The sequence below is a fragment of the Thermophilibacter sp. ZX-H3 genome (genome assembly GCF_052599055.1).
The window spans coordinates 8,629-65,067 of the sequence record NZ_JBQXES010000001.1; the positions used below are offsets into that span (position 1 = coordinate 8,629).

At 71.0% G+C, this 56,439-nt stretch carries 49 protein-coding genes (1 of these 49 only partly in view); 7 read left to right on the plus strand and 42 right to left on the minus strand.

Annotation, left to right across the window (positions count from 1 at the left end; genetic code table 11):
* Positions 1 to 84: 84 nt before the first annotated feature.
* The 14 genes from ACULPM_RS00050 to hisI all read right to left on the minus strand — a co-directional run bounded on the left by ACULPM_RS00050 (position 85) and on the right by hisI (position 18,628).
* Complete coding sequence (locus tag ACULPM_RS00050) at positions 85 to 1,044, minus strand: ROK family protein (RefSeq protein WP_445331744.1); 960 nt, start codon at positions 1,042 to 1,044, stop codon at positions 85 to 87.
* A 9-nt stretch (positions 1,045 to 1,053) separates the two neighbouring features.
* A complete protein-coding gene (locus ACULPM_RS00055) occupies positions 1,054 to 1,974 on the minus strand; it encodes a dihydrodipicolinate synthase family protein (protein WP_445331745.1) in 921 nt (306 codons plus the stop codon).
* 150 nt (positions 1,975 to 2,124) lie between these two features.
* Complete coding sequence (locus tag ACULPM_RS00060; protein ID WP_445331746.1) at positions 2,125 to 2,949, minus strand: ABC transporter ATP-binding protein; 825 nt, start codon at positions 2,947 to 2,949, stop codon at positions 2,125 to 2,127.
* Entirely contained in the window at positions 2,950 to 4,971 is a 2,022-nt protein-coding gene (locus tag ACULPM_RS00065) for a dipeptide/oligopeptide/nickel ABC transporter permease/ATP-binding protein (protein WP_445331747.1), read from the minus strand.
* Positions 4,972 to 4,976: 5 nt separating this feature from the next.
* Complete coding sequence (locus ACULPM_RS00070; RefSeq protein ID WP_167929718.1) at positions 4,977 to 5,942, minus strand: ABC transporter permease; 966 nt, start codon at positions 5,940 to 5,942, stop codon at positions 4,977 to 4,979.
* Positions 5,943 to 6,065: 123 nt separating this feature from the next.
* Positions 6,066 to 7,670, minus strand: a complete 1,605-nt coding sequence (locus ACULPM_RS00075) for an ABC transporter substrate-binding protein (protein ID WP_445331748.1) — start codon at positions 7,668 to 7,670, stop codon at positions 6,066 to 6,068.
* A gap of 910 nt (positions 7,671 to 8,580) precedes the next feature.
* Entirely contained in the window at positions 8,581 to 10,509 is a 1,929-nt protein-coding gene (gene uvrC, locus ACULPM_RS00080) for an excinuclease ABC subunit UvrC (protein ID WP_445331749.1), read from the minus strand.
* 2 nt (positions 10,510 to 10,511) lie between these two features.
* On the minus strand, positions 10,512 to 11,522 hold the full coding sequence (locus ACULPM_RS00085; protein ID WP_167929721.1) for a lipid II:glycine glycyltransferase FemX: 1,011 nt from the start codon (positions 11,520 to 11,522) through the stop codon (positions 10,512 to 10,514).
* 223 nt (positions 11,523 to 11,745) lie between these two features.
* Complete coding sequence (locus tag ACULPM_RS00090) at positions 11,746 to 12,993, minus strand: carboxylate--amine ligase (RefSeq protein WP_445330818.1); 1,248 nt, start codon at positions 12,991 to 12,993, stop codon at positions 11,746 to 11,748.
* Positions 12,994 to 13,132: 139 nt separating this feature from the next.
* The gene (locus ACULPM_RS00095; RefSeq protein ID WP_445330819.1) at positions 13,133 to 14,326 is read right to left on the minus strand and encodes a DegT/DnrJ/EryC1/StrS family aminotransferase; all 1,194 of its coding nucleotides are present in this window, start codon (positions 14,324 to 14,326) and stop codon (positions 13,133 to 13,135) included.
* 26 nt (positions 14,327 to 14,352) lie between these two features.
* Positions 14,353 to 16,287 (minus strand): lipid II flippase MurJ, encoded by a 1,935-nt coding sequence (locus ACULPM_RS00100; RefSeq protein ID WP_445330820.1) that lies wholly within the window; start codon positions 16,285 to 16,287, stop codon positions 14,353 to 14,355.
* Between the two features lie 116 nt (positions 16,288 to 16,403).
* On the minus strand, positions 16,404 to 17,687 hold the full coding sequence (locus ACULPM_RS00105; RefSeq protein WP_167929724.1) for an NlpC/P60 family protein: 1,284 nt from the start codon (positions 17,685 to 17,687) through the stop codon (positions 16,404 to 16,406).
* Between the two features lie 154 nt (positions 17,688 to 17,841).
* Complete coding sequence (hisE, locus tag ACULPM_RS00110) at positions 17,842 to 18,159, minus strand: phosphoribosyl-ATP diphosphatase (protein ID WP_167929725.1); 318 nt, start codon at positions 18,157 to 18,159, stop codon at positions 17,842 to 17,844.
* 94 nt (positions 18,160 to 18,253) lie between these two features.
* On the minus strand, positions 18,254 to 18,628 hold the full coding sequence (hisI, locus tag ACULPM_RS00115; protein WP_445330821.1) for a phosphoribosyl-AMP cyclohydrolase: 375 nt from the start codon (positions 18,626 to 18,628) through the stop codon (positions 18,254 to 18,256).
* 53 nt (positions 18,629 to 18,681) lie between these two features.
* Here hisI and ACULPM_RS00120 point away from each other — a divergent pair, with 53 nt between their 5' ends.
* Positions 18,682 to 20,268 carry an FAD-binding protein gene (locus ACULPM_RS00120; RefSeq protein ID WP_445330822.1) on the plus strand — a complete coding sequence of 529 codons (1,587 nt, stop codon included), beginning with the start codon at positions 18,682 to 18,684 and terminating at the stop codon, positions 20,266 to 20,268.
* Here the strand turns inward: ACULPM_RS00120 and ACULPM_RS00125 are convergent.
* The 10 genes from ACULPM_RS00125 to hisG form a co-directional block, all read right to left on the minus strand.
* Positions 20,235 to 20,540: a helix-turn-helix domain-containing protein gene (locus ACULPM_RS00125; protein ID WP_445330823.1), complete on the minus strand. Its 306-nt coding sequence runs from the start codon at positions 20,538 to 20,540 to the stop codon at positions 20,235 to 20,237. The two genes, ACULPM_RS00120 and ACULPM_RS00125, sit on opposite strands and share 34 nt — an antisense overlap.
* The gene (locus tag ACULPM_RS00130; RefSeq protein ID WP_445330824.1) at positions 20,540 to 20,911 is read right to left on the minus strand and encodes a type II toxin-antitoxin system RelE/ParE family toxin; all 372 of its coding nucleotides are present in this window, start codon (positions 20,909 to 20,911) and stop codon (positions 20,540 to 20,542) included. Before ACULPM_RS00130 ends, ACULPM_RS00125 begins: the two co-directional genes overlap by 1 nt.
* 279 nt (positions 20,912 to 21,190) lie before the next feature.
* Positions 21,191 to 21,958, minus strand: a complete 768-nt coding sequence (hisF, locus tag ACULPM_RS00135) for an imidazole glycerol phosphate synthase subunit HisF (protein ID WP_445330825.1) — start codon at positions 21,956 to 21,958, stop codon at positions 21,191 to 21,193.
* Positions 21,959 to 22,150: 192 nt separating this feature from the next.
* On the minus strand, positions 22,151 to 23,335 hold the full coding sequence (locus ACULPM_RS00140) for an aldo/keto reductase (protein WP_445330826.1): 1,185 nt from the start codon (positions 23,333 to 23,335) through the stop codon (positions 22,151 to 22,153).
* 225 nt (positions 23,336 to 23,560) lie between these two features.
* Positions 23,561 to 24,295: a 1-(5-phosphoribosyl)-5-[(5-phosphoribosylamino)methylideneamino]imidazole-4-carboxamide isomerase gene (locus tag ACULPM_RS00145; RefSeq protein ID WP_445330827.1), complete on the minus strand. Its 735-nt coding sequence runs from the start codon at positions 24,293 to 24,295 to the stop codon at positions 23,561 to 23,563.
* Positions 24,292 to 24,939, minus strand: a complete 648-nt coding sequence (gene hisH, locus ACULPM_RS00150; protein ID WP_167929733.1) for an imidazole glycerol phosphate synthase subunit HisH — start codon at positions 24,937 to 24,939, stop codon at positions 24,292 to 24,294. The genes ACULPM_RS00145 and hisH overlap by 4 nt, the downstream gene beginning before the upstream one ends.
* Positions 24,939 to 25,526, minus strand: coding sequence for an imidazoleglycerol-phosphate dehydratase HisB (hisB, locus tag ACULPM_RS00155; RefSeq protein WP_445330828.1), 588 nt, complete (start codon positions 25,524 to 25,526; stop codon positions 24,939 to 24,941). The genes hisH and hisB overlap by 1 nt, the downstream gene beginning before the upstream one ends.
* Positions 25,523 to 26,614, minus strand: coding sequence for a histidinol-phosphate transaminase (gene hisC, locus ACULPM_RS00160; RefSeq protein WP_445330829.1), 1,092 nt, complete (start codon positions 26,612 to 26,614; stop codon positions 25,523 to 25,525). Before hisC ends, hisB begins: the two co-directional genes overlap by 4 nt.
* 1 nt (position 26,615) lies before the next feature.
* A complete protein-coding gene (hisD, locus tag ACULPM_RS00165; RefSeq protein WP_445330830.1) occupies positions 26,616 to 28,022 on the minus strand; it encodes a histidinol dehydrogenase in 1,407 nt (468 codons plus the stop codon).
* Positions 28,019 to 29,689, minus strand: a complete 1,671-nt coding sequence (gene hisG, locus ACULPM_RS00170; RefSeq protein WP_167929737.1) for an ATP phosphoribosyltransferase — start codon at positions 29,687 to 29,689, stop codon at positions 28,019 to 28,021. The genes hisD and hisG overlap by 4 nt, the downstream gene beginning before the upstream one ends.
* Before the next feature lie 416 nt (positions 29,690 to 30,105).
* Between hisG and ACULPM_RS00175 the strand changes: the two genes are divergently transcribed.
* Positions 30,106 to 30,552: a hypothetical protein gene (locus tag ACULPM_RS00175; protein ID WP_445330831.1), complete on the plus strand. Its 447-nt coding sequence runs from the start codon at positions 30,106 to 30,108 to the stop codon at positions 30,550 to 30,552.
* A gap of 42 nt (positions 30,553 to 30,594) precedes the next feature.
* Here the strand turns inward: ACULPM_RS00175 and ybaK are convergent, their stop codons facing one another.
* From ybaK to ACULPM_RS00195, 4 genes are all read right to left on the minus strand, one after another.
* A complete protein-coding gene (gene ybaK / locus ACULPM_RS00180) occupies positions 30,595 to 31,095 on the minus strand; it encodes a Cys-tRNA(Pro) deacylase (protein ID WP_167929739.1) in 501 nt (166 codons plus the stop codon).
* A 7-nt stretch (positions 31,096 to 31,102) separates the two neighbouring features.
* On the minus strand, positions 31,103 to 33,976 hold the full coding sequence (gene uvrA, locus ACULPM_RS00185) for an excinuclease ABC subunit UvrA (protein WP_445330832.1): 2,874 nt from the start codon (positions 33,974 to 33,976) through the stop codon (positions 31,103 to 31,105).
* Positions 33,977 to 34,168: 192 nt separating this feature from the next.
* Positions 34,169 to 35,281 (minus strand): MBL fold metallo-hydrolase, encoded by a 1,113-nt coding sequence (locus ACULPM_RS00190; RefSeq protein WP_445330833.1) that lies wholly within the window; start codon positions 35,279 to 35,281, stop codon positions 34,169 to 34,171.
* A complete protein-coding gene (locus ACULPM_RS00195) occupies positions 35,274 to 35,738 on the minus strand; it encodes a YhcH/YjgK/YiaL family protein (protein WP_445330834.1) in 465 nt (154 codons plus the stop codon). Before ACULPM_RS00195 ends, ACULPM_RS00190 begins: the two co-directional genes overlap by 8 nt.
* Before the next feature lie 137 nt (positions 35,739 to 35,875).
* Here ACULPM_RS00195 and ACULPM_RS00200 point away from each other — a divergent pair, with 137 nt between their 5' ends.
* From ACULPM_RS00200 to ACULPM_RS00215, 4 genes are all read left to right on the plus strand, one after another.
* The gene (locus tag ACULPM_RS00200; RefSeq protein WP_445330835.1) at positions 35,876 to 36,757 is read left to right on the plus strand and encodes an Mrp/NBP35 family ATP-binding protein; all 882 of its coding nucleotides are present in this window, start codon (positions 35,876 to 35,878) and stop codon (positions 36,755 to 36,757) included.
* A 1-nt stretch (position 36,758) separates the two neighbouring features.
* Entirely contained in the window at positions 36,759 to 37,991 is a 1,233-nt protein-coding gene (locus ACULPM_RS00205) for an FAD-dependent oxidoreductase (protein WP_445330836.1), read from the plus strand.
* A 199-nt stretch (positions 37,992 to 38,190) separates the two neighbouring features.
* On the plus strand, positions 38,191 to 39,852 hold the full coding sequence (locus tag ACULPM_RS00210) for an NAD(P)/FAD-dependent oxidoreductase (protein ID WP_445330837.1): 1,662 nt from the start codon (positions 38,191 to 38,193) through the stop codon (positions 39,850 to 39,852).
* Positions 39,853 to 40,017: 165 nt separating this feature from the next.
* Positions 40,018 to 40,506: a GNAT family N-acetyltransferase gene (locus ACULPM_RS00215; RefSeq protein WP_445330838.1), complete on the plus strand. Its 489-nt coding sequence runs from the start codon at positions 40,018 to 40,020 to the stop codon at positions 40,504 to 40,506.
* Between the two features lie 9 nt (positions 40,507 to 40,515).
* Here the strand turns inward: ACULPM_RS00215 and ACULPM_RS00220 are convergent, their stop codons facing one another.
* From ACULPM_RS00220 to uvrB, 3 genes are all read right to left on the minus strand, one after another.
* Entirely contained in the window at positions 40,516 to 40,800 is a 285-nt protein-coding gene (locus ACULPM_RS00220; RefSeq protein WP_167929746.1) for a PTS sugar transporter subunit IIB, read from the minus strand.
* A 1-nt stretch (position 40,801) separates the two neighbouring features.
* Entirely contained in the window at positions 40,802 to 42,013 is a 1,212-nt protein-coding gene (locus ACULPM_RS00225; protein ID WP_445330839.1) for an Mbeg1-like protein, read from the minus strand.
* A gap of 135 nt (positions 42,014 to 42,148) precedes the next feature.
* Complete coding sequence (gene uvrB / locus ACULPM_RS00230; protein ID WP_445330840.1) at positions 42,149 to 44,383, minus strand: excinuclease ABC subunit UvrB; 2,235 nt, start codon at positions 44,381 to 44,383, stop codon at positions 42,149 to 42,151.
* Between the two features lie 161 nt (positions 44,384 to 44,544).
* Here uvrB and ACULPM_RS00235 point away from each other — a divergent pair, with 161 nt between their 5' ends.
* Complete coding sequence (locus ACULPM_RS00235; RefSeq protein WP_445330841.1) at positions 44,545 to 46,890, plus strand: hypothetical protein; 2,346 nt, start codon at positions 44,545 to 44,547, stop codon at positions 46,888 to 46,890.
* Positions 46,891 to 46,924: 34 nt separating this feature from the next.
* Here the strand turns inward: ACULPM_RS00235 and ACULPM_RS00240 are convergent, their stop codons facing one another.
* The 11 genes from ACULPM_RS00240 to ACULPM_RS00290 all read right to left on the minus strand — a co-directional run.
* On the minus strand, positions 46,925 to 47,650 hold the full coding sequence (locus ACULPM_RS00240; protein WP_445330842.1) for a lytic transglycosylase domain-containing protein: 726 nt from the start codon (positions 47,648 to 47,650) through the stop codon (positions 46,925 to 46,927).
* Positions 47,634 to 48,323 (minus strand): dephospho-CoA kinase, encoded by a 690-nt coding sequence (gene coaE, locus ACULPM_RS00245; protein ID WP_445330843.1) that lies wholly within the window; start codon positions 48,321 to 48,323, stop codon positions 47,634 to 47,636. Before coaE ends, ACULPM_RS00240 begins: the two co-directional genes overlap by 17 nt.
* A 136-nt stretch (positions 48,324 to 48,459) precedes the next feature.
* A complete protein-coding gene (locus ACULPM_RS00250; protein ID WP_445330844.1) occupies positions 48,460 to 48,915 on the minus strand; it encodes a DUF5684 domain-containing protein in 456 nt (151 codons plus the stop codon).
* Positions 48,916 to 48,957: 42 nt separating this feature from the next.
* Complete coding sequence (locus ACULPM_RS00255) at positions 48,958 to 49,461, minus strand: hypothetical protein (protein ID WP_445330845.1); 504 nt, start codon at positions 49,459 to 49,461, stop codon at positions 48,958 to 48,960.
* Positions 49,462 to 49,591: 130 nt separating this feature from the next.
* Positions 49,592 to 50,209 carry an ATP-binding cassette domain-containing protein gene (locus ACULPM_RS00260; protein WP_445330846.1) on the minus strand — a complete coding sequence of 206 codons (618 nt, stop codon included), beginning with the start codon at positions 50,207 to 50,209 and terminating at the stop codon, positions 49,592 to 49,594.
* The gene (locus tag ACULPM_RS00265) at positions 50,206 to 50,997 is read right to left on the minus strand and encodes an ABC transporter permease (RefSeq protein WP_445330847.1); all 792 of its coding nucleotides are present in this window, start codon (positions 50,995 to 50,997) and stop codon (positions 50,206 to 50,208) included. The genes ACULPM_RS00260 and ACULPM_RS00265 overlap by 4 nt, the downstream gene beginning before the upstream one ends.
* Positions 50,998 to 51,003: 6 nt before the next feature.
* Entirely contained in the window at positions 51,004 to 52,044 is a 1,041-nt protein-coding gene (locus tag ACULPM_RS00270; protein WP_445330848.1) for an MqnA/MqnD/SBP family protein, read from the minus strand.
* 112 nt (positions 52,045 to 52,156) lie between these two features.
* Positions 52,157 to 52,567, minus strand: coding sequence for a zinc ribbon domain-containing protein (locus tag ACULPM_RS00275; protein ID WP_167929755.1), 411 nt, complete (start codon positions 52,565 to 52,567; stop codon positions 52,157 to 52,159).
* Positions 52,568 to 52,836: 269 nt separating this feature from the next.
* Positions 52,837 to 53,892 carry a M20/M25/M40 family metallo-hydrolase gene (locus ACULPM_RS00280; protein WP_167929756.1) on the minus strand — a complete coding sequence of 352 codons (1,056 nt, stop codon included), beginning with the start codon at positions 53,890 to 53,892 and terminating at the stop codon, positions 52,837 to 52,839.
* A gap of 57 nt (positions 53,893 to 53,949) precedes the next feature.
* A complete protein-coding gene (pepT, locus tag ACULPM_RS00285) occupies positions 53,950 to 55,200 on the minus strand; it encodes a peptidase T (RefSeq protein ID WP_445330849.1) in 1,251 nt (416 codons plus the stop codon).
* A 239-nt stretch (positions 55,201 to 55,439) separates the two neighbouring features.
* A protein-coding gene (locus ACULPM_RS00290) for an ABC transporter ATP-binding protein (RefSeq protein WP_445330919.1) crosses the window boundary here: on the minus strand, positions 55,440 to 56,439 show its 3' portion. It continues 50 nt past the right edge of the window; 1,000 of the gene's 1,050 nt are visible here — the last part of the coding sequence; its start codon lies beyond the right edge, outside the window — the gene reads right to left on this strand; it ends in the stop codon at positions 55,440 to 55,442.

Genomic DNA, 56,439 nt, shown 5'->3' on the forward strand with positions numbered 1-56,439 from the left:
ACGGATGCGAGCTTGGGCACATGCTTTCCCAACACCCCCGCTCCCCCCCCCCCCCCCCCCCCCCCCCCCCCCCCCCCCGCGGGGCTAGTCGGAGACCTCGGCGTAGCCGGACTTCACGAAGTTCTCCGCGGCGCCGACGAGCGGGGCGTCGCCGCCGAGCTCGCCGCCCACGATGGGCGTGGTGGCCACGGGCGGCATGGCCTGGCCCCTGAAGGCCTCGGCCATGGCGTCGGACCAGTCGGGGCCGCACTGCGCGACGGAGCCGGAGAGAATCACGACGTCCGGGTCGAGCATGTTGCACATGCTGCCCAGGACCTCGCCGAGGGCGCGGCCCGCCCGGGCCTCGGCGGCCTTGGCGGCCGCATCGCCCGCGGCGGCGCGGCGGTCGATCTCCGCGCCGTCCATCGGCGTGCCGTCGGGCTTCTCGGCGTCGCCGCCCTGGCGCACGTACTCGCGGATGATGCCGGGGCCGGCAGCGATGGGCTCGAGGTGGCCGGTCGCCCCGCAGGAGCAGGGTACGCCCGCCGCGGCCGGGCAGCAGACGTGGCCGATGTGGCCGGCCTCGTCGTGCGCGCCGAGCATGATCTTGCCGTACTCGACGAACGCGCCGCCGATGCCGGTGCCCACGGCCGCCACGAGGCAGCTCTTCTTGTCGCGGCCGCCGCCCCAGCGGGCCTCGCCCAGCGCGTGGGCGTGGACGTCGTTGAGGACGCGGCACGGAAGGCCGGTCGCGGCGGTGACCTCGGCGCCGAGGTGGGTGCCGCCCCAGCCGGGCATGAGCTCGTTGGCGAAGGTGATGTCGCCGTTTCGGGGGTTGACCACGCCCGCGGACGAGATCCCCACGCCCACGGGCTTCTCGCCCGCGCGCTCGATGGCGGCCCTCACCTGGGCGAGAACCGTCGCGAGGACGTGATCGCCGCCCTCCATGGCCTCGGTGGGAACCTTCTCGACCTTCTCGATGACGGGGCTCTCCCCTCCCAGGGTGACGAGCCCGCACGCGATCTTGGTGCCGCCGATGTCGACGGCGACGATGGTCTGGCTCATGGGTGCCTCCTAGAGAAGACCGTTGTCCACGAGGACCTTCCTGATGGCCTCGACGTTGTCGCCGTCGAGGGCCTTGACCGGGCGCGGCATGGTGTTGGAGTCAAAGACGCCAAGGAGCCAGAGCGCGGTCTTGAAGGCACCCACGCCGCCGGCATAGCCCTGCACGCCGGAGGTGACGTCGAAGATGTGGGAGATCTCGTTCAGGCGGTCCTGCTCGGCCTTGACCGTGGCCCAGTCACCGGCCTGCGCAGCCTTCCACATGCGGACGTAGCCCTCGGGCTCGACGTTGGCGAGGCCGGGGACGGAGCCGTCGGCGCCGGAGAGGTACGCGCCGTCGACCACGATCTCGTGACCGGTGAGCAAGGACAGCGGGTGACCGGCCTTCTCGTTCTCCTGGCAGAGGTAGCGGAAGGAGATGTCGTCGCCGGAGGAGTCCTTGACGCCGGCGAGCACGCCCTCGCGGCCGAGCTTGACGAGCAGCGGCCACGGGAGCTTGGTGTGGACGCACACGGGGATGTCGTAGGCGAAGATCGGGAGGTCGAGCTCTTCGTGGAGGATGCGGAAGTGCTCCTCGACCTCGGTCATGCCGCCGAGGGCGTAGAACGGGGCGGTGGCCACGAGGGCGTCCGCGCCGAGCTCCTGGGCGACCTTGCCGTGCTCGATGACGCGCTCGGTCTCGGTGTCGATGATGCCCACAAGGACGGGCACGCGGTGGTCGACGATGCGGACGGCCTCGGAGATGATCTGGCGGCGGCGCTCGTCGGTGGAGAAGACGACCTCGCCGGAGGAGCCGAGGAAGAAGAGGCCGTCGACGCCGGCGTCGATCATGCGGTTGATGAGGCGCTCGAAGGAGGGGACGTCGAGCTCGTGGTCGGGGGTGTCGGGGACGACGACGGGGGGGACGACGCCCGTGATCTTAAGGTCTGCCATGCTGGTCCTTTCTTGTGTGGGGCGGGACGCTCCGCCTCGTGCGGGACAGGGCACTCAGATGCTAGGGCACAAGCGGCGAGAAGGACGTGCCGCTCGCCGATTCGCAAAGCGGGCGCGCCCGGAGGCGCGCCCGCCGCAGGGCCTTGGGGCCTACTTGCCCAGGTTGGGGTGAAGCAGCGACGGGGCCGCGCCGAGGAGCGTCTTGGTGTAGGCGTCGTGCGGGTCCTCGAAGATCTGCCGCGCCGGGCCCTCCTCCATGATCTGGCCGTGGTTCATGACAACGATGCGGTCGGAGATGTAGCGCTCCGTCTGGATGTCGTGGCTGATGAAGACCATGGCCAGGCCGAGCTCCTTCTTGAGGTCCGTGAGCAGGTTCAGAATCTGCGCGCGGACGGAGACGTCGAGGGCCGACGTGGGCTCGTCGGCGATGATGACGTCCGGCTGGAGGGAGAGGGCTCGGGCGATGGCGACGCGCTGGCGCTGGCCGCCGGAGAGCTGGCCCGGGAGGGCGTACATCGCGGAGGACGGCAGGCCGACGATGCCCAGCAGCTCGTTGATGCGCGCCTCGCGCTCGTCGTCGGAGCCGACCTTGTGGACGATCAGCGGGTCCAGCAGCTGGTCGTGGACGGACATGCGCGGGTTCAGCGCGGTGGCCGGGTTCTGGAAGACGACGGAGACCACGCGGCCGATCTTCTTGCGGAGCTCCGCGGTGCGCTTGGTGACGTCCTCGCCCTTGAAGTAGACGTGGCCGTCCGTGGGCGACTGCAGGCCGCACATGACGTTGGCGGTCGTGGACTTGCCGCAGCCGGACTCGCCGACGATGCCGATCGTCTCACCCGGCATGAGCTTGAGCGTGAGGCCGTTCACGGCATGCACGAGGTTGGGGTGGAAGAGCGAGCCCGTGCGGGACTTGAACGTGACCGAGATGTTGTCCAGGAAGATGATGGGGGTCTGCCCAGAGGTCTTCTCCGCCATCTACCTCACCTCCAGTCGAGAGACGAGACCGTTCTTCGCGAGCTCCTCGTCCGGGATCTCCGATACGAGGTGATGGTCGGCGCCGGGAACGGGCTTGAGGATGGGATGGACGTCGAGGCCGACCGTGGGGTGGCTCGAGCGCGGGGCGAAGCGGTCGCCCTTGGGGAAGTCCGCGGGGCTCGGGACGGAGCCGGGCACCTGGTGCAGGCGGCTGCCGTCGTGCGCCTCGATGGAGAGGACGGCGCCGAGCAGGCCCTGCGTGTACTCGTGGATCGGGTTGGTGAGCAGCTCCTTGGTGGGGGCGGACTCGATGACCTGGCCGGCGTACATGACCGTGATCTCGGAGGCGACCTCGGCCACGAGCGCCAGGTCGTGGGACACGAAGATCATGGCGAAGCCGAGCTGCTTCTGGAGGTCGTTCAGCAGCTTGATGACCTGCTTCTGGACCGTGACGTCGAGGGCCGTGGTGGGCTCGTCGCAGATGACGAGCGACGGGTTCCTCGTGAGCGCCATGGCGATGATGACGCGCTGGCACTGGCCGCCGGAGAGCTCGTGCGGGTAGCTCTCGAGCGTGCGCTTGGGGTCGAGGCCGACGAGCTCGAGGAGCTCCTCGGCGCTGCGGGTGCCGCCGCGGCTCGTGAGCTGCTTCATCTGCGCGGAGATGAGCATCGAGGGGTTGAGCGAGGACAGCGAGTCCTGGTAGACCATCGCGAGCTCGTGGCCCAGCAGCTTGCGGTGCTCCTCCTTGGTGAGCTTGAGCAGGTCCTGGCCCTTGTAGAGGATCTGGCCCTGGATGCGGGCGCTGTCGGGCAGGAGGTTCATGATGGTCTTGGTGGTGATGGACTTGCCGCAGCCGGACTCGCCGACGAGGGCCATGCACTGGCCCGGGCGCACGTCGAAGGAGACGTTGTCCACCACGTGGACGTCGCCGTGGCGCGGGAACCCGATCGAGAGGTTCTTGACCTGGAGGATCGGCTCCACGGAGTAGTCGGGCACGCGGCGGTCGGTGCGGGCGAGCTCCACCGCGCGCAGGGCACCGAGACGGCGGGCGAGGGAGTCGGCCTGCTCCTTGTAGGCGCGGACCGGGTCGGCGACGAGGAGGTCGGCCTCGCGGCGGCTCTCGGCGTTCTCGTTGCTCACGGGGGCGGACGGGGCGGCGGCCATGGCGTCGGTCAGGCCCTCGGAGAGGATGTTGAGGGCGAGGCACGTGACCATGATCGCGATGCCCGGGAAGAGCGCCTGCCACCAGCGGCCGAGAAGGACGCCGTCGCGCGCGGAGGACAGGATGTTGCCCCACGTGGGCGTGGGCTCGGCGATGCCGGCGCCGATGAAGGTGAGCGACGCCTCGAAGATGATGGCGTCGGCGACGAGCGTGACCGTGAAGACCATGATCGGCGCGATGCAGTTGCGCAGGACGTGCCTCATGAGGATCCACGGGGCGCGGGCGCCGGAGACGATGACCGCGCGGACGTAGTCCTCGCCGTACTCGGACACCACGTTGGCGCGGACGATGCGCGCGATCTGCGGCGTGTACATGAAGCCGATGGAGAAGATGATGGCCGGCACGGAGTTGCCGAGGATGAGGACCAGGATGGCGGCGAGGGCGATGCCCGGGATGGACATGATGACGTCCAGCACGCGCATGATGACCTCGGAGACGGCCTTGCGGGCGACGGCCGCGACGGCGCCGATGATCGAGCCGAGCACGAGCGCGAAGAGCGTGGCGCCAAAGCCGATCACGAGCGAATACTGACCGCCGTAGAGCATGCGGGAGAGAATGTCGCGACCGGCGTTGTCGGTGCCGAACACGTACTCGGCCGAGGGCGGCTGGTAGGCCGTCGTGATCTCGAGCGGGTCGTGCGGGGCGATGACGGGCGCCAGGATGGCGGAGAGCGCCACCAGGACGAGAAGGACGAGCGAGATCTTGCTGGAGATGCTCATCTTCTTGAGGCCGCCGAGCTTGAGCCCCTTGGCCGCGGCCTTCTCGAGCTGGGCGGTCTTGTTTTCCCTAATCTTAGTCATGGGGCCTACACCGTCCTAATGCGCGGGTTGATCAGCAGGTAGAGCATGTCAACCACGATGTTGATGATGACGAAGGCCAGAGCCACGACCACGACGACGCCCTGGACGAGCATGATCTCGCCGCCCGTGATGCCCTGCTGGATGAGCGTGCCCATGCCGGGGAGCGCGAAGATGACCTCGATGACGACCGCGCCGCCCATGAGGTAGCCGATCTTGAGGCCAAGCGTGGTGACGGGCGTGATGAGGGCGTTGCGCAGGACGTTCTTGGCGATGACGACGTTCTCGGGGATGCCGCTGCCGCGGGCCGTCTGCACGTAGTCCTTGTCGAGCTCCTCGACCATGGCGGTGCGCACGATGCGCGTCATCTGGCCGATGACCGGGAAGGCCAGGGCGATGGCGGGCATGAGCATGCGGCCGAAGTAGCCGCCGGGGTTGGCGAAAAGGTTGGGCAGGGCGCCGGCGGACGGGAAGACGCGCGTGAGCCCGCCCAGGGTGACGGCGAGGATGAGCAGGACCGCCAGCCAGAACGACGGTGTGGCGATGCCTGCGATGGATATCACTCGAATCACCTGGTCAGGCCACTTGTCCCGGTAGAGCGCCGATATGACGCCGAGGGTGAACGAGAAGATCGCGGCCAGAAGCAGGCCGAAGAACGTGAGCTGCATCGTGATCGGGAGCGCGGAGGCGATGGCGGTCGCGACGGGCGTCTGGCGGCTGCCGTAGGTGCCCAGGTCGCCCTGGAAGAGCCCGCCGATGTAGTCGACGTAGCGGACCGGCCACGGGTCGTTCATGCCGTGCTCGTCCATGTACTCCTCGACCGCCTCCGGGGACGCGCCCTCGCCGAGGACGGTGCGCGCCGGGATTGACGGGTCGGTGAAGGACATGAGGAAGAACACGAGCAGGGTGACGCCCAGGGCCATGATCGGCAGCGCGATGAGGCGCCGGCCGACGAGGCGCAGGAGGTTGTTCATACCCTCTCCTCTCTCTATGCCTTTCGTTAAAGAGAGGGGCCCGAGCGAACCTAGGCCCGGGCCCCTCGAACGTCCTTTGTGCCTCCCCAGCCTTTCAGTGGGGAACGGGGGCGTTTCTCAAGGCTACGCGGTGACCGTCTTGCAGCCGATGAAGTTCATGCCCGTGGTGCCGATGCCCTCGAAGCCCTCGATGGCGGTGCCCATGGGGTTGGCGGCGGCGTCGGCCCAGGAGGCGGTCACGGTCTGGACGTGGATGAGCGGGTACAGGACCGCGTTCTCGGCGATGATGTCGTAGACCTGCTTCCAGGTGGCCTGCTGCTCGTCGCCGGACTGGCCGAGGGCGGTGGTCATGAGCTCGCGGATCTGCGCGAACTCTGCGGAGCCGCCCCAGCCGGTGCGGGTCTGCTGCCAGACGTTGTCGCCGTACCACCAGTTGAGGAGCAGGTCGGGGTCGGCGCCCCAGCAGGACGGGTCGCCCGGGGCGATCAGGATGTCGAAGTCGTCCGAGCCGCCGTCGATGGCCGCGTAGGTGGCAGCGGAGGTCTCCTCGGCGATCGTGCAGTTGAAGCCGAGGGCGTCGAGGTCCTGCTTGGCCTGGGTGGCCATGCCGGAGGCCTGGGTGTTGTCCGTGCAGCGGATCTTGAGGTCGCCCGGGGTCACGCCGGCCTCGGTGAGCAGGCTCTTGGCCTTATCCTGGTCGTAGGTGTAGACCGTCGCGGCCTCCTGGTAGTTGGGGAAGTCCTGCGGGATGTAGGACGAGGCGGAGGCGGCAAGGCCGCTGAAGATGTTGGAAATCATCTGGTCGGTGTTAATGGCGTACATGACGGCCTGGCGGGCGACCTTGTTGTCCCACGGCGCCTTGGCGGTGTTGAACATGATGAAGCGGGTGCCGAAGCCCTGGACCTTGTCGACCTTGCAGCCGGCGGACTCGATCATCTCGATGGCGTCGGCGGTGACGGACTCCATGACGAGCGTGGTGCCCTGCTGCTGGGCGGTCATGCGCGCGGTGGCGTCGACGAGGATGTCATAGTGCAGGCCCGCGTCCTCGGCCGGGAAGGACCCGTTGTAGTTGGGGTTGGGAACGAGGTCGACGGCGTTGTCGGTGATGGAGCTGTACATCCAGGGGCCGGAGCCGACGGGCTGGTTGGAGAGCTCGTCGTCGGTCGTGCCCGCCGGGAAGACGCGGACGAGCGCCAGGCGCTCCTTGAGGAGCGAGAAGTTGGCGACGGCCGTGGTGACGGTGATGGTGGTGTCGTCGGTGGCCTCGAGCGCGTCGATCGGGGCGAGGAACGCCGAGTAGGTGGCGTCGGCCTTGGTGCGGTCGAAGGACTCGACGATGTCGGCGGTGGTCACGGGGTTGCCGTTGGAGAACGCGGCGCCCTCGCGCACGGTGATGGTGAAGTGGGTCTCGTCGACCTGCTCCGGGTCGCCGGTGGCGAGCTCGGGGAAGGTGGAGTAGTCGTGCGGGTCGGTGCCGTAGAGGCCCTCGAGGACGTGCCAGTTGGAGCCGAGGCAGAAGGCCGAGGAGGTCTTCGTCGGGTTGTACTCGGAGGGGGCGTACGCGGAGCCGGCGGTGATGGTGCCGCCGCCCGAGGTGGTCTCGCCGCCGGTCTCGCCGCCGGTGGTGTCCCCGCCACCGCCGCAGGCCGCCAGGCCCAGAGCGCCGGCCGCGGCCGCCCCACCGAGGAACGCGCGACGCGACACGGCGCTGTTCATGAGCTTCTTCATGTTCTCTCCCTTTCCTCCTGCGGCCGCCCCGTCTTGGGCAGCCGTCCCTTTGGTATTCAACACTACGAAATGCGGGCGCAATCTCCCCGTAGCAAACGGCCGACGGTGCGTTTTGGTACCCCAGACGGTAAGGTTCCCGTAGGCTTATTGTGTATTGGTATTCTGGTTGGACCCTATTTCGCTTCTGTTTTCTATGCGATAAGAACCAATCAACTTCGAACAAATAGCTGTTGAATCGGCGATTTCGAACTGATTCATGAATGACAGACAAAGGTTTTTCTCGTCAACTGGTATCACAATGTGGAACCACTTGTATCATGACGCGAAGCGGTATCGATTCCATATCCTATGCGCGCCACCGTGCGTTCCCGCCCCATCCCGGGCTCGCCCCCGGGCCGGACTTCGCCGCGGAGCGCTCAGTTCCGGAATTGAGTACCCACCCGCGCTCATTTCCGGAAATGAGCGTCAGCCGCGGGCGCGAGGGCCACGATTCCGCGAGCCGCAGCCCTTCTCGCCGCCTCGTCGGGCGCCGGGCGGCGCTCAGATGCGGAACTGAGTGGGGCTCCGCGCTCAGTTCCGGAAATGAGTACCCACCCCCGCTCAGTTCCGGAAATGAGTGGGGAACGCACGCGAAAGGGTCGCGATCACGCTGGCCGTAGTCCTTCTCGCCACGTCGGCGCGCCCCGTGACGCGCTCAGATGCGGAACTGAGTGAGGCTCCCCGCTCAGATCCGGAATTGAGTACCCACCCGCGCTCAGTTCCGGAACTGAGCGTCAGCCGCGGGCGCATGGGCGGCGATTCCGCGGGCCGAGGTCCTTCTCGCCGCCTCGTCGGGCGCCGGGCGATGTCCGACGTGGCGCGGCACCCGGGTGCGGGGAGGCGTCGCGAGAAGGACCGTGCGGCAGGAGGGCTAGTCCTCGCCCGCCCCGAGACCCGCGGGCCCGTCCTTCTCGTCCCAGGCGCGCAGTGCCTGCCAGACGGCCGTGGCCACCTCGGCGGGGATGCCCGGGGTCGCGGCGAGCTCCTCGACTGTGGCCTCGCGCATCCTCCTGATCGAGCCGAAGCGGCGCATGAGCGCCCGCTTGCGCTTGGGGCCCACGCCGGGGACGTCGTCGATCACCGAGCGCGTCATGGCCTTGTCGCGCAGCTCGCGGTGGAAGGTGATGGCGAAGCGGTGGGACTCGTCGCGCACCTGCTTGATGAGGTAGAGCGAGGGCGACCCGGAGGGCAGCACAACGGGCGTCTCGTCCCAGGGGACGAAGATCTCCTCGTCGGACTTTGCGAGCCCGCAGACCGGGATGTCGAGCCCGAGCTCGGCGAGCTGCTCCATGGCGGCCGTGAGCTGGGGCTTGCCGCCGTCCACGACGAGCAGGTCGGGGCGGCTGCCAAAGCGCTCGTCCGCCATGCGCTCCGGGGAGTAGCGCCGCCCGAGGACCTCGGACATGGAGACGAAGTCGTTGGCCTCGGTGAGCGGGGTCTGGATCTTGAAGCGGCGATACTGGGACTTGTCCGGGCGGCCGTTGGTGAACACCACCATCGACGCCACGGTGAAGTGGCCGTGCAGCGTCGAGATGTCGAAGCACTCGATGCGCATCGGCGGCGCGTCGAGGGCGAGCGCGCTCTCGAGCTGCAGGAGCGCCTTGTTCGTGCGGTCGTCGGCATAGCCGGTGCGCACCATGTAGCGCATGAGGGCATGGCGCGCGTTGGCCGAGGCCATGTCGAGCAGGTGGCGCTTCTCGCCGCGCTGCGGTCGGCGCAGGCGCACGGAGTGCCCGCGCTTCTCGGCGAGCCAGCCCTCGATGAGCTCCGCGTCCTCGAGCTCCACGGGCAGGTCCACCTCGGCGGGCACGTCGGCCGTCTCGTCGTAGTAGCGCTTGAGGAAGCCGGAGACGAGCTCCTCCTCCCCCGTGTCGAGGCCCTTGTCGAGCACGAACTCGACGGAGCGGACGGTGCGGCCCTCGCGCACGGCGAAGACGCACGCGCAGCTGATGGTCTCCTCGCGGTAGAAGCCGATGAGGTCCGCGCTCACGCTGGACGAGAAGACCACCTGCTGGCGGTCGTCGAGCGCGTCGAGCCCGTCGAGGCGCGCCTTGAGGCGGCCGGCGCGCTCGAAGTCGAGGTCCGCTGCGGCCTCGCGCATCTGCTCGGTGAGCTCCCCCACCACCTGCGAGCGGTTGCCGCGCAGGAAGTTCTCCACCTGGCGCACGTGGCGGGCGTACTCCACGGTGTCGATCATGCCGGCGCAGACGCCGGGGCCGCGCCCCACGTGGTAGTCGAAGCAGGGGCGGCACCGCTCGGCGAGCATGAGGTTGGCGACCGAGGCCTGCTCGGGGCTCTTCTCGAGCAGGCGGCGGGCGCGCTTCCACTCGACGCAGGTGGCCATGCAGATGGGGATCACCTTGCGCAGGGTGTCGATGGTCTCGCGGGCGGCCCGCGCGTCGGTGTAGGGGCCGAAGTAGCGCGTGCCCTTGCGGTGCTTCTCGCGCGTGTACTTGATGGCCGGGAAGACGTCGGACTCCGTTATCGCGATGTAGGGGTAGGACTTGTCGTCCTTGAAGTCCACGTTGAAGTAGGGATGGTACTGCGCGATGAGGTTGCGCTCGAGCACGAGCGCCTCGTGCTCGGAGCCCACCACGACGTAGTCGAAGGACCTGACGACCTGCATCATGAGCGGGATCTTCTCGCGGTCGTCCTGCAGCGTCACGTACTGCCGCATGCGGGCGCGCAGGTTCTTGGCCTTGCCCACGTAGACGACCTCGCCCTTGCCATCCTTCCAGAGGTAGCAGCCGGGGTCCGTGGGGACCCGGGCGACCTGCTCGGCGAGCGTGGGCTCGCCCACGGCTACTCCCGCCCGCCGCGCAGGCGGTCGCGCACGTCGCGCACGCCCACGAGCGTGCGGTAGAACGCCCTCTTGAGCGGCAGGTCGCGGTCGGGGGCCACGGGGCGCACGCCGTCCTTGGCGAACTTGGTCTTGAACTCGTTGAGGCCCATGATCGAGGGGGAGAACTCGCTGCCGATGCCCATCAGGTCGTACTCCGCAAGGCCGCGCGAGCCCAGCTCGCAGCACTCGAAGTACACGAGCTTGTCGGTCACGTGCAGGCGCATGGTGTCGCTGCGCGAGGCGCCGTAGTAGCGGGTGGCGCGGTTGCCGGAGATGGTCACGATGGACCACGTGACCACGCGGCCCTCGTGGCGCCCGGCGAAGACGCGGCAGTGCTCGGGCCCGAGGATGCGGATCATGTCCTCGTAGTCGGAGATGGCGGCCGGCGTGAAGCCGTCGCGCTCGCCGGTCTCGCGCATGACGTCGTAGTACTCCTCGAAGGAGGCGAGCGCGAGCTCGGTCTCGTCCGCGCAGGTCGCGGGGCTCTCGCGCAGGGCCTTGCGGACGTCGCGGCGGCCGCGCGGCTTCATGCGGGAGAGGATGGCCTCGTCGCCGCCGGTGAGGTCGATGACCACCGTGGTGTCGTAGGGCACCGTGGAGAGGCAGGGGCTCGTCTCGGGCAGCTCGTGCGCCACGGCGAGGCGGGCGAAGACCTGCTTCTTGTCCCGCGCGCGGACGAAGTCGGCGAGGGCGGCGAGGGCGGCGGACTCCTGCTCGGCCGAGGGCGCCTCCGCCCAGACCGGGGCGTGGTGGCCGCGCAGGTAACGATAGCCGTGGGTCTCGTACTGCTGGAAGGAGGCCACGGCGAGCGTGCGGCCGCCCTCCTCGAGCGCGACGCAGCCCCAGTGGGAGCGGCCGGGGATCGTGGACTCGTAGTCCTGCCAGACGCCGAGCTGCTCGACCGGCGGATTGGGGTCGACCTCCGTCAGTGCCCGCTCGTACTCCTCGCGCGTAAGCTCTCTCACCTGCATCTGGCGACGCTCCGTTCTCCGGTCCGGTTACTCCCCATCATCCTAACCCAGCCTCCGCGGTCGGGCGGGCCCGGAGGCGCGACTCCGCGAAACCCCCAGCGGCGGGGTCGTCGTGCCACCGGCGTCGGGCTTGTGCCACTGGCGTCAGGTTCGTTTGGCACGCGGGCCGCGCGTGCCAAACGAACCTGACGCCAGTGGCACAAGCCCGACGCCGGTGGCACGGCTAGCGGCGCCTGCCGAGGTAGCGGTCGAACTTCTCGTACTGGCGCGCGGAGCGCAGGTGCGCCCAGAACCGGTGGGCGATCGTGTCGGGGGCGTAGTCGAAGGGCGACGCGGCCCTCCCCTCGCGGATGAGGCCGAGGGCGCGCTCGCGCAGGGCGTCGTCGGCGACGAAGTCGCGGACCACGCGCGCGGGCACGAGGGTGTAGAGCGCGTCGCGGTAGGCCTCCTCGTAGGGCAGCTCACGTCCGAGCACGTAGTCCTCCACGATGAGGCGCGCGAAGTTCACCCCGCCGAGCGCCATGTACCAGGTGTTGGCGCCGGGACGCACGTTCACCTCGAAGAACTTGTAGGTGCCGTCGCGCTCGTCGTACTTCGCGTCGAAGTTGGCGAAGCCCCGGTAGCCCACGCGCTCGCAGAAGCGGCGCGCGTCCTCGACGAGCTGGTCGCAGCGCTCGAGCAGGATGCACACGGGGTTACCGATGCGGGCCGGCGAGTGGTCCTGGAGCACGACGCGCCCGCCCGAGACCGCGACCAGGCGGCCCGAGGCGTCGGAGTAGGTGGTGAGCGAGCGGATGGCGTCGTCCTCGCCGGGGACGAAGTCCTGCACCACGAGCTCGCGGTCGTAGCCGGCGTCGTGGAGCAGGCCGAAGACGCGCGCGAGGCCGGCGGGGTCGTGCACCTCGTAGACCTTCTCCTTGCCCGGGAAGTCCATGAGGTCGTAGCGGGCCGAGTTGGAGGGCTTGGCCACGAGCGGGTATGGGAGCCCCGCCGGGTCGAGCGGCAGCTCGGGGAGCGCGCAGTCGAACGACCAGGTCTTGGGGTACGCCATGCCGAGCTCCTCGCAGAGCTCGTAGAAGCGGCCCTTCTGCGTGATGTCGTCGAGCAGGGCGAAGTCGTTGTACGGCACGACGAACCACTGCTCGAGCTCCTCCTTGTGGCGCGAGATGATCCGCACGTGCCAGTCGGCGCTGCCGAGCAGCAGGGCGACTTTCCCCTCGCCCGCGAGGCGCGCGCCGAGCTCGCGCAGGAGCGCCACGATGGCGTCCTCGCCCTCGGACATGGCGGGCTCGACGTGGTAGTCGACGAAGCGGCTCGAGGAGGTCACCTTGACGTCCACGCCGGAGTAGACCGTCGTTGTGACGCCGTAGGCCTCGTGGAAGCAGCGCGCGTACGAGTACGCGAGGACGTCCCCGCCGAGAACGATGGGCGTGAGGCGGCCTGCGAGCTCCCCCCCGGTGATGCGATCCATGTCAGAACCTCCTGGCTGTGGTGGCGAGAAGAACGTGCGACTGAACGTGTGGCTCGCCGGCTTGACGGTTTTCGCGCACAATCCGACATGCGCGATTATTTTACCTGGCCACATACATTGTGGTACCGGATTCTGCGCGTTATTCGGCGCCTCCCGCGAGCGCGGCGCGGACGGCGTCGGCGGCCCGGCGGGCGCCAGCGGCGCCCACGTCGGCAGGAAGGGCGGCACAGGTGGCGACGAGCCGCTCGTGGACCGGCAGGCCGGAGCGGTCGGACGGCACGCGGAACGCCGCGGCGTCGAGGACGCCCGGGCCGAGCTCGGGGCGATACCACGCCTCGGCGAAGAGCCCGGCGGCGCAGACCCCCGCGATGACGCGGTCCGCCGCGCGCGTGTCCGGCGCGAGGACCGGGTAGCGCAGGAGCGGCTGGGAGGGCCCCTCGAGGGCGGCGGGGAGCGTGTCTGCGCCGTCGACGCCGCCGAGCGCCGCGCGGTACGCCTCGACCGTCTCTCGCCGCAGGGCCTCGGCCTCGTCGAGGCCGTCGAGCGCGGCGAGGGCGCGCTCGCACACCCACGCGGAGGCGCGGACGGGGCCGCGCGCGGCGGCGCCTAGGCGCTCCTGCTCGCTCACGGCCGGCTCCATCGCGCCGGAGGAGACGAGCGCGCGGCGCAGGGATGCGGAGACGCCCGCGGGCAGGTGCGCGAGGACGCGGTTCTCGGTGCGGTAGCGCCGGGCGAGGGCGTCCAGGCGCGCGGGCGGCTCCGACAGCGCGGCGAGGGCGTCGCGGACGGCGCGGACGAGCCCGGAGAGCGGGCTCGCGGGGTTCACCCACACGGCGCCGCCGAAGTGCGTGGGCAGGATCTTCTCGACGCCGAACGAGTGGACCGAGACGTCCGCGACGGGCTCGCCCGACGCGTCTCTCGCCATGCGGCAGACGCAGTGGGCGCTGTCCTCGACCACGAGCGCCCCCGCGGCGTGGGCGCGACGGGCGAGCTCCTCGGACTCGGCGTCGTCGACGATGCCGTAGGTGTGCTGGAGCATCACGGCGCGCGTGCCGGCGGGCGGGTCGAGCCGCTCCGGGTCGAGCGAGGCCGTGCGGGCGGAGACGTCTCGGTAGACGGGCGCGAGCCCGGCGGCCACGATGGGGACGACGGCCGTGAGGCAGGTGAAGAGCTGCGTCACGACCACGCCCTCCCCCGTCGCGGGACGCAGCGCCGACAGGGCGGCCTGCATGCCGTAGCGGGCCTTGAAGACGCAGAACCAGTCCTCGGGCATCGTGCCGGTGCGCTCCGCGAGCGCGCGGGCGAGGGCCTCCTCTGCGGGGGTGCGGGCCATGGGGGCTCCTTTCGGAACGGGTCGGGCTAGGCGGCGCGCCGACGCGCGAGGCGCAAGAGCATGCCGGTCACGAACGACGCCTCGGGCAGACGCAGGGCCGCCGCGAGGCCGAAGGTCACCACGAGGGCGGGGACGCCGCCGGCGACCGCGTAGGCGAGCGCCTGGGCCATCCCGGAGCCGAGCGGGCCCGCGAGCGCCTGCAGGCCGAGGAGGATGGCGCCTCCCACGACGGCGCCCGCCGCGCCGAGGGCAAAGGCGCGCAGGAAGGCGACGACCATGTCGCGCATCCCGATGCGGCCGAGTTCGCGACGCAGGAAGAGCAGGATGACGAAGTCGATGGAGACGAAGAAGAACGTGGAGCTGAAGCCCACGAAGTTGAGGCCGAAGACGGGCGTGAGCCAGAGGCAGAGCACGATCTGGATCGTGCCCGCGATGCACTCCGCCACCGCGAAGAGGATCATGCGGCGCAGGGCGGAGCAGGCCTTCTGGAGATAGGTGGCGAGGCCGTAGCCCGGAAGCGAGACGGAGAGCCACGCTATGTACGCCGCGAGGTCGCCCACGGCCTGGGCGTCCATGTTGCCGCCCCCGAGCAGCCGCGCGAGGCACGGCGAGAAGACCACGAGGTACATGGCGAAGGGGACGAGCATGAAGAGGATCTTGCCCGTGCCGCCGGCGAGGCCGCGCACGAAGCTCGGCAGGTCGTCTCGGGCGACCGAGGTGGAGAGCTCGGTGAACATGGCGGTGGTGATGGGGATGGCGAAGACGGAGTACGGCAGCATGTACCACATGCGCGCATAGTAGGCGATGGAGGCGCCGCTCGCCGTCGCGGAGAGGGCGCAGTTCGTCTGGATCGAGGTGGTGGCGAAGGAGACGAGCGTCACGATGAGCGTGGGCGCGCCGATGGAGACGGTCTCGCGCAGGCACGGGTCGTGCAGGTCGATCCTCAGGCGCAGGCGCACGCCGTGGCGCAGGAGCGCCGGCACCTGCATGAGGACCTGCGAGAGCACGCCGAGCGGGCTGCCCACGGCGAGCGTGAGCAGGGCGAGCTGGGGGTTCTTGTCCGCGAGCAGGCCATAGGCGAGGAAGGACGCCGTGGTCACCACGTTGTTGGCGATGGGCGCGGCGGTGCTCCAGAGGTAGTCGCGCTCGGCGTTGAGCACGCCCGAGATGATGGACGAGAGGGCGTAGAGCACGATGGAGATGGCGAAGAACCGGAAGAAGTAGACCGAGAGGCCGGCGTCGAACTCCTCGCTCGCGCTGAACGACTGCGTCCAGATGACCTGCTCGGCAAAGGCGAAGGCGGCCACCGCGAGGACGCCCATGAGCAGGACGACGAGCGAGAGGAGGTTGGAGGCGTAGGCCGTGGCCCCCTCGCGGCCGGCGCGCTTCTTCGCCGAGACGTAGACCGGAAGGAACGCCGTCACGAGCATGCCGCCCATCACGAGCTCGTAGAGCTGGTTCGGGAGGTTGTTGGCCACGGTGAACGCGCTCGCCGTCATGGTGGCGCCAAGGCCGATCGCCTGGGCCCAGGTGCGCATGAAGCCCGTGATGCGGCTGATGATGACGAGGCCGCTCATCATCGCGGCGGAGCGGCCGACGGCTTCCTCGCTCGCGACGTCGTCCTCCCCGTCACGGGCGGGCTCCGCGCGCAGGGCGCCCGTGACCTCCGCCTCGTCCTCCTCGAAAGAGGTCACGGGCCCGGGCTCGGCGGCGGGGCGAGCCGCGTGGCGGCCGCGCGGGGCGAGGGAGGCCGCCTCGCCCCGCGCGGCATGGGACGGGCGACCGGGCTCGGGCCTGGACGGGACGCGCCCGGCGCGGGCCGCCTCCACGTAGATCATCGTGTCGTCGGGCGAGGCCGGCCGCGGCGCCGCCGCGTGCCGGGGCCGGAGAGGACGCCCGGCAGCTCCGCCAGGCGAGAAGTGCGCGCCGCGCGCGGGGGTGTCGGTTGTCTCGTGCTCCATGTGACCGTCCTTCTCGGCACCCGCGCTGCCGGGTGCCCCATACGTACGGCCCCGAGGCTTCGAAGGCGCCTCGGGGCCGAGTCTCTCCCGCACGTGCTCTCCGGGCAGGTGGCTCGCTAGACGATGGAGCCGCCGCCCATGAAGCCGTTGACGAAGTACATGCTGCGCACCTGGACGCCGCCGCCCGGGACGGAGTCGATCACGCAGCCGTTGCCGACGTAGATGCCCACGTGGCCGGGCGCGCGCCCGCCGTAGCGGTAGAAGACGAGGTCGCCGTACTTAAGCGAGCCCGCGTTGGTGGTGTACGTGCCGCGCGAGACGACCTGCGAGTAGAGGGTCTCGGGGCTGTTGGAGTTGGTGGGCAGGCCGAGCGCGTAGTCCACGACGCCCGAGCAGGTGAAGTACGAGCTCGAGGGGCTGCCGGTCCAGACGTAGCCGCTCCAGCTGTAGCCGGAGCCGATGATGTTGTAGGCGCGGGCCACCATGGCGCTCGCGGAGCCGGTGGGCGCGGAGCTGCCGCCGCTGGAGGAGCCGCCGTTGCTGGAGCTGCCGCCGTTGGAGGAGGAGCCGCCGTTGTTGGACGACCCACCGTTGTCGGTGGAGCCTCCGTTGCTGGAGCCGCCGTTGCTGGTGGAGCCGCCGTCGTTGGCGGAGCCGCCCTCCTCGGAGCCACCCTGGGCCTGCTGCTCCTGCTCGGCGGCCGCGGCGGCCTCCTGCTCGGCGAGGCGCTGGGCCTCCTCGGCGGCCTGGCGGGCCTCCTCCTCGGCGGCCTTGCGCGCGGCCTCCTCCTCGGCGGCGATGGCCTGCTTGACCTCGTCGGAGAGCTGGTCGTAGTAGGCCTGGGCGTCCGCCGCCGCGGCGTTCACCTCGTCGGTCTTGGCCTGCTGGTCGGAGACGAGCTGCTCCTGCTGGGTCTTCTGCTCCTCCAGGCTGGAGCGGCTCTCCTCGAGCGAGGTGGTCAGCGTCTTGATCTGGTCGATGGCCTCCTGCTTCTGGTCCGCGATCGAGCTCGCGTAGTGGACGTTGGTGATGAGCTCGTTGAAGTCGGCGGAGTTGAGCAGCAGCGTGAGCAGGTCGGCCTCTCCACCCTTGTACTGCATGGCGATGAGGTTGCCGAGCTGCTTCTGCGTGTCGGCGAGCTGGACCTGCTGGTCGGCGATGTCGGTCTCGAGCTGATCGATCTGGGCGTTGGTCTCGTTGAGGTCGTTGGTGACGCTCACGAGGTCGTTGTTGGCCTGCTCGGCGGAGGAGTAGAGCGAGTGAAGCTGCGCCTCGGCCTGGTCGAGCTCGGACTGGAGCTCGGCGGACGTGGCGGCCAGGGCCGGCATCGGGGCGAGCCCGAGCCCAAGGGTCAGCACGATTGCGGAGGCGACGGACGCGCCGCGCGTGCGAAGTGACATAGGACGCTCCTTACGTGTTCTTTCCTTCATCATGGCCTGTGCGTCTGGGGACCATGCCTGTTCGTCATACTAGCAGTACCGCAGGCGAGTGGGAGCCATTCCACCTCGGCTCCACAGACATGAATCGGGAAAGGGGCGCCCCGCGCGCACGGCCTCAGCGGTGCCGCGCGTCGAGCTCGCCCGCGAGCTCCCCCACGCTGACGCCGTAGCGCTCGAGCGTGACGAGCAGGTGGTAGACGAGGTCCGCCGCCTCGTAGCGGATGTGGTCGTGGTCGCGGTCCTTGCAGGCCATGACGACCTCGGTGGCCTCCTCGGTCACCTTCTTGAGGAGGCTGTCCTCCTTGCCCTGCAGCAGGCGCGCCGTGTAGGAGGACTCCGGGGAGGCCTCGCGCCGCCCGTGGATGACGCGCGCGAGTCCCTCGATCGTCTCGCCGATGTTCCCATCGGTCACGTTGGCGGTTCTCTCCCCCATGGCCCCTCCTCGACTCGTGCCACTGGCGTCAGGTTCGTTTGGCATGCCACTGGCGTCAGGTTCGTTTGGCTCGCCTGGCCTGCCCGGCGCGCCCCTAGGCGAGCGCGCGATAGAAGCAGCTGCGGTGCCCCGTGTGGCACGCGGGGCCCGGCGAGTCCACCTCGACGAGCAGCGTGTCCGCGTCGCAGTCCACGAGCACGCGGCGCACCCTCTGCACGTTGCCGCTCGTGGCGCCCTTGTTCCAGAGCTCTTGCCTGCTGCGGCTCCAGAACCACGTGGTGCCGGTCTCCAGCGTGAGCCGCAGCGACTCCTCGCTCATCCACGCGACCATGAGCACCTCGCCGGTGCCCTCCTGCTGGACGACGGCGGGCACGAGGCCGCGCTCGTCGAAGCCAACGCCCGCGGCCCCGGGCGCGGCCACCTCGAGCGGCTCGCCCGCGTAGGTATAATCGACGGAAATCTCGGACACGACGCCTCCTCTCGCGTGCCCAGTGTAGCGCGCGGGGGCAAGGGAGCCGCCCCATGTGCGCAGCATGTAACAGTGACGTATTCGACGTCCTCGTGGTGGGCGCGGGCATCGCGGGCTGCGAGGCCGCGCTCGCGGCGGCCGCCTCGGGCGCACGCGTGGCGCTCGCCAGCGCCGGGCAGACGTTCTCCGGCTCGAGCTTCTTCCCCGGCACCTGGGGCCTCGGCCTCGTCGGCCCGGACGGCGAGAAGGACGAGGACGACCTCGTCGGGGCGATCCTCGAGGTGGGCAGGGGCGTGGCGCTGCCCGGGCTCGCGCGCGCCCTCGTGCGCGGCGTGCAACCGGCAATCGAGCGCCTCCAGGGGCGCGGCGTCGGGCTCCTCGAGGCGGACAACCCCGACGAGCGCGACTTCATCCCCTGCTTCGACCGCGCGCGCCGCAGCTGGCACGGGCTCGGCCGCGCGTCGTACCGAGCTGCGACCGAGACGGCGCTCGGGCGCGCCGGCGTCGTGACGCTCCCCCGCCACGAGCTCCTCGACCTCGCCGAGAAGGACGGTCGGGTCCACGGGGCGCTCCTCCGCGACGCGCGCGGCGAGGCGCGCGCCGTCGGGGCCGGAGCCGTCGTGCTGGCGACGGGCGGCTTCGGCGGGCTCTTCGCGCGCACGCTCACCATGCCCGACGTGCGGGGCACGGCCGCCGCCGTGGCCCTGCGCCATGGCGCCCGCCTCGTGAACGCGGAGTTCATCCAGATTATGCCGGGCCTCGTGGAGCCGGTGAGAGACGTCGTCTTCAACGAGCGGACCTTCCGCTACGCGCGCGTCGAGGGGCTCGACGCCGCGGACGCGGGGAGGCTGCTCGACTCGCGCGGCGGGCACGGGCCCTTCACGGCGAGCCTGCCGGACCGCGCGGTCGACCTCGCCCTCGCGGCCGCCGGCCCGCGCGGCGCGGCGGTGTCCTACGACCTCCCGGCGCGCCTCCCCGAGTTCATGCAGACGTACTTCTCGTGGTTCGAGGACGCGTTCGGCCGCCGCCCGGACGAGGGCCTGCGCATCGCCCCGTACGCGCACGCCTCGAACGGCGGCATCCTCGTCGACGAGCGCGGCGCGACCGGCGTGCCCGGGCTCTTCGCCTGCGGCGAGGCCACGGGCGGCATGCACGGAGCCGACCGCATCGGCGGCCTCTCGAGCGCCAACGGCCTCGTCTTCGGCCACGCCGCGGGGCGGGCCGCCGCGTCCTGGGCCGCGGGGCGGGCGCGAGAGGACGACGCGAGGGAGCCCCTCCCCCGCACCCCATCGGAACGCGGGGCAGAGGCCCTTCTCGCCCTGCGACGCGCCATGGACGAGCGCTGCCTTCTGGGGCGCACGGACGAGGGGCTCCGCGCGACGCTCCGTCTGCTCGACGAGCTTGACGAGAAGAACGGGCGGATCGGGTCCGCGCGCGTGGCGAACGCCGCCCTCTCCGCGCGCGCCCTCGTCACCGCCATGCTCGCTCGCGCGGAGAGCCGAGGCGCGCACTTCCGCGCGGACTTCCCCGAGGAGGACCCCGCCCAGGCGCGCCCGCTCGTGGTGCGGCTTGGCGCGGACGGGCGCCCCGTGGCGGAGCCGCTCCCTTACATCAGTCGGACCGTTCCCGACGGGAGATGAGCGCTGATCTCGAGCGTGCCGCCGAGGGCGGCGATATAGCGTCTCAGCGTATCGACCTTGAGCAGGTCAAGTCGGCCGTTCTCGATGTCCGAGATGCGCTTCTGGCTCACCCCCATGTCGCGGGAGAGCTCGGCCTGCGTGACGTCACGACTCTTGCGCGCCTGCATGAGGTTATACGTCTTGATCTTGTCCTGCGTCGCGCGCAGCGCCTCCTCCCTCAGCTCGTCGGGGATGCCGCGACCGGCAAGGTAATCGTCAAGGGAAAGCGCCATCATTTCTCACCCAGCCTCTTCAAGTGCTCAGCATAGAGCCAATCGGCTTCCGGAACGGCCCACTTGTACCACCCTCCCCACCGCCTCTGCTCCTCGCCTGCCGACTTGTCTCCCGCGAGCAGCATGATTGCCTGAGGCTGAGGATCGAAGGCAAAGAGAATCCGAATCTCGCTCCCTCCCGGCGATGCGGGCCGCAGCTCCTTCATGTTGGGAAATCTCGAGTGCTCAACGGTGTCGACAAGCGGCCTTCCCAGCGCCGGCCCCTTTTCGGAGAGCACCGAGAGGGCGGCCCAGACATAGGCGACGGTCCTGTCATCCTGATCGTCAAGCCACTTTCGTATGTGCCCCACGTCAATCTCCCACGCTTTCATGATATACCCTTTCTATTCTAAATTGGAAGGGCAGATTCAGTAGAACAAATGTACCATAATTCCCGTACAATTCAGTACATTTGTTCTATTTTTAGAGAGCATGGGTTATTCTAAATCCGCAGTCGAGAGGGCCGCACGCCCCCACGCCGCCGGCGCAAACATGGCCGACAGAACCATCGGGACGCACACGAGACGAGAAGAGCCGCCCGCTCGAGGGCGTTCTTCTCGCCACGTGCGCGCTTGGCAGACTGCGATGCGGCAAAGGGAGGCACGAGGGGGCTAGAAGTCCAGCCTCACGGGGATGCCCTGGCTGGCCATGTACTCCTTGACCTGGCGGATGCTGAAGGTGCCGAAGTGGAAGACGCTCGCGGCGAGCACGGCGTCGGCCTCGCCCTCGAGGATGCCCTCGGCGAAGTGCTCGAGCGTGCCCACGCCGCCCGACGCGATCACGGGGATGGGCACGGCGCGCGCCACCGCGCGGGTGAGCGCGAGGTCGAAGCCGTCCTTGGTGCCGTCGCGGTCCATGCTCGTGAGCAGGATCTCGCCCGCGCCGCGCCGCGCCGCCTCCTCGGCCCACGCCACGGCGTCGATGCCCGTGGCGACGCGCCCGCCCGCGAGGTAGACCTCCCAGCGGTCCTCGCGGCCCACGCGCTTGGCGTCGATCGCGCAGATCACGGCCTGGCTGCCGAAGGCCGTGGCCGCCGCGGTGATGAGCGCGGGGTCCTTGACGGCGGCGGAGTTGAGCGAGACCTTGTCGGCGCCGGCGGCGATCATCTCGCGGCAGGACGCCACGTCGCGAAATCCCCCGCCCACGGTGTAGGGGATCCGCAGCTCGGCCGAGGCGCGGCTCGCGAGGCCGATCTTGGTGGCGCGGTCGTCCGAGGTGGCCGTGATGTCCAGGAAGACGACCTCGTCGGCGCCCTCCTTGTCGTAGCGCCGGGCAAGCTCCACCGGGTCGCCCGCGTCGCGCAGGTCAACGAAGTTGACGCCCTTCACCACGCGCCCCTCGCACACGTCAAGGCAGGGAATGACTCTCTTGGTCAGCACGGCTTCCCTCCAGTCCGGCGCCCCGCGGCCCCTCTCGCGGGGCTCGGCGCTCGCTTCGCTCGCTCACTTCGTGACTCGCCCCGCGAGAGGGGCCGGCGAGCCCCCAATCGCTGAAGGACGCCTCGGTCACACTGCCACTGTAAGGGAACCAGAAGTCGCATGCGCCTTCTGCCCCGAGGATGTTACATGGGGTCAGCGCCGGCGGCCCCAGGCCCTGAGGGCGAGGCCCACGGGCCCGGGCTGGAAGCGTCGGCCGACGTCCGCCAGGCGCGCCGGGATGTCGATGTGCTGGGGACACCTGCGCGCGCAGGCGCCGCAGCTCACGCAGTTGCTCACGAGCCTGGGCTCGCTCGTGCGAATCGCGCTCGCGGTGAAGTACTGGGAGAGCCCCGTGAGCCAGCCGTGCGCGTAGCTCGCGTTGTAGGCCGAGAAGCACCCCGGGATGTTGATGCCCCGCGGGCACGGCATGCAGTAGTTGCACCCGGTGCAGGGCACGCGGTTCGAGCGCTCGAACTCGGCCACCACGCGGGCGACGACCTCGTGCTGCGCGGCCGTCATCGCGCCCGGCAGGGCCCGCTCGGCGACGTCTGCGTTCTCGTCCACCTGGCCGGGCGACGCCATGCCGGAGAGGAGCATCGTCACCTCGGGGTGGTCCCACACCCACGAGAGCCCCCAGGCGGCGGGCGAGCCGAGCCCGGGCTCGGGGGCGGCGTCGAGGATGCGGCGGGCACGCGGGGGCAGCCTGTCCGCGAGCCGGCCTCCCAGCAGGGGCTCCATCACGAAGACCGCAAGGCCGCGGCCGGCCGCGGCGCGGAGCCCCGCGGTGCCCGCCTGGTACCGCTCGCCCGCGTAGTTGTACTGGATCTGGCAGAAGTCCCAGTCGTACGCGTCGAGAAGGACGGGGAAGTCGCCGGAGCTGCCGTGATAGGAGAAGCCGACCTGGCGGATGCGCCCCGCGGCTCGCTGGCGGGCGAGCCAGCCCTCGGCCCCCGCGGCGCGCAGGCGCTCCCACTGGGAGGGGCTCGTGACGTTGTGGATGAGGTAGTAGTCCACGCGGTCCGTGCGCAGGCGCCTGAGCTGCTCCTCGAAGATGCGGTCGAGGTCGGCCGCGCCGCGGACGGAGCCGTGCGGGAGCTTGGTCGCCAGAAGGACCCGGTCGCGCAGCCCCATCCCCTCGAGCGCGGCGCCCACGCAGGCCTCGTTGCCCGGGTAGAGGTAGGCCGTGTCCAGGTAGTTGACGCCGCGCTCGACGGCGCGCGCGACGATGGCGCGGGCCTGGCGGGGGTCCGGGCGCCCCGGCGGCCCGGGGAAGCGCATGCAGCCGAGGCCGAGGGCCGAGATGCGGTCGCCGTTTCTCGGGTTCACGCGGTACTGCACGTCCTTCTCCCCTCCCCCGGCGAGCCGTCGGATCCGGCCCCGGGCCCTCACATCAAATCTGTCCGCACGATTTTGGCAGTTTTGCCCTCGGAGGCCCCTCAAACGGCCAAAAAGACGCGGCCAGATTTGATGTGGCGAGAGGCGCGGCGAGAAGGACGCGCGGAGGGGCGTGCGCAGCCCCGTGCGAGAAGGACCTCAGCTAGGGGCGCCCCCGACCACGACGCGCTAGCGGCACGCCGCGAGCGCGTCCTCGAGCGAGAAGGACCCCTCGTAGAGGGCCCGCCCGGTGATGGCGCCCTCGATGACGTCCGGGCCGAGGGCCGAAAGGGCGCGCAGGTCGTCGAGCGAGGCGATGCCGCCCGAGGCCACCACGGGAAATCCCGCGACCTCGGCCACGTGGCGGTATGCCCGCGCGTCCACGCCGCAGCGCATGCCGTCGCGCGCGACGTCGGTGAACACCAGGTGGCGGTAGCCGAGCCCCGCGAGGCGCGCCACGAGCTCGTCGGCGGGGAGCGCGGCCCCCTCGCGCCAGCCGTTCACGCGCACCTCGCCGGCGCGGGCGGCCACGTCGGCGACGACGAGCTCGCCGAACTGCCGCGCCGCCTCCGCGGCGAAGGCCGGGTCGCGCACGAGGGCGGTGCCGATGGCGATCCTTCGCACGCCCAGGCCCGCGAGCCGCTCCACGGCCGCGAGGTCACGCACGCCGCCGCCTGCGTCGACGGAGATGCCCGGCACCGCGCAGATCGCCCGGATCGCCGCGTCGTTGGCGGCACAGGCCGCCTCGTCCTCCTCGAGCGTCGCCGAGAGGTCAACCACGTGGACCCACGCGGCGCCGGCGTCGCGGAAGGACTCCGCCACCGCGGCGGGGTCGTCCGAGTAGACGTCCATGTGGGCGCGCTCGCCGCGCGCGAGGCGCACCACGCGGCCGCCCACGAGGTCGATGGCGGGAAAGAGGATCATCTGCCACCTCGCACCACGTCGACGAAGTTGGACAGGATCGTCGCGCCCACGGCGGAGGACTTCTCGGGGTGGAACTGCACGCCGTAGACGTTGTCGCGCCACACGGCCGAGGCGAAGCTCCGCACGTAGTGGGTGCGCGCGGTCACCACGCCCGCGTCGACGTCGTCGGCGAGCGCGAAGGAGTGCGTGAAGTAGACGTTGGCCCCGTCGGGCACGCCGCGGAAGAGCCGGCACGCGCCGCCGAGCGGGGTGAGGTTGACCTGGTCCCAGCCAACGTGCGGCACCTTGAGGCGGGTCGACTCGAGGCGCGTGGCGGAGCCGGCGAGCACGCCGAGCCCGTCCGCCCACGAGCCGTCCGCCGTCTCGTCGCCGCGCTCGAAGAGGAGCTGCAGGCCGAGGCAGATGCCCAGGAACGGCACCCCGCGGCCGAGGGCGTCGAGGACCGCGTCGGCCTCGCCGCTCTCGCGCAGGAACGCCATCGCGTCGCCGAAGCTCCCCACGCCCGGGAGCACCACGCCCGAGGCGTCGCGAATGAGCGCGGGGTCGTCGGTGACGAGCACCTCTCCCCCCGCGTCGACGAGGCCCCGCTCCACCGAGCTGAGGTTGCCCTTGTGGTAGTCCACCACCGCGATCGGGCGCGCCATCACAGGCTCCCCTTGGTGGAGGGCACTCCCTCGACGCGCGGGTCGGCCTCGACGGCCTCCCGCAGGGCGCGCGCCGCCGCCTTGAACGTCGCCTCGAGGATGTGGTGCGCGTTCTCGCCGCAGACGAGCCGCAGGTGCAGCGTCACGCCCGCCTCGCGGGCGAGGCCGCAGAAGAACTCGCGTCCGAGCTCGGTGTCGAAGGTGCCCACCTTGGCGGGCCCAATCGGCACGTCCCAGAAGAGCTCGCCGCGGCCGGACACGTCCACGGCAGCCATGACGAGTGCCTCGTCGAGCGGCACCATCACGGAGCCGAAGCGGCGGATGCCGCGCTTGTCGCCGAGCGCCTCGCGCAGCGCCTGGCCGAGCACGATGCCCGTGTCCTCGACGGTGTGGTGGTCGTCCACCTCGGTGTCGCCCTTGACGCGGACCGTGAGGTCCACGAGCGAGTGGCGCGAGAAGGCGGCGAGCATGTGGTCGAAGAAGCCCACGCCGGTCTCGATGTCGTAGGCGCCCGTCCCGTCGAGGTCGACGGACAGGCCGATGTCCGTCTCTGCGGTGGCGCGGACGGCCTTGGCGGTCCTGGTCATGCTTCCTCCCTCACGAGCGTCGCGAGCGCGTCGAGAAGGACGTCGTTCTCCTCGCGCGTGCCCACGGAGATTCTGAGACACCCCTCGAGCCCCGGCGCGGCGCTGAAGTCGCGCACGAGGACCGAGAACTCGTCGCGCAGGCGCCGGCGCACCTCGGCGGCGCGCGGCACGCGGACGAGCACGAAGTTGGCGGCAGACGGCCACACGCGCACGCCGGGCAGCTCCGAGAGCCCCGCCGAGAGGCGGGCGCGCTCCGCCACGATGTCGCCCACCACGGGGGCGAGCGCCTCGCGGCCGGCGAGCGCGGCGAGGGCCGCCGCCTGCGCGAGCACGTCGATCGAGTATATCTGACGCACGGCGGCGAGCGCGCCGATGACGGCGGGGTCGGCCACGACGTACCCCACGCGCAGGCCCGCGAGGCCGAAGGCCTTGGAGAGCGTGCGCAGGACGATGAGGCGCGGGTGCGCGGCGACCCGGCCGACGAGGCTCGAGCCCTCGGGCGCGAACTCGACGTAGGCCTCGTCCACAAGCACGAGGGCGTCCGTCTCGTCGAGCAGGCGCCGCACGAGCGCGTGGTCAACGAGGTCGCCCGTGGGGTTGTTGGGCGAGGTCAGGATCACGAGCGCGGCGTCGCGCGCGGCGGCGAGGAGGGCCTCGGCGTCTATCGAGAAGTCCTCCGGGTCGCGCGGCACGCGCACGACGGGGGTCTCGCACATCGCGGCGAAGTTGGCGTACTCGGCGAAGTCCGGCGGGCACGTGACCACGGCGCGCCCCGGCCCCCCGAAGGCGAAGAGCAGGTTGAAGAGCAGCTCGTCCCCGCCGTTGCCCACGCAGACGGCCTCGCGGGCCACGCCGTGGCGCGCCGCGACGGTGTCCCTCAGGGCGTTTGCCATCGGGTCGGGGTAGCGGTTGAGCGGCGTGGCGAGAAGCGCCTCGCCGATCGCCGCGCGGACCTCGGCCGGCAGCTCGTGGGTGTTCTCGTTGGCCGAGAGGTTGACGCGGCAGGGAGAGAAGGCCGGGTCATAGGGCTCGAAGTCGCGCAGGGCGGGCCGCAGACGGGCCGTCACGCCAAGGTTCTTCTCGCCCATGTCATGCCCCCGGCCCGTCAGCCGTGGACGGTCCCCCGTCCGCGGGGAGCGGGACGGCGGGGGGCGAGGGGAGGTCCTCGGGCCAGGCGACGCGATGGACGTCGGACGCGTCGAGGGCGCCGCCCTCGGCGAGGCGCCGACGCAGGCCCACGGAGAGCGCGTGGGCCCAGAGGCCCTCGGCCTGGGCGATCGTCTGGGTGGCCGGGGCGTCGGCGAGAAGCCCCTCGGGCGTGTAGCAGATCACGCTCGAGCGCTTCTGGAAGTCGTAGACGCCGAGCGGGTTGGAGAAGCGGGCCGTGCCGCCCGTCGGCAGGGTGTGGTTGGGGCCGGCCACGTAGTCCCCCAGGGGCTCCGAGCTCCAGGGGCCCACGAAGATGGCGCCGGCGTTGCGCACGCGGCCGAGGAGGGCCATGGCGTCCTCGCAGTGGAGCTCCAGGTGCTCGGGCGCGATCACGTTGACGGCGTCGACGGCGGCGCCGAGCGTCTCGCAGACCACGATGACGCCGCGCTCGTCGAGGCTCGTGCGGGTTATCCCCTCGCGCGGGCTCTGCGCGACGAGCGTCTCCGCCGCCTCGAGCACGCGCTCGGGCAGGGCCTCGTCGCAGGTCACGAGGTAGCAGCTCGCCATCGGGTCGTGCTCGGCCTGGGCCATGAGGTCGGCGGCCACGACCACGGGGTCCGCCGTGGAGTCGGCCAGCACGCACACCTCGGAGGGGCCCGCCACCATGTCGATGCCCACGTCGCCGGAGACGTAGCGCTTGGCGGCCGCCACGTAGGCGTTTCCGGGGCCCACGATCTTCTCGACCGCGGGGATGGTCTCGGTGCCGTACGCGACGGCGGCGATGGCCTGCGCGCCGCCCACGGCGTAGACCTCGTCCACGCCGGCGAGCGCCGCCGCGGCGAGCGTGTAGGCGGAGAGCGTCCCGTCAGCCTGCGGCGGGGTGACCATGACCACGCGCCCCACGCCGGCCACCTTGGCCGGGATGGTGTCCATGAGGACGGTGGAGGGGTACTGCGCGCGCCCGCCGGGCACGTAGACCGCGGCGGAGGCGACGGGCGTCACCTTCACGCCGAGCATCGTGCCGTCAGCGCGCGTGGTGAACCAGGACTGCTCGCGCTCGCGCTCGTGGAAGTCCCAGATCTGGTCCCGGGCGCGCGAGAGCGCGGCGAGGAACTCCTCGGGCACGAGACCCGTCGCGCCGCGCACCAGCTCGTCGGGCACGCGGAAGTCCCCGGGGCAGGCCCCGTCGAAGCGCAGGCACAGCTCGCGCACGGCCGCGTCGCCGCGGGCGCGCACGTCCTCCACGATCCCCTCCGCCGACGCGACGACGTCGGCGGGCAGGGCCCCGGTGCGGTTGAGGTCGGCCTGCGTGAGGCGCCGGCCCCCCTCGAGCGTCACCCTTCTCATGACGCGCTCCCCCTCTCTGCGACCTCGGCCAGACGGCGCGCGAGGTCGCGAATCCTCTTGTCGCAGCGGTAGGCGGCGGGCCCGGCGAAGAAGCGCGCCGTGCACTCCATGACGTCGTCCACGACCACGAGGTCGTTCTCGGCGAGCGTGGTGCCCGTGGCCGTGATGTCCACGATCCGGTCCGCCATGCCCACGATGGGCCCGAGCTCGATGTTGCCGTGGAGCGTCACGATGTCCACCTGCTGGCCGATGGAGTCGTAATAGTCCTGCGTGATGCGCGGGTACTTGGTGGCCACGCGCACGGTGCCGCGCCAGGCGTAGTTGCGCTCCGCCTCGCCCGCGCGGGAGGCCGGCTCGGCCACCACGAAGCGGCAGCCGCCGTAGCCGAGATCGACGAGCTGCAGCAGGTCGAGGTCGGCCTCGATGAGCGAGTCCTTGCCGCAGATGCCGCAGTCGGCGCCGCCGTGCCCCACGAAGGCCGGGGCGTCCTGGGCGCGCACGATGACGTACTCGACATCGCCCTCGCGGACGACGAGCTTGCGCCCGGGGTCGGCGAGCTCGGCGGTGGGAAGCCCCGCCGCAGCGAGCGCGGCCACGGTCTCCTTGAAGAGCGACCCCTTGGGGACGGCGATGCGGATGGGGCGGGCGGCCACGCGCACGCCCGGCGTCACGACGCCCGACTCGCCCGGCTCCCCGAGCACCTCCTGGAGCCGCTCGAGCGAGAGCGCGAAGCCGCAGGCGGCGAGGCCCGGGCGGCCCAGGTTGGCGAGGACCGCGTCGTAGCGGCCGCCCGAGGCGAGGCTCGCGGCGATGCCCTCGGCGTAGCCCTTGAAGATGATGCCGGTGTAGTAGTCGAAGGAGTTGATGATCGAGAAGTCAAAGGAGAGCCGGCCCTGCTCGAAGAGGTCGGCGAGCTCTCCGGCGAGCGCGCTGAGCTCGGCGGTGCCCCGCGACGCGGGATCGACGCCCGCCGCGGCGAGAAGGGCGTCGAGGCGGCCTATGACCTCCGCGCCGCCCCCCATGCGGCAGACCTCGCGCAGGGCCCGCGCGGCGGCGGGCGCGAGGCCCTCGGTCGAGGAGATGAGCTCGTCGAGGGTCACGAGGTCGGAGTCGTGCACGAGCGCGAGGACCTCCTCGCGGAAGCCCGGCGTGGGCGCGCAGGCGTCAAGCAGGGACGTGAGCGGCGTGACCGAGCCGAAGACGATGCGCCAGTCGGGCACCTCGAGGGCGCCGAGCGCCTCGGCGAGCAGGCGCACGACCTCGACCTCGGAGGCGGCGCCGTCCTCCCCCACGAGCTCGACGCCGAGCTGGGTGAACTGGCGGGGCTGGCCGCGCAGGCTCGGCTCCTCGCGGACCACGGGGGCCGCGTAGCGGAAGCGGGCGGGCAGCTCCCCGGCCGAGACGCGCCCGGCGACGAGGCGCGCGACGGGAAGCGTCAGGTCGGGGCGCAGCATGAGGAGGCTGCCGTCGGAGTCGAAGAGCTGGAACGCGGAGTCCTTGACCCGGGCCCCCCGCTCGATCGCGCGGCGGTCCTCGAGCAGCGGCGTCTCGACCGGGAGGTAGCCGTGCGCGGAGAAGCACTCCCGCACCACGCCGGTTATGCGCTCGCGCGCGAGCGCCTCCCTCGGGAGGATGTCTCTGAACCCACGGGGCGTACCTGCTGTCACGTCATATCCTTTCGGGCGCGCGGGGCGCCGGTCGCTTGGGGGCTGGGCCGGCAACGCCGGCCGTCCGCGGGGAGAGTGTCGCACAGGGGCCGCGCGCCGAGGCCGGCTTCGGGCAAGCCGTTACAGTCTGCTTTCAAAAGCCCTCTGCTACGGCGTGCCAAGGGCGGCCATCGCCAAGGCGAGAAGAGCGCGCCGATCGAAAGCGTGGCGAATCCGACGCCGCCCTCGGGGTGCCTCCCCTCGCCGAGCCGCCCGCGGCGGGAAGCCGGCCGCCCGCCGAGAGGCGGGCCGCCGCGACGGGCGGTGCGGCGGCCTCGAGCTGCGACGTCAGCGGCCAGGCAGAGAGCGGGAAGACACGGGCGGCGCCGCGCCTGCTATGCTCGCCCGACCCACCGGAACGAGGAAGGGAGCACGCGATGGGACTGTACTGGAGAAGGGCGCGCGTGGGCGTGAGGTTCGAGGACCGGCAGAGGGAGGACGAGCGCGACTACCCGGCGGACGCGATCGTGATAGCGGCCGGCCAGGAGCGGGCGGCGGACCCCGCCTTCGCCCGCGACGTGAGGAGGATCGTCATGATGCGAACCCTCGAGCACGAGATGGAGGACGGCCCCGAGGCCGGCGACGGGGACGACGGGGCCATGCGCGCGGCGGAGCGCGCGTTCCTCGAGCGCTTCCTCGACGAGGGCGACGGCGGGGACGGCCAGGGCGTCCCGGAGCGCGAGCCGGCCTGGGGCGAGCTCGCCGACGCGCTCGCGGGCTCCGTCGGGGGGCTCGGGTGGTACGCCCGCGAGGTCGACTGCCCCGGCGGACCGGCCGTCCAGCTCATCGTCAACCGGTGCGACGAGGTGATCGTGGGAGGCTAGGCGTCGGCGGCCCGGGCACGCCCGGGCCGCGGCCCCGCCGCGCTAGCCGCGCACGATGTCGGCAAAGGACGCCTCGCAGAAGCCCGCGAGGTCGTCGGGGGCAAGGACGAGGCTCAGGCCGCGCCTGCCTCCCGAGACGTGGATCTCGTCGAAGAGCTGGGCCGTCTCGTCGATGAGGGTGGGAAAGCGCCTCTTCATGCCCACCGGCGAGCACCCGCCGCGGACGTAGCCCGTCGTGGGCTCGAGGTCGCGGACGTGCATGAGAGCGAGGCTCTTCTCGCCCGCCGCCGCGGCGGCCTTCTTGAGGTCGAGCTCGTCGGCCACGGGAACGCAGCAGACCACGTGGTCGCCCGACGGCGTCACGCAGACGAGCGTCTTGAAGCTCGCAGCGGGGTCCTCGCCGAGCATCTGAGCGATGTGCAGGCCGAGCTCGCTCGACGTGTCCGTCTCGTCGACCTCGTAGGTCTCGTACGAGAAGGGCACGCCGGCGGCCTCGAGCTCGCGCATCGCGTTGGTCTTCTGGAGCTTCTCCCTGCGCGCCACGGCCGGCCTACGCCCTCGCCTGGCGGGCGCGGTCGCGCGCCAGGATCTGGCGCAGGAACTGGCCCGTGTAGCTCTCGGGCACCTCGGCCACCTGCTCGGGCGTCCCATAGGCCACCACGGTGCCGCCCCCGTCGCCGCCCTCCGGGCCCATGTCGAGCACGCGGTCGGCCATCTTGATGACGTCGAGGTTGTGCTCGATCACGAGCACCGTGTTGCCGGCGTCCACGAGCTTCTCGAGCACGTCGACGAGCTGGCGCACGTCCTCGAAGTGCAGGCCCGTGGTGGGCTCGTCGAGGATGTAGAAGGTCTTGCCGGTCTGCTGGCGGTGGAGCTCCTTGGCGAGCTTCACGCGCTGGGCCTCGCCGCCGGAGAGCGTGGTGGCGGGCTGGCCGAGGTGGATGTAGCCCAGGCCCACGTCATAGAGGGTCTGGAGCTTGTTCTTGATGCGCGGGATGTTGGCGAAGAAGGCGAGCGCCTCGTGGACGGTCATGTCCAGCACGTCCGAAATGGACTTGCCGTGGTAGAGCACCTCGAGCGTCTCGCGGTTGTAGCGCTTGCCGTGGCAGACCTCGCAGGGCACGTAGACGTCCGGCAGGAAGTTCATCTCGATCTTGATCTGGCCGTCGCCCTTGCACGCCTCGCAGCGGCCGCCGGGGACGTTGAACGAGAAGCGCCCGGGGCTGTAGCCGCGCGCGCGGCTCTCGGGAAGCGACGCGAAGAGTGCCCGCAGGTCGTCCCACAGGCCGATGTAGGTCGCCGGGTTGGAGCGCGGCGTGCGGCCGATCGGGGACTGGTCGATGTCGATGACCTTGTCGATCTTGTCCACGCCCTCGAGCTTCCTGTACGGCCCCACGACGCGCTTGGAGCGGTGCACGGCGTTGGTGAGCGCCGGGGCGAGCGTGTCCGTGACGAGCGAGCTCTTGCCGGAGCCCGAGACGCCCGTGACCACCGTGAGCGTGCCCAGCTCCACCTTGGCGGTGACGTTGCGAAGGTTGTTCGCGGAGGCCCCCGTCACCTTGATGGCGCCGCGGCGCGGGTTGCGGCGCCTCTCGGGCAGGCGGATCTGCCGCTCCCCCGTGAGGTAGGCGCCCGTGATGGAGTCCCTGCAGGCCGCGATCTGGTCGGGCGTGCCGGCGGCGACCACGCGCCCGCCGAGCTCGCCCGCGCCGGGCCCCATGTCGATGACGTAGTCGGCGGCCCGGATGGTGTCCTCGTCGTGCTCGACCACGATGACGGTGTTGCCCTGGTCGCGCAGGCGCTTGAGCGTCTCGATGAGGCGGTTGTTGTCGCGCTGGTGCAGGCCGATGGAGGGCTCGTCCAGAATGTAGAGCACGCCCATGAGGCCGGCGCCGATCTGCGTGGCAAGCCGGATGCGCTGGGCCTCGCCGCCCGAGAGCGTAGCCGCCGCCCGGCTGAGCGTGAGGTAGTCCAGGCCGACGTTCACGAGGAAGCGCAGGCGCGCGAGGATCTCCTTCACCACGGGCCCCGCGATGAAGAGCTGGCGCTCCGTGAGCTCGAGGGCCTCGAAGAACGCCAGGCACTCGCGGCAGGAGAGCTCGCAGACCTCCCAGATGTTCTTCTCGCCCACCGTGACGGCGAGGATCTCCGGCTTGAGGCGCGCGCCGTGGCACGTGGAGCACGGCACCTCGCGAATGTACTTCTCGAGGTGCGTGCGCATGGTCTCCGACGTGGTCTCCTGGTACTTGTCGAAGAGGATCTTTCGCACGCCGGCAAAGGTGGTGAACCAGTGGGTGTTGCGCCCGTCCCGCGTGAGGTAGTCCACGCGGACCTTGGTGGTGCCCAGGCCGTCGAGAAGGGCGGACTGCACCTTCTTGGGGAGGTCGGCCCACGGCGTCTCCTCGGACACGCCGAGGTGGCGGCAGACGGCGGCGAGCACCTGCGGGTAGTAGTTGGAGTGGCCGAAGAGGCCGCCGAAGACGCCGCCCGCCACGGAGAGCGAGGGGTCCTCGATCAGGGCCTCGGCGTCCACGACCTTGCGAAAGCCCAGGCCGTCGCAGTCCGGGCACGCGCCGTAGGGGGCGTTGAACGAGAAGTCGCGCGGCTGGAGGTCGTCCATCGAGTGGCCGTGCTCGGGGCAGGCCAGGGCGAGCGAGTAGCTCAGCAGCTCGCCGGGCAGGCGCTCCGGGTCGTCGCGGTCGGGCATGAGGTAGAAGCTCACGCGGCCCTGCGCGAGGCGCGTGGCCTGCTCGACGGCCTCGGCGATGCGCCCGAGGCTGTTCTCGCGGACCACGATGCGGTCGACCACCACCTCGATGCTGTGGCGGTTCTTCTTCTCCAGGCGAATCTCCTCGTCGCCGAGCTCGCGCACCTCGCCGTCGATGCGCACGCGCGAGAAGCCCTCCCGGCGCAGGTCCTCGAAGAGCTTGGTGTACTCGCCCTTGCGGTCGAAGACCACGGGGGCGAGCACGAGCGCGCGACGCCCCTGGGCGCGCTCGAGGACCTTGTCCGCCACCTGGTCGGTGGTCTGGCGCTCGATCACGCGGCCGCACTCGGGGCAGTGCGGCGTGCCCACGCGCGCGAAGAGCAGGCGCAGGTAGTCGTAGATCTCCGTCACGGTGCCCACCGTGGAGCGGGGGTTTCTCGACGTGGTCTTCTGGTCGATGGAGACGGCCGGCGAGAGGCCGTCGATGCTGTCGAGGTCCGGCTTGTCCATCTGCCCGAGGAACTGGCGCGCGTAGCTGGAGAGCGACTCCACGTAGCGGCGCTGCCCCTCGGCGTAGATGGTGTCAAACGCGAGGCTCGACTTGCCCGAGCCGGAAAGGCCGGTGATGACGACGAGCTTGTCGCGTGGGATGTCGACGTCGACGTCGGCGAGGTTGTGCTCGCGCGCGCCGCGGATGACGATGGAGTCCTGGGCCATGCGCCCCTCCTGCACTCAAGAGAATTTGACGCATCACAGTCTAGACGAGCGACGTCCCCTTGGCCCGCAGGCGGTCCTCGCCTTCACGGATTGTGCAACACGTGTTCGTGCGAAGGGGACAGTCACTTTTGCACGCTGGGGACATAGCGTGCAAAAGTGACTGTCCCCTTTGCACGCCCCCCTTTGCACGGCCTACGCCTCGGCGGGATAGTAGCGGCTCACGCCGTCGCCGCCCCTCTCGCGGCGCGCGGCGCCGGTGGCCACGAGGTGGTCGAGGTGCGCGATGCTCTCGGACACGAGGAACCACCGCGTCAGGGCCGGCGTCTCCGACCAGCGGTCGAAGGGGGCGCGCCAGCCCATGGCGCCCACCAGCTCGAAGCCCGTCCGGCCCGGCGTCTCCCGGATTGCCGCGAGCGCGCGGGCGCTGCGGCGCTCGTGGTGCGCGGCGTTGGCGCGGCACCGCTCGTCGAGCGGGCCCTCCTGGAGGCCGTGCCCCATGAAGGCGTGCTCGACCCCGAGCGCGGCCAGCCGGTCGAGCGTGGCGAGCTGCGCCCCGATGGGGTCCTCCCCCTCGTCCCAGAAGCCGATGCACGTCGAGCAGAGGAAGAGCACGGCGTCGCCGAGAAACGCCACGCGCCGCGCGGGCTCCCAGAGCACGCACTGCCCGACGGTGTGGCCGGGCGCCGGGACGACCTCGAACGACCAGCGGCCGCAGCGGACCGCGTCGCCCGCGGCCACGACGGAAAACCCTATCCCCTCGCTCTCGAAGTTGAGGACGTGGTCCCAGATCGCGTCCGCGAGCTCGGCCGCCTCGACGTCGCCGACGCCCTCGGCGCGCATGCGCGCGACCATCCCGTCGCGCCAGGCGGGCACGGCGAAGCGCCGCATGTCCGCGAGCACGCCCTCGGGCACGAGCACGCGCGCGCCCGCCTCGGAGAGCTCGCGGGCGAGGCCGGTGTGGTCGATGTGCGCGTGCGTGCAGAAGAGCGTCGTGCGCGCGGGGTCCACCCCGAGCCCCACGAGCGCCCGCATGAGTCGGGTGTCGTTGAACTCGTCCGGCGTGCCGGCGTCCACCACGAGCGCGTCGCCGCCGTCGAGCACCACGAAGGCGTTGACCGAGGGCAGGAAGGTGTCGTGCATGAGCAGCTCCACGCGCCAGACCTCCGGCTCGTCGAGCACCATCTGACAGGTGAAGCCGTCGCCGTCGAGCGTGAAGCAGTTCGGCCCGCAGCCGCATCCCCAGTCGCCGCCGCGCGGGACGGACGTCGGCGCGCCGCCCGGCGCGGCGGCCCGCCCGCTAGTCAACGAGCACCTTCACGCAGATCTTCCTGAGCGGCGCCGGATCGGCGCCCTCCGGGCAGCAGCCGGGCTTGTGGGCGTCGCACGGGGGCGTCACCACGAGGTCGCCCGCGCGCAGGACGGCGCTCGCCTCGCGGTCGCCGGGGGTGAAGAGGCCGAAGTCGTCCGCCTCGGAGAACTCCCCCACCGGCTCGCACTCGCCCACCGGGGCGACGCAGATGAGCTCGGTCCCGCTGACCACGTAGTGGATGTCGGCGTAGCGGCGGTGCGCCTCGTAGTTCTTCTCGCCCGCCGGGACGGTCACGAGCTCCTGGACGTTGGCGAAGACCTCGTCGCCGTCGATCTCGTGGCGGCCGGGCTCGAGCGCGGCGAGGTCCTCCCGGGCGAGGAACGCGAGCGCCTTGGCGAAGCGCGCCGCGGAGAGGTCGTTGTCCCGTGCGTGTTCGATTGACGAGAAGATCATGGTGTGTCCCTCCTTGCGCCTGCCCCGACGAGCGGGGCGCCTGTTCTTCTCAGTATGAGGCATTCGCGGCTGCCGCTTGGGTAGAATCGAGACGTCGCACACACGCGCCGCCGAGCGGCGCCGAGGAGAGGAATCCCATGGAACAGAGCGATCAGGAGCGGCTCCGCCAGGAGGTCGACGAGGTGCTGCACGGACAGAAGCAGCCCCAGGGGCCGGAGTTCTTCAAGCAGAACGACTACTCGAACGTGCGCCACGTGATCGGCGTGGTCTCGGGCAAGGGCGGCGTGGGCAAGTCGCTCGTCTGCGGCACGCTCGCCGTCGAGCTCGCGCGGCGCGGCGCCAGGGTCGGCATCCTGGACGCGGACGTCACCGGCCCCTCCATCCCCAAGATGCTCGGGCTCTCCGGCGCGCGGGCGCGCGGCGTGGACGAGCTCATCGCCCCGGTCCTCACCAAGGGCGGCATCAAGGTCATGAGCGCCAACCTCGTGCTCGAGCACGAGACCGACCCCGTCATCTGGCGCGGCCCCGTGGTGGCCGGCGCCATCAAGCAGTTCTGGGAGGACTGCGCCTGGGGCGAGCTCGACTACCTGCTCGTGGACATGCCCCCGGGGACGGGCGACGTGCCCCTCACCGTCTTCCAGTCGCTGCCGGTGGACGGCATCGTGATCGTGAGCTCGCCGCAGGACCTCGTCCAGATGGTCGTGGGCAAGGCCGTCAACATGGCGAACATGATGCAGGTCCCCGTGCTCGGCCTCGTGGAGAACATGGCCTACGTCGAGTGCCCGGGATGCGGCGATAAGATCTACCCCTTCGGGCCCTCGCGCCTCAAGGAGACCGCCGAGGCCTTCGAGATCGAGGCCCTGGGCCAGCTGCCCATCGACCCGAAGATCGCCGCGGCGTGCGACGCCGGCACCTTCGAGGACGAGCTCCCCGCGGGCACGCTCGCCGAGGCCGTGGACACCGTGGTCAGCGTGGCCGAGTTCGTGGACGCCCTGCGCGACCGTCCCCAGGACGCGTAGCTTGGCGCGCCAGGCGAGAAGGGTCCCGCGGTCCCGGGCGCGCGAGGAGGCGCTCGCGGCCGCGGCGGCCGTGCGCGTTGCGGACGCCTACGACGTGGCCGTGGTCGGAGGCGGGGCCTCCGGGCTCGCGGCCGCCATCGCGGCGGCCGAGGCGGGCGCGTCCGTCGTGGTGCTCGAGCGCGACGTCGCCTGCGGGCGCACGATCCTCGCCACCGGGAACGGGCGCTGCAACTTCATGAACGCGCGGCTCTGCGGCCCCGCCCCGGCATGGGGGCGCTACAACGACCCCGCCTTCGTCGAGGCGGTCTCGGGGCCGGGCTTCGGCGACGACGTCCTCTCGTTCTTCGAGGGCTGCGGCCTCGCCTGGGCCGAGGAGGAGGGCGGGAGGCTCTACCCGCTCTCCCGGCAGGCGGCCTCCGTGCGCGAGGTCCTCCTTGCCCGGGCGCGGCGTGCCGGCGTGGTCCTTGCGCCCGCCCGCGAGGTCACGGACGTGTCAGCGGACGGGACGCGCTGCCGCATAACCTGCCAAAACGACCCCAAAATGGGCGGAAAATGTCAGGTTATGTCCTCATGCGCGGTGCTCTCCCTCGGCGGCGGCCCCGCGCTCGCGCCCTCGCTCGGCACCCTCGGCCTCGAGCTCGCACCCTTCGGGCCCGTGCTCTGCTCGCTCGCCTGCGAGCCCGAAGAGGCGGGCGTCTCGCTCGCGGAGCTCGACGGCAGGCGCGCGCACGTGACCGCCCGTCTGCTGCGTGACGGCGCGGAGGTGGCGCGCGAGGAGGGCGAGGCGCTCTTCCGTCCGTACGGCCTCTCGGGGATCGTGACCTTCGACCTCTCGCGCGCGGCGCGGGCGGGCGACGTCATCTCGCTCGACCTCACCTGCGGCATGGACCCGTCCCGCGCGCGGCGCCTCGCGCGCGCGGCCGGGGGCTGCGCGGGACTCGTCGACCCCGTCATCGCCCGCGCGCTGGGAGGCGACGTCGAGCGGGTGCGCGACCTCCGCTTTGCCGTGCGCGGCCCGGCCGAGCCCGAGCGCGCGCAGGTGACGCGCGGCGGGCTCGCCACCCGCCAGTTTGACCCCGCCACGCTCGAGGCGCGCGCGCTGCCCGGCCTCTTCGCGTGTGGCGAGGCGCTCGACGTGGACGGCGCCTGCGGCGGCTACAACCTCGCCTGGGCGTGGAAGAGCGGGCTCGTGGCCGGTCGTGCCGCCGCGGAGTCCGCTGGGCGCCGCGCCTGACGTCCCCCAGGACCCACGTCCCTCGCGGCGATTGTCGGTGCTTTTCACGGGCCCCCCTCGGGTAGTGGGGTCCTTTCCGTGACAAATCCGCAGGTAGCTAAATGTCTCCGAATAGGTAGTACTTGAGGCCCCGTCGAAAAAACACCTACAATCGGCTGAACGCCCGCGGTCGGCGGGCACTGCGCTCGAAGGGACGCCCATGCTCGAGGTCTCCGGAATCCGCATACCGCTCTCGACGCTCGACGGCACTGACGGCCGCGAGCTCGCCGCATGCCGCCGCGCGCTCGCGCGCAGGCTCCGCGTGAGCGAGGGAGACCTCGGCGCCGTCGAGCGGCGCCGGCGCTCCATCGACGCCCGAAAGCGGGGGGACGTCCAGCTCACGTTCACGCTGCGCGCCGAGCTCGCGGGCGGCGCGGGCGCGGAGCGCGCCCTGCTCGCCCGCCTCTCAAAGAAGCACGTCGACAAGAGCGTGCGCCTCGTGGACGAGGAGCCCTACGGCTTTCCCGCCCCCGTCACGCGCCCGATGGCGCGGCCGGTGGTCGTGGGGGCAGGATGTGCGGGGCTCTTCTGCGCGCTCTCGCTCGCCCGCGCGGGACTCGAGCCGCTGCTCGTCGAACGCGGCGACGACGCCGCCCGCCGCACCGAGGCCGTGCGCCGCCATGACGAGACCGGCGAGCTCGACCCCGAGAGCAACATCCAGTTCGGCGTTGGCGGCGCGGGGACCTTCTCCGACGGCAAGCTCAACACCGGCACCAGAAGCGCGGCGCACCGCCTCATCCTCGAGACCTTCGTCTCGGCCGGCGCCCAGCCGGACATCCTCTGGGACGCCAAGCCCCATGTGGGAAGCGACGTCCTTCCCTCCGTGGTGAGCGAGATCGTGCGGCAGATCGAGGAGGCGGGCGGCGAGGTCCGCTGTCGCTGCCGCATGACGGACCTCGAGGTCGCGGGCGGCGAGGTCCGCTCCGTGACGCTCGTGCCCACGGGCGCGGACGGCCCCGGGCGCGAGGAGCGAGTGGCCGCGAGCTGCGTCGTCCTCGCCTGCGGGCACTCCGCGCGCGACGTCTTCGAGCTCCTGCGCGAGCGCGGCGTGCCCATGGAGCGCAAGACCTTCGCCATGGGCGTGCGCATCGAGCACCTCCAGGCGGACATCGACCGCGCGCTCTACGGAGCCGCCGCGGGGCATCCCGCCCTCGGCGCCGCTCCCTACAAGCTCTCCTGTCACCTCCCCTCCGGGCGGAGCGCCTTCTCCTTCTGCATGTGCCCCGGCGGCTACGTGGTCTCCGCCGCGAGCGAGCCCGGTGGCGTCTGCACCAACGGCATGAGCCTCTCGGACCGCGCCGGCGCCAACGCCAACTCGGGGCTTCTCGCCAACGTCTTCCCGGAGGACCTCCCCGGAGACGACGTGCTCGCCGGCGTGGCGCTCCAGCGCGCCTGCGAGCGCGCGGCCTTCGCGGCGGGCGGCGGCGGATTCACGGCGCCCGCCCAGCTCGTGGGAGACTTCCTCGCCGGCACGCCGTCCTCGGCGGGCGGGCGCGTCGCGCCCACGTACCCGCGCGGCGTAGCCTGGGGCGAGGTGGGGACGTGCCTGCCGGGCTACGTCGCGGAGACGCTGCGCGCGGCGATTCCCGTGCTGGGGCGCAGGCTCCGCGGCTTCGATGCGGCCGACGCCGTGCTCACGGGGGTGGAGACGCGCTCGAGCTCGCCTGTGCGCGTCACGCGCGGGGACGACGGGCAGAGCGTGGGCGTGCGCGGCCTCTGGCCCGTCGGCGAGGGCGCGGGCTACGCGGGCGGCATCATGAGCGCCGCCACCGACGGCATCCTCGCCGCCGAGAAGATCGTGGCGACACTCTCTTCGCGGTAGGCCTCGGCCCTGCCCGCCCTTCTCGCCCGCTCACTGCTGCGCAGAAGTCGCGGGCGAGAAGGGCGGGCAGGGCCGAGGGCGTCAGGCGGCTCACCTCGCCACGGTCTTCTCGAGACGGCGTATCCTTCGGTGGTGGCGGCTGCCGCCGGGATTAGGAGGCGTGGGGTGAGCTCAATTGAAATTCGTTGTATGACGGAGGGGGACCTCGAGGCAAAGGCGCGGCTGCACGTTGCGTGCTGGAACGAGGCGTATGCGGGGATGCTGCCCGCCGCGTGGCTGCGGGAGAACATCACCTACGAGGGAATCCTCGCGCGTCAGCGACGCATCGGTTGGGAGCGTGTCCTGCTTGCCTGCGACGGCGGCGGGCTCGTGGGGTTTGCGAGCTGGGAGCCCGAGGCGCGCGCCTGGGCGGGTCGGCCTGGCGCCTCCGAGGTCTCGTCGATCTACCTGCTGAGATCCCATCAGGGACGAGGCGTTGGACGCGCGCTCATGGAGGCCGCGCTCGATCGCTGTCCGCATGCTGAGGTTGCGCTGATCGTCCTCGAGGACAACGCGCGGGCCATCGGGTTCTACGAGCATATGGGCTTCTCGCTCACGGGCCGCACGTTCGCCGACGGGGCGCTCAGAGAGGCCGAGATGCTCCTCGCGAGGTAGCGCTCGGGGCTACCGCCCGCGCACGATCTCCAGGAGACGGGCGAGCTCCTTCTCCTGGTTCATGCCCGTGAGGAAGGCGACGCCGCTCACGGTGGGGACGTCGTACTCGCGCTCCGGCTTGACCACGGGCACGAACGCGTCGGCCCCGGCGAGGGCCGCCTCCGCATGGACGATGTCCACGGCCACGACCTCGGCGTCCACGCCCTCGTCCGCGAGAAGGCGCCTGATCTTGGCCGCGACCATCTCGGAGGTCGCCACGCCCGAGCCACACGCCACCACGATCTTCGCCGTCATGTCAGACCTCCGCTTCCTCGGGCTCCTCTCCCCCGTCCATTCTACCCGCGAGCAGGGAGTCGAGGTCGGGGAACTGCGGCATCGAGAAGTCGGGCATCTGGGGAAGCTGCGGAAGCTCGAAGTCGGGGATGGCGGCGCGGAACAGCAGCGCGAGCGCCCGCATGATGAGGTCGCGCCGATCGGGTTCGAGTCCGCTGAGCTCGCGAAGCATCGCCGGGACCGAGGTCTGCCAGTTGCCGCTCAGGGCCGCGAACGTGTCCTCCCCGCCCGCGGAGAGCACCGAGAAGAGCGTGTCGACGAAGCCCTCCCGCTCCTCGTGCGTCATGCTCGATATCCACTCGTTGAGCGTTCCGTCAACGAAGCCCGCACCACGCCCGAGCCCCTCGAGGCGAACGAAGTCCGAGCCCTCGACGACCCACGAGAACGGGTCGTGCTGCGAGACCCCCGCGACCGAGGAGTCGACGACGGCATAGTCCTCCTGCTGCTCGAAGAGCATGCCGATGAGCGAGGAGCGCGGCACCGTCTTCGACACGAGGCCCGCGCGGGCACGCCAGCCATCGGAGGCGAGCGTCTCCGCGGTAAACCCCGGCCCGTCATGGGAGTAGACGCGCGTGAGCCGCGAGGCGACCTCGTCCGAGCAGGTGCAGGCCGCGTAGACGGCGAGGTTGCCTCCCTTGGAGTGCCCACCCACGTAGAGCGGGCCCTCCACCAGGCCCGCGACGCGCTCGAGATAGGCCGTCGCGGCAAGCTGCGAGGGCACGCCGGTCTCGAAGGCCATGTTGAAGTCCTCTCGCCAGCCCACCAGCGTGTTGTCGGTTCCCCGGAAGGAGACATAGGCGCCGCCCGAGGGGAGGAGCAGCGTGCAGGCGGAGAACTGCTTCTCCGCAGCCTCGTCAAAGTCCTCGACGTAGTGGCAGACCCGGGCCCCGCGCAGGCGAGGGCTCGCCGCCATGCAGACGAGCAGGCGCGAGAGACCCTCCGGGTCCCAGAGGCCCGCCGTCATCCCGGAGACCCAGTCGGCGCGGAGCAGGTCGGTCACCGGCATGCCCTCGGCGCCCCGGGCCGACGCGGCCTCGGGCGGGAGGCGGTAGTACGAGGCGCATGCGAGCGCCAGGCTGTCCACGTCGCCGAGCGGGCGCTCGTTAAGCGTCTCGAACTCGCGCGAGAGGTACCCGAAGACGTTCTTTTCGCCCGGCGAGAAAGCCGATGCCATCGAATCACTCCCTCATGTGCGAAGCCGTGCAAAGGGGCAGCAGTGCAAAGGGGACAGTCACTTTTGCACGATGCCGTGCAAAAGTGACTGTCCCCTTTGCACAGCTGTCCCCTTTGCACGGTCCCCTCCGCATTGTCACTTCTTGTGCGGGCGGTAGCGTCGGCGCGTGGCGTGGGCCGAGCCCTTGCGCGCGCCGGACTTGAGCCGGGCGATGACGGCATCGGCGGAGCTCCCCTCCACGCGCGTGCGGATGGCGACGATCTGGTCGCGGATGCGGGCGGCCGTCTCGAAGTCCATCGCCTCGGAGGCCACGGCCATCTCCTCCTCGAGCGCGTCGAGGACGTCGGTGACCTCGTGCTCAGAGAGCAGCGCGAGCTCCGCGGCTATGGAGTCGGCCGCGGAGCCGTCGTCGGCCGACTCGGCGGCGGGGGCGTCCGAGAGCGTCTCGAAGGCGCCGTGGCTTCCGGTGCCGTGACGGTCACGCGTCTTGCCCTCGAGCGTGGCCTCCGCCTCCGAGATGAACGACGAGACGTCGGTGATGGACTTCTTGACCGTGCGCGGCACGATGCCGTGCTCCTCGTTGAAGGCCTCCTGGATCTGGCGGCGGCGCTGGGTCTCTCCGATGGCCTCCCGCATGGAGTCCGTGATGGTGTCGGCGTACATGATGACCTCGCCCTGGGCGTTTCTCGCCGCGCGGCCCATCGTCTGGATGAGGGAGCGCCGGTTGCGGAGGAACCCCTCCTTGTCCGCGTCCAGGATCGCCACGAGCGATACCTCGGGGATGTCGAGGCCCTCGCGCAGGAGGTTGATGCCCACGAGCACGTCGATCTTGCCCACGCGCAGGTCGCGGATGATCTCCACGCGGTCGAGCGTGGCGGTGTCCGAGTGCATGTAGTTCACGCGGACCCCCTCGTCGAGGAGGTGGTCGGTGAGGTCCTCGGCCATGCGCTTGGTGAGCGTGGTCACGAGCACGCGCTCCTTCTTGGCCACGCGCGCCTTGATCTCCGCGATGAGGTCGTCGATCTGCCCGCGCACGGGGCGCACGTCGATCTTGGGGTCGAGAAGGCCCGTGGGGCGGATGATCTGCTCGACCTCCTGCTGGGTCACGGACTCCTCGTAGTCCCCGGGCGTGGCGGAGACGTAGATGAACTGCGGCACGCGCTCCTCGAACTCGTCGAAGCGAAGCGGGCGGTTGTCGAGCGCCGACGGCAGGCGGAAGCCGTGGTCGACGAGCGTGACCTTGCGCGAGCGGTCGCCCTCGTGCATGCCGCGGATCTGGGGCACCGTGACGTGGGACTCGTCGATGATGCAGAGCATGTCCTTGGGGAAGTAGTCGATGAGCGTGAAGGGCGGCTCGCCGGGCTTGCGCCCGTCCAGGTGCCGCGAGTAGTTCTCGATGCCGTTGCAGTAGCCCATGGTCTCGAGCATCTCGAGGTCATAGCCCGTGCGCTGGGCGAGGCGCTGGGCCTCGAGCAGCATGTCGTTGGCCTTGAGCTCGGCCACGCGCGCCTCGAGCTCCTCGCTTATGGTCTCGAGGGCGTGCGTGATCTTGGGGCGCTCGGTCACGTAGTGGGAGGCCGGCCAGATGGGGATGGCGTCGTACTCGCGGACGATCTCCCCCGACAGGTTGTCCACCTCGGCGATGAGCTCCACCTCGTCGCCGAAGAACGAGATGCGCAGCGGGTTCTCCGTATAGGGCGGGAACACGTCCACGGTGTCCCCGCGCACGCGGAAGGTGCCGCGCGAGAGGTCGTAGTCGTTGCGGTCATACTGGATGTCGATGAGGGCCCGGATGAGGTCATCGCGCTCCAGGGGCTCGTCCTTGCTCACGTTGGGGGCGAGCCCCGCGTAGTCCTGCGGGCTGCCGATGCCGTAGATGCAGCTCACGGACGCGACCACGATGACGTCGCGCCGGGAGAGCAGGCTCGAGGTCGCCTGGTGGCGGAGCTTCTCGACCTCCTCGTTGATCGAGGCGTCCTTCTCGATGTAGGTGTCCGTCTGCGGGACGTACGCCTCGGGCTGGTAGTAGTCGTAGTACGAGACGAAGTACACGACGGCGTTGTTGGGGAAGAGCTCCTTCATCTCGCTCGCCACCTGGGCGGCGAGGGTCTTGTTGGGCTCCATGATGAGGGTGGGGCGGTTGAGCCGCTCGATGGTCTTGGCCATGGTGAAGGTCTTGCCCGAGCCCGTGACGCCCATGAGCGTCTGGTAGCGCAGGCCCCGCTCCACGCCGTCGGCGAGCTTCTCTATCGCCTGCGGCTGGTCGCCCGCCGGCTCGAACTCGGAGACCACGGTGAGCGCCTCGCCGCCGGACTCCCTGCCAAACCTCACGAGCTCCCCGCCGAAGCGCTCGGGACCGTCCTGTGCCATGCCTCCCCCTTCCCAGCTGATCTTCAGACAGTGTACCCCAGAACTCCTTCTCCAAACACTTGTTCTCATTTTCTTTTTGGGGTAGAGTTCTCGAATCCCACGGCGGGGCTCCGCGCGGGAACGGGATACGATGGAACAGAAGAGCCGCGAAAGGAGGGCGCATGCCACAGGACGGGCAGAGGGACGATACGAGGGGACGAGGCGCGCGGCGGGCTCTCGCCATAACGCTCGTCGCCGTCGCCGTGGTGGCGCTCTGCCTGCTCGCGGCCGAAGGAGGCCCCAACGGCACGCGCATGGCGGCTCGCCTAGGCGGCGGGGCGTTCGGAATCGCGGTCCTCGCCGCCTACCTGGCCGTGGAGCGCCGGAGGCGCCGCACCGAGAAGGACCTCGGGGTCAGGCCGCCCGCGCCCGTGGCCGCGCCGGACGACGAAGGCGCCGAGAGGGACGCGTCCCCCCTGCCCCGGAGCGAGGCGAAGGCGGAGCTCGACGGCCTGCTCCTCCACGCGGACGACGCGCTGGCGGCGCTGCGCGACCTCGTGGCGCACGGCCGCGGCCGCGCGGGCTCCGAGGTCTTGCCCGAGCTGCTCGAGCGCGCGGGCCTCATGTCATGGGAGGGCGCGCCCGCCGTCGGCGCCACCAAGCTGAGGCACAACGGCCGCTGGTGGCTCACGCCGCGCGAGGGGGAGCTCTCGGAGGAGGATCGCGATCGCCTGCTCTCGGTCGAGGCCTCCCTCAACGTGAACGAGGACCTCGAGCGCGGCGGCTGGCCCGAGGGCATGACGCCCGAGTGGCGCGTCGCGAGGGTCCTCGCGCGCGTGGCGGACCTCCGGCCCGTTCAGCACGACGAGGCGCCCGCCATGGCGTTTCTCTCCGAGGGGGCCGTCGCAGGGGGCGAGTGGGCGAGCCGGCTCGCCCTCGCGGACCGCATCGAGAACCTGCCCGCCCCGTTCCGCATCGAGGCCTCCTTCCAGTACAACGTCGCACGTCGGCTCGTGGTGGCGGACGTGGCCGTGCCGAGGCCCGCGTGCTTCGCCCCCTTCTCGGACGACGTCGCCCGCCGGGCGGCGCTGGCGCGCGCCTACGCCCTCAGGCTCGCCGTCCTCGTGGGGCGCATGGCGCTCGCCTCCCTGCCCGCGGGCTCCCGCGCGGTCGTCAACTGCCACGAGTTCGGACACGAGGAGACGCTGCTCTCCCTCGACCTGACGCACGACGCGCTCGACCTTCTCGCCGCGCTGGCGCGCGAGGGGCGCTCCGCCGAGGGGGACCTTGCGGACGTCCCGGGCCTCAGCGCCGCGAGCTCGGGCTCCGGATGGCTCTCCCCCGTGACGCCGCACCTGACCCTCGGGGACGAGGAGGTGTTCCCCAAGGGGCGCTACCGGGAGGTCGAGCTCGACGACTCCCCCGCCCCCGCCCCCGTCGCGCGCGCCTGCGGAGCTCGGCGGGTGAGCGACCTCGGCATCATGGAGAAGGCCGGCCGCGCGAGCGCCTGGAACCGCGTGGTGCACGAGCTCGGCGACACCACGGCGACGGCGGTCTCGCGCCTCGTCGCCCTGCGGGACGAGACCGACGACGTCACCGTGGCCGAGGCGTGCGAGCGCGCGACGAAGGCGCTCGTCGAGGGCGCGATGGACGTCTCCGACCGCCGCGGCCTCGCCCTTGCCTTCGTGGACGGCGGCCCGCTCGCGGACGCGACCCGAGGGGCGCGCCGGGCGATCGGCGCCGACTCCCCGACCCGCGAGGAGCTCTCCGCCGTCCTCGAGCGGCTCGAGGGCGCCCTCTCCCCCATCACCGAGATGGGGATCTACCTGGACGACAACGACTCGGTCTACCGCTACTTCAACTCCGTCGCCGAGCGCGTCCACTACAACCGCACCGCCGACGACGGGGGTCGCAGGGTCCGACTCGTCCCGGACGAGTACTACGCCGCCCACTCGGACGCGGCGCGCATCCTCGGCATGCTCGGTCGTCACGACGAGGCGCTCGCGCACGCGGATGAGCTCATGCGCATCGCCCCCGCGACGCCCGACGCCGCGCTCTGCAAGGTGCGCTGCCTCGAGGAGCAGACGCGCATCTTCGAGGCCGCCGACCTGCTGAGCGATGCCATCGCCTACTCGGCCACGGCGCGGGACATGTCCATCTGCTTCTATCGGCTCGCCTTCATGGAGTGGAAGCTGGGCAGGGGCGACCTCTCGGTGGCGTGCTACCAGCGCGCGATCGACCTCCACGGGGAGATCGCCGGCCAGGCGCGCCAGGAGCTGCGCGACCTCATCGAGGCGGAGGGCCCCAGGCTCGCCCTCCTCGACGACGAGCGGGTCGTCCCCGCGCTCGAGGAGGGAGGCCTTCCTGCCGGGCCGGTCGGGGCCCTGCGCGTGGAGCTGCGCGACGCCGTGGCCGCCTGCGCTGACGCGGGGATCTTCTCGGTGGCGCGGCCGCTCACGGGGGCGCTTCTCGAGCTCTGCCGAGACGACGCCCTCGTCGGCGTGCACCGCTCGCTCATGCGGCCCTAGGGGTCGAGAGGGACGTGAGGGCGGCGGGGCGAGGCTACCCCGCGATGCCGTCCGGATAGCTCTCCCGATACCCCTCGTACGCGCCCATGACGCGCTCGACGTAGGCGCGCGTCTCCGCGTACTCGATGTCCTCCGGGATGCTCCCGCCGTCCGCGAGCCACCCCTGGACGGCGCCGAGGCCGGCGTTGTACGCCGCGACGATCTCCTCCGTGGTGGAGAGGCTCTCGTGCAGGTACGCGAGGTACGCGCAGCCGTACTCGATGTTCACGAGCGGGTCGGAGAGGTCCGTCGGGCTGTACGCGTCCGCGTCGACGAGCCCCATCTCGGCGAGGTGGGCGGCCGTGTCGGGCATGACCTGCATGAGCCCCACGGCCCCCGCGTGGGACACCACGTCCTCGTCCCAGTTTGACTCGCACTTGATGACCGCGCAGACGAGCGCCGGGTCGAGGCCGTAGTCCTCGGCGGCGACCTTCACCGCCTCGGGATAGTGGGTCCCCAGGAAGAGGCGGCGCAGCGGCGAGGTGGGAACGGCCGCCATCACGAGCAGCGTCGCCACGGCAACGCCGATGGCGGCGAGCAGAATCGCGCGGGGGGAGACGCCGTTGGACGCCGCCCTATGCGTACCGCGCCCGCGCGGCGCGGCCTTTCCCCGTGCGGGTCCGACCGACCGCCGCCCCGAGGCCCTCCTGGCGGAGGGAGCGGGCGCCTTCGAGGCACGGCCGGTCGTCCTTCTCGGCGTGGGCCTAGGCCCGCGCCTCATGCCCGGCCCCCTTGGCGACGGGCGCCCAGCCGGCCTCCTCGCGACCCTTCCACCAGTCGCGGACCTCCTGGGCCATCACGTCCGCCGTGCGGATGTTGTTGAAGACGTGCGAGCTGTGGGCGCGCAGGTACGCCTCGCTCGGCTGCTGGTCGCGCCTGCGCTCGAAGTCCCCGCGGTCCATGCCGCGCTGGATGGCGCGGACGCGGCGGGCGTTCAGCGGGCAGACCACGCACACGATCTCGTCCGCCAGGTCGAAGGAGCCGCGCATGCGGTCGAGCAGCGGGACCTCCACCACCACGACGCGCTCGGCGGGCGCGGGCTCGCCGTTCTTCTCGGCCTCGGCGCGCGCCGCGTCCTCCTCCGCGCGCAGCTCGGCGACGCGGGCTCGCAGCAGCTCGTCGATGAGCGGGAGCTCGATCTCCTCGAGCGTGACGGAGCGCTCCATGCTCGAGAAGGCGCGCGCCGCGAGCAGGCGGCGGTTCACGGTGCCATCCGGGCGCACGACGTCGTCCCCGAACTCGCGGCAGATGTCCGGCAGGATGCGCGACCCGGGGGCGAGCGCCTGCCTCGAGAGGTCGTCGAGGTCGATGAGCGTGGCGCCGCACTCGCGCATGGTGCGGGCTATGGTCGACTTGCCCGAGGCGATGCCCCCGGCCAGATAGATGACGTGCATGCGTCCCCCTCCGTCGGCGATTGATCGAGGGATATCTTCGCATGCGCGCGCTTGCACGTGGCCCGCCAACGAGAAAAACCCGCCCATCTCCAGAGGGCGCCGGGACCTGTCCCCCTGCCAGGTCCCGGCGCGGCCGTCACGCCTCGGGCGAAGGGCCCGCCGGGCCGCGATACTCGGCGCTCCCGAGGCCGATGACGAGGTACGCGATCGAGGGGATGAGCGCAAGGGCGACGGTGAGGCCCATGCCCCGCCCGAAGGCGCCCGAGACCCGGTAGGCGAGCGCGCAGCCCGCCGCGAACGCCGCCACGCCGACCAGCGCCTCAAGCCAGACGAGCGAGTCGGGCAGCCAGTTCTGCGCGATGACGTTCAGGATCTCGAGGGCGACCACGCAGGCGCCGAGCGCACGGTCTCCCGACGCCCCCATGCAGATCTGCCAGTCCGCATAGAACGGGATGAGCGCCGCCCAGCTCGGCCGCCCCATCTTGCCGAGCGTCATCCACTTGCCCATGACGACGCAGATGACGAGCAGGATAAGCACGATCGGGGCAAAGAACGTCCAGCCGAGCAGCAAAGCGATGAGCGCGGTGTCCATGGCCCCTCCTCACGTACGCGCAATCACGGGCAGGGCCCCGGCCTATGCCGGGCCCCTCCTGGCAAGCGTCGCCGCCAGCGCGATGACGACCCCACACACGATTCCCAGAACGCCAGAGAGCACGAGCGTGCCCACGCGCCCCAGCGCGAGGTCGGCCACCATGAGTGCCGCGCCGAGGACAACGAGCGCCAGGCCGCAATTGCGGTGCCGCCTGGCCATTCCCAGCGCCGCGTCCTTCTCGCCCCGCTCCCAGAGCACGCGCGAGCGCACCATGACCTGACACACCTCCAGGGCGCAGCACAGCGTCACGACCACGAAGAGGCGGAGGGTACGAAGGGCCTCGCCTGAGACGAGCTCGCCTCCCCACATGATTCCCGAGGGTTCGGGCGCGAGGGCGCCCAGGACGGACACGGCCACCTCGCACGCGAGATACACCACCGTCAGGACCAGAAGGACGATGCTGGCGACCGCCCAACGCTGCGTCGTGGAGAAGCGCACCTCGTAGTGCTTCCCCGACGCCTCCTCCATGGCAGACGAGAACAGCATGGCATCCCCTCTCGCCGAGCACCGCCCATGCAATTACCACCTTTTATGCCCAATCTGACCGGCAAGGTCGGGAGGGCGGCGCGCGCGGAACCGAGCGGCGCGCTTTTCTCGGCAGACGAGCGCAATCGCCTCATCGGCGCACGGCGCCGCCCGCCACGTGCCACAGCTCCGCGCGCGGGAACCACGCGAGCTCGCGCTCGTCGTGCGTGACCCAGAAGACGGTGCGGCCCGCCGTCTCCGGCAGAAGGAACGCCAACACGCGCGCAACCGTCGCGTCGTCCATGCCCTTGAGCGGCTCGTCGAAGAAGAGCGCGTCGGCGTCCGCGAGCGCGCAGCGCAGGATGGCCACGCGCCGGCGCTGCCCGCCGGAGAGCTCGCGCACGGGACGCGCGTCCGCGGGCAGGCCCACCGCCTCAAGCGCCGCGCGCTCCCGGGCGAGAAACGCCTCGAGCTCGGCGCCGCGCATCCTGCCGTGCGGCGCGCGGATGTTCACCGTCGTCGTGAGCCCCTCCAGCAGCCGGTCCTCCTGGAACGTGGCGGCAAGGCGCGCTCCCGCCGGCCGCTCCACGGTGCCTGCGTCCGGCTCCGCAAGCCCCATCAGGAGGCGCAGGAGCGTGGTCTTGCCCGCCCCCGAGGGCCCCATGAGCACGTGCGCCCGGGCGGGCGCGAACTCCGCCGTGACGCCCGAGAGGACGCCCAGCTCGCCGTACGCCTTGGTGACGCCGCGCAATGCGAACCCGCCCGTCATGGCCTCGCCTCCCAGCGCGCCTGCGCCGCGGCCATCCCGCGCGAGACGGCCCACTCCACGAGCGCGGAGAGCGCCACGATGGCGACGGTCCACGCGAAGAGGCTCGGCGTGTCGAGATAGACCTTGGCGTCGTAGAGATGCTCACCGATGGTGAAGTCCGGAAGGCCGATGACCTCGGCCGCGATGCCCGCCTTCCACGAGAGCCCGAGCCCGAGCGATACGGCGGCGCGCACGTACGGCAGCACCTGCGGGGCGTAGACGAGCCGCACGCGCTCCCAGCCGCGGATGCCAAAGACCTCGGCCATCTCCAGGAGGTCGTGGTCCGTCTGCTCGATGCCCTCGAGCACGTTGGTGTAGGCGACCGGCAGCGCCATGAGGAAGGCGATCACGACGGAGAGCTCGCGCGAGGAGACCCAGAGCAGCACGAGGATGACGAAGGACGCCACCGGCACCGCCTTCACGGCGCCCATCACGGGGGCGACGAGCTCGCGCACGGCGCGCCAGCGGCTCGCGAGCGCGGCGAGCGCCACGCCGAGGGCGAGCGCCGCCAGAAAGCCGAGGGCGATCCGCCCGAAGGAGAGCGCCACCGACGCCCAGAACTCCCCCGTCGCCACGAGCTCGGCGAGGCGGGCGAGCACCTGCGAGGGGCCCACGAGGATGATCTTGAGGTCGATGGCGCGCGCCGCGAGCTCCCAGGCCACGAGCCAGAAGGCCACCGCGGCGAGGCGGGCGGCCCACGCGCGGAGCCGCCCGCCCCCCTGGGGCCCGAGGTTCTTCTCGCCCCGCATCAGGCGCTACGCGCCGTAGTAGAAGTCGTCGCCGGGGACGGCGCCGCCCACGGCCTCGGGGTTCTGGTCCGCGAGGACCTGAAGGTAGCCGGAGAGCCGCCCCTTCATCTCCTCCCCCGTTATGCAGACGATGTTGCACTCGGGGATGGCCTTCTTGGCCACCTGCGCGGGCACGATGTCGTAGGAGCCCACGAGCTCCGCGGCCTCGTCCACGTTCTCGTTCACGAAGTCGACGGACTCCGCGTAGTGCGCGAGGAAGACGTCTACGGCCGCAGGGTTGGCGTCCGCGAACTCGGAGCGCACGATGGCCACGCCCGTGACCATGGAGCTCCGCTCGTCGCCGGTCTGGACGCGGTCCCACTCCTCGGTGAGGTCGAGCGCCACGCGGATCTGGTCGTTCTGGGCCTGCGCCGTGGTGACGAAGGGCTGCGGCAGCAGCGCCACCGCGTCTCCCGAGGAGGCGGCGAGCGCGGCCACGCACTCGGCGTGCTCGCTCTTCCACTCGATGGTCACGTCCTCGCCCACGGCAAGGCCGTTCTTCTCGAGCACGTACGCGAGGCCGTACTCGGTCGTGGACCCCTTGCCCGAGGAGAGGATCGTCTTGCCGCGCAGGTCCTCCACGCTGTGGACGGTGTCGCCGAGCTCGCAGATGTAGAGCACGCCGAGGGTGTTGATGGCGATGGCGCGCACGCCGCCGTCGTTCTTGCTGTAGAGCGTGGCCGCCAGGTTGGCGGGCACGGCGGCGATGTCCACCTCGCCCTTGGCGATAAGCGGCGTGACCTCGTCCGGCGAGGCCATGATCTGGAACGTGTAGTCGTTGTCTGCCGCGTTGCCGGCCTCGGCCTCGCTCATGAAGCGCACGAGCCCCATGGCCGTGGGGCCCTTGAGGGCCACGGCGCGCACCGCGACGGGCTCGGTGGGCTCCTCCTGCGGCTCCTCCTCGGCCGCGGGCTCGCTTTCCGCCGGGGCCCCGCCGCCGCACGCGGCCAGGGCGAGCGTCATAGCGCCCGCACCCGCGACCTGCAGAAACGTCCTTCTGTTGAGCATGAGAGAACCTCCCCTTCCATGGTTGCACCAAGCAACGATAGCACGGGGAGGTTCCGCGGGCGCGTCCCTTTGGGCAAGCGGCACGAAGGCCGGGCGTGCCGAGCGCGGCCCCCTACGACTTGACCTCGAACTTGGTCCCGCACCTGGGGCAGGTGACGCGGAGCTTGCCCTTGCCGCGCGGCACGCGGACCCTCTGCTTGCACGAGCTGCAGCGGGCGTGCTTGTAGGACCTGAGCTCCGCCCAGGCGGCGCGGGGGTTCTGGACCCAGGGGCGCGCGGGGCCGAGCGCGTTCAGGAACGCCTCGTTCTCTCGCGCGCGGCTGCCGAGGTTCTTGGACTGGATGCGGAACATCGCGTAGACGATGAGCGCGAGCGCCACCCAGCCGAGCCACGACGTGCGCGCGAAGAGGTTCACGACCACCACCACGATCGCCACGTTGACGCAGAAGGTGGCGAGGTCGTCCGGCCCCTGCCGTCCCCTCAGCCAGTCCGCGAGCTTGCGCTGCCAGTCACCTGATGCCATCTCTCCCCCTTGGTCGCATATCAACCCTTTGCTGATACCCATTCCTGGCCGTCTCTACACACGGCGGCAGGCGGCGCCCCCTCCGGGTACGTACGCGCCCCTTCCGGATACGTACGCCCACACGCCCCCCAAGTTCTTATCGACACGAGAGAGCCCCAGGTCAGAGGCCCGGGGCTCTCGCATAAACTCCTGAACTGCGTACGTACCCGGAGGGGATGCGTACGTACCCGGAAACGGGACCCTCCGCCCCGGGGCCCGGCGAGAAGGACCTAGCGGCCCTCGCCCATCACGTAGGCGCGCGCCAGGCGCTCGGTCTCAACGAGCGCGTCCACGTGGCAGCGCTCGCGGCCGTGGGTGTTGAGGCACGCCATGCCGAAGGCGCCGCTGCGCAGGTCGTTGCTGTGGGTGTAGGCGCCGTTGGCGTCCGTGGAGTAGTGGAAGCAGACCTGCGTGGTCCAGCGGCCCTCGGTGCAGGCCGCGCCCGCGCAGGCGATCAGCGTGTTGGTGAGGTCCCAGTCGTAGGGGCCCTTGGCGTCGGAGCAGATGACGGCCACGGAGTGCTCGTCGGTGCCCGCGTAGTCGGGGCCGATGAGCGTGATGTCCACGGCCACGTACTCGGAGACCTCGGCCGGCACCCAGGACGCGCCGTGGCCGATCTCCTCGTAGATGGGGAAGGCGAAGAGCGTGTCGTACGCGGGCTTCTCGCCAGTCTCCTTGAGCCAGCGAAGGACGTCGAGAAGGACGGCGACGCTGCCCTTGTCGTCGATGTGGCGGCTCACGATGTAGCCGTTGTCGAAGGCCTCGAAGTGCGGGTCGATGCCGATCATGGCGCCCTCGGTCACGCCGAGCGCGCGGGCGTCCTCCGGGCTCTTGACGTCGGCGATCAGGCTCACGGACATGGTGTCCTCGGTGCGCGCGTCGGTCTTGGCCTCGGCCCACACGTGGACGGAGTGGTGGTTGCAGATGACCTGACCGGCCACCGTGCGGCCGTCGCGGCAGTGGACGAGGCAGGTCTCGCCCTCGATGCTCGCGTAGTTGATGCCGCCGAGCTGGCGGACGCGAAGGGTGCCGTCATCGTTGAAGCCGCGCACCACGAGGCCGATGGTGTCGAGGTGGGCGCCGATGCACACGGTCTTCTCGCCGCTCTTTCCGGGCACGCGGACGTAGGCCGTGGCCTTGTTGTCGACGATCATCTCGTAGCCCAGGTCGGCGAGCGTGTCGCGCAGCCATGCGTGGACCTCGGGGTAGTAGCCCACGGGGCTCTCCACCTCGACGCACTCGTGGAGGGTGTCGATCAGGTACTGGGGGTCGATCTGGTGGCTCAAGGCTCCTCCTTCGTCGTGGCGGGCGCGGGCCCGCCCTTCCCTTCTCGTCGCGCTATTCTACGCCTGCGGGCGCGCATAGAGCGCCACGAGCTCCTGCAGCACGTCCACCATGCGCTCGAGCTCGCGCACCGGCACAAACTCGCGCACGCCGTGGGCGTTGTAGTAGCCCGCGGAGAGGTTCGCGCACGGGAAGCCGCGGAAGGAGAGCTGCGAGCCGTCGGTGCCGCCGCGCATGGGCACGCAGAACATCTCCTGCCCCGCCGCGGCGTACGCCGTGCGGGCGTTCTCGATGAGGTGCGCGTACTCCGGGCGGCAGATAACCTCGGCGAGGTTGCGGTACTGGTCCTTGAACTCCACGGAGACGACGTCGGCGCCCATCTGCGCGTTCACGAGGGCCGCAGCGTCGCGCATGATCTTCTCGCGCCGCTCCACCTGCGCCCAGTCGTGGTCGCGGATGATGTAGTCCGAGGAGGCCTCCTCGCAGGAGCCCTCGATGCGCTCGAGGTAGAAGAAGCCGTCGTAGCCCTCGGTGAACTCCGGGCGCTCGGCGGCGGGCAGGAGCTGGTGGAAGCGGACGAGCGCCTCGGAGGCGTTGACCATCTTGCCCTTGGCGGTGCCGGTGTGGACGGAGACGCCGTGCGCGCGGACGAAGGCCTCCACGGCGTTGAAGGTCTCGTAGCAGAACTCGCCGAAGGGGCCGCCGTCGATGGTGTAGCCGTACGCCGCGCCAAAGGCGTCGAGGTCGAGGAGCGCCGCGCCGTGGCCGATCTCCTCGTCCGGCACGAAGGCGAGCGCGAGGCGCGGGTGCGGGAGCTCCGGGTCCGCCTTCAGGCGGGCGAGAAGGGCCACGCACTCGGCCACGCCGGCCTTGTCGTCCCCGCCGAGAAGCGACGTGCCGTCCGTGACCACGAGCTCCTCCCCCGCCATGCGCTCGAGCTCGGGGTTCATCTGGGGGCTCAGGGTCACGGGGCGGCCGTCGCGCCCGGTGCCCAGGGCGAGCTCGCCGCCCTCGTAGCGCACGACGCGCGGGCGCACCGGGTCGCCCCAGGACTGCCAGGCGGCGTCCAGGTGGCAGCAGAGGCCGAGCGTGGGCAGGCCCTCGGCGCCGGCGCTCGCGGGCCAGTGGGCCGTCACGTAGGCGTGCTCGTCAACGGTCACGTCCTCGGCGCCGAGCGCGCGCAGGTCCGCGGCCACGACCTCGGCAATCTTGAACTGGGACTCGGTCGACGGCACGTGGTCGGCGGTCAGGGGGTTGGACTGCGAGGGGACCTCGCAGTAGCGGATGAAGCGGTCGAGCACGTCAGACATGGCTGGCTCCAATCGACGATGCGTCCTTTGGTCTATCGGGCCTCGGTTTATCGGTCCGAGCGCGATTCTCCCACAAAGGCCCCTACAGATGAGTGACAGGTTTCGAACGGATGAGGCCCCCTGGGGCGCCCCGTCCGTCCAAAACCTGTCACTCGATCGCGCCAAATAAACCTGACGCCAGTGGCGCGCCAAATAAACCTGACGCCAGTGGCGCGGTGGCGCGGTGGCGCGGGGCGCGGCTACTTGGCGGAGAGCGCCGCCTCCGCCTCGGCGAGGGCGGCGGCCATGACGGGCTGGCGCTCCTCGGCGGTGAGCCCCTCGTCAAAGAGGTGGCACGCGCAGCGGTGTCCCGGCACGACCTCGTGCATCTCGGGCGCGCGCTCGCCGCAGACCCTCATGCACTGCGGGCAGCGCGTGTGGAAGACGCAGCCCTGGGGCGGGTTGGTGGGGCTGGGGACGTCGCCCTCGAGGATCTTCTTGTCCTGGATGCGCTCGTGGCGGATGCGCGGGATGACGTCCAGCAGCGCCTTGGTGTAGGGGTGCAGCGGGTTGTCGAAGAGCTCCTCCTTGCTGGCGAGCTCCATCGTGTGGCCGAGGTACATGACCATCACGGTGTCGGAGATGTGCTTGACCACCGAGAGGTCGTGGCTGATGAAGATGTAGGAGAGGCCGAACTTCTCCTGCAGCTCCTCCAGCAGGTTGATGACCTTGGCCTGGACCGAGACGTCGAGCGCCGAGACCGGCTCGTCGCAGACCACGACCTCGGGCTTCAGCACGATGGCACGCGCGATGCCGATGCGCTGGCGCTGGCCGCCGGAAAACTCGTGCGGGTAGCGGTACTTGTACGCGAGGTCCAGGCCCACGGCCTTCATGATCTGCTCGACGCGGGCGTCGCGCTCGGCGCGCGTCTTGTAGGTCTTGGCGATGTCGATCGGCTCGGCGATGATGTCGGCCACCGTCATGCGCGGGTTGAGGGAGGAGTACGGGTCCTGGAAGATGAGCTTCATCTTCTGGCGGGCGCGCGTGAGCTCGTCGCCCTTGAGCGCGGTGAAGTCCTCGCCGTCGAGCGTGACCGTGCCCTCGGTGGGCTCGGTCAGGCGCAGGACGCACTTGCCCGTGGTGGACTTGCCGCAGCCGGACTCGCCCACGATGGCGAAGGTCTCGCCGCGGTGCACCTCGAAGGAGACGTCCTCGAGCGCGTGCACGTAGGCGCCGGTCCTGCCGAAGACGCCCTTCTTC

What these genes read in the sequence shown, in the direction of transcription:
- ACULPM_RS00085 (WP_167929721.1), bottom strand. Translation starts at nt 11,522, where the DNA reads ATGCAGGTGAGAGAGCTTACGCGCGAGGAGTACGAGCGGGCACTGACG.
- ACULPM_RS00225 (WP_445330839.1), bottom strand. Translation starts at nt 42,013, where the DNA reads ATGGCATCGGCTTTCTCGCCGGGCGAAAAGAACGTCTTCGGGTACCTC.
- ACULPM_RS00065 (WP_445331747.1), bottom strand. Translation starts at nt 4,971, where the DNA reads ATGACTAAGATTAGGGAAAACAAGACCGCCCAGCTCGAGAAGGCCGCG.
- ACULPM_RS00130 (WP_445330824.1), bottom strand. Translation starts at nt 20,911, where the DNA reads ATGAAAGCGTGGGAGATTGACGTGGGGCACATACGAAAGTGGCTTGAC.
- pepT (WP_445330849.1), bottom strand. Translation starts at nt 55,200, where the DNA reads ATGTCTGACGTGCTCGACCGCTTCATCCGCTACTGCGAGGTCCCCTCG.
- ACULPM_RS00060 (WP_445331746.1), bottom strand. Translation starts at nt 2,949, where the DNA reads ATGGCGGAGAAGACCTCTGGGCAGACCCCCATCATCTTCCTGGACAAC.
- ACULPM_RS00250 (WP_445330844.1), bottom strand. Translation starts at nt 48,915, where the DNA reads ATGGACACCGCGCTCATCGCTTTGCTGCTCGGCTGGACGTTCTTTGCC.
- ACULPM_RS00120 (WP_445330822.1), top strand. Translation starts at nt 18,682, where the DNA reads ATGTGCGCAGCATGTAACAGTGACGTATTCGACGTCCTCGTGGTGGGC.
- coaE (WP_445330843.1), bottom strand. Translation starts at nt 48,323, where the DNA reads ATGCACGTCATCTATCTGGCCGGGGGCATCGCCTCGGGCAAGTCGACC.
- ACULPM_RS00265 (WP_445330847.1), bottom strand. Translation starts at nt 50,997, where the DNA reads ATGCGGGGCGAGAAGAACCTCGGGCCCCAGGGGGGCGGGCGGCTCCGC.
- hisE (WP_167929725.1), bottom strand. Translation starts at nt 18,159, where the DNA reads ATGGGGGAGAGAACCGCCAACGTGACCGATGGGAACATCGGCGAGACG.
- ACULPM_RS00220 (WP_167929746.1), bottom strand. Translation starts at nt 40,800, where the DNA reads ATGACGGCGAAGATCGTGGTGGCGTGTGGCTCGGGCGTGGCGACCTCC.
- ACULPM_RS00145 (WP_445330827.1), bottom strand. Translation starts at nt 24,295, where the DNA reads ATGATCCTCTTTCCCGCCATCGACCTCGTGGGCGGCCGCGTGGTGCGC.
- ACULPM_RS00175 (WP_445330831.1), top strand. Translation starts at nt 30,106, where the DNA reads ATGGGACTGTACTGGAGAAGGGCGCGCGTGGGCGTGAGGTTCGAGGAC.
- ACULPM_RS00210 (WP_445330837.1), top strand. Translation starts at nt 38,191, where the DNA reads ATGCTCGAGGTCTCCGGAATCCGCATACCGCTCTCGACGCTCGACGGC.
- ACULPM_RS00105 (WP_167929724.1), bottom strand. Translation starts at nt 17,687, where the DNA reads ATGTCACTTCGCACGCGCGGCGCGTCCGTCGCCTCCGCAATCGTGCTG.
- ACULPM_RS00200 (WP_445330835.1), top strand. Translation starts at nt 35,876, where the DNA reads ATGGAACAGAGCGATCAGGAGCGGCTCCGCCAGGAGGTCGACGAGGTG.
- ACULPM_RS00240 (WP_445330842.1), bottom strand. Translation starts at nt 47,650, where the DNA reads ATGAGGCGCGGGCCTAGGCCCACGCCGAGAAGGACGACCGGCCGTGCC.
- ACULPM_RS00090 (WP_445330818.1), bottom strand. Translation starts at nt 12,993, where the DNA reads ATGGATCGCATCACCGGGGGGGAGCTCGCAGGCCGCCTCACGCCCATC.
- ACULPM_RS00235 (WP_445330841.1), top strand. Translation starts at nt 44,545, where the DNA reads ATGCCACAGGACGGGCAGAGGGACGATACGAGGGGACGAGGCGCGCGG.
- ACULPM_RS00255 (WP_445330845.1), bottom strand. Translation starts at nt 49,461, where the DNA reads ATGCTGTTCTCGTCTGCCATGGAGGAGGCGTCGGGGAAGCACTACGAG.
- ACULPM_RS00050 (WP_445331744.1), bottom strand. Translation starts at nt 1,044, where the DNA reads ATGAGCCAGACCATCGTCGCCGTCGACATCGGCGGCACCAAGATCGCG.
- ACULPM_RS00055 (WP_445331745.1), bottom strand. Translation starts at nt 1,974, where the DNA reads ATGGCAGACCTTAAGATCACGGGCGTCGTCCCCCCCGTCGTCGTCCCC.
- ACULPM_RS00070 (WP_167929718.1), bottom strand. Translation starts at nt 5,942, where the DNA reads ATGAACAACCTCCTGCGCCTCGTCGGCCGGCGCCTCATCGCGCTGCCG.
- hisB (WP_445330828.1), bottom strand. Translation starts at nt 25,526, where the DNA reads ATGACCAGGACCGCCAAGGCCGTCCGCGCCACCGCAGAGACGGACATC.
- uvrB (WP_445330840.1), bottom strand. Translation starts at nt 44,383, where the DNA reads ATGGCACAGGACGGTCCCGAGCGCTTCGGCGGGGAGCTCGTGAGGTTT.
- hisD (WP_445330830.1), bottom strand. Translation starts at nt 28,022, where the DNA reads ATGAGAAGGGTGACGCTCGAGGGGGGCCGGCGCCTCACGCAGGCCGAC.
- ACULPM_RS00260 (WP_445330846.1), bottom strand. Translation starts at nt 50,209, where the DNA reads ATGACGGGCGGGTTCGCATTGCGCGGCGTCACCAAGGCGTACGGCGAG.
- ACULPM_RS00100 (WP_445330820.1), bottom strand. Translation starts at nt 16,287, where the DNA reads ATGGAGCACGAGACAACCGACACCCCCGCGCGCGGCGCGCACTTCTCG.
- ACULPM_RS00270 (WP_445330848.1), bottom strand. Translation starts at nt 52,044, where the DNA reads ATGCTCAACAGAAGGACGTTTCTGCAGGTCGCGGGTGCGGGCGCTATG.
- hisH (WP_167929733.1), bottom strand. Translation starts at nt 24,939, where the DNA reads ATGGCGCGCCCGATCGCGGTGGTGGACTACCACAAGGGCAACCTCAGC.
- ACULPM_RS00125 (WP_445330823.1), bottom strand. Translation starts at nt 20,540, where the DNA reads ATGGCGCTTTCCCTTGACGATTACCTTGCCGGTCGCGGCATCCCCGAC.
- ACULPM_RS00095 (WP_445330819.1), bottom strand. Translation starts at nt 14,326, where the DNA reads ATGGCCCGCACCCCCGCAGAGGAGGCCCTCGCCCGCGCGCTCGCGGAG.
- hisC (WP_445330829.1), bottom strand. Translation starts at nt 26,614, where the DNA reads ATGGGCGAGAAGAACCTTGGCGTGACGGCCCGTCTGCGGCCCGCCCTG.
- uvrA (WP_445330832.1), bottom strand. Translation starts at nt 33,976, where the DNA reads ATGGCCCAGGACTCCATCGTCATCCGCGGCGCGCGCGAGCACAACCTC.
- ACULPM_RS00195 (WP_445330834.1), bottom strand. Translation starts at nt 35,738, where the DNA reads ATGATCTTCTCGTCAATCGAACACGCACGGGACAACGACCTCTCCGCG.
- ACULPM_RS00075 (WP_445331748.1), bottom strand. Translation starts at nt 7,670, where the DNA reads ATGAAGAAGCTCATGAACAGCGCCGTGTCGCGTCGCGCGTTCCTCGGT.
- ACULPM_RS00275 (WP_167929755.1), bottom strand. Translation starts at nt 52,567, where the DNA reads ATGGCATCAGGTGACTGGCAGCGCAAGCTCGCGGACTGGCTGAGGGGA.